The organism is Mycobacterium sp. DL592 (assembly GCF_011694515.1).
Taxonomy (GTDB): Bacteria; Actinomycetota; Actinomycetes; order Mycobacteriales; family Mycobacteriaceae; genus Mycobacterium.
The window spans coordinates 4,884,883-4,941,716 of sequence record NZ_CP050192.1 but is presented as its reverse complement, the minus strand read 5'-3'; the positions used below and the strand labels follow the sequence as shown (position 1 = coordinate 4,941,716).

The window sequence follows — 56,834 nt, the reverse complement described above, 5'->3', positions numbered from 1 at the left end:
GCGGCCGAACGCCTCAAGTGCGCGCACGCCACGACGAACCAGTTCGCTGACCACTTGACTGAGCAACGAATGCGGCAGGCCGTCGACCTGGCCGGGCTCGGTCCCCATCGAGGTGAGCAGAACGGCGTCGGCACTCACCGGTCCGGTCGGGAAACGCTGCGCCCGCGGAACCGCGCGGGGCGGCGCGTAGAGGATGTAGCCCAGGCACGGCTCGTCCTCGTCGGCGTCACCTCCCTCGGCGGGTGCGGCGGCCGCGACCTGACCGCACGATCCCCACTCGAGCATGACCATCGAGAGCCACGCTTCCTTCTCGAACTCGGGGTCGGGCAGATAGTGCCCGGTGTCCAGGGTCGCCGGATCGACCTCCCAGAACACACATCGGCGGGCGTGCTTGGGAAGCTGCTCGAAACCGTCGAGCCGCAGCGGCTTGATGCGAACGGACACTAGCCTCCCCGGCTTTTCGGCGGTGCCGCGATGGACAACAGCCCCTCCAGGATAGGAGAGTCGGGCCGACGGCGGCCAGTGCCGGTCCGGCTACGTTCCTCAGCCTGGCGCAGTGGCGAAAGGTTCTGCAGCACTGTCGAATTCCCCTGTCGGTGGTGGCGGCCGGCAAACGCTAGACGACATCGGCGTCACTGTGACGTAAGTGCCCGGTGTCCTGGTGTGGTCGTTTTCAGCCCGCAGATGGGTCCATCATGCCGACGATTCGCTGCAAGTCCTCCACCGAGCCGAACTCGACAACGATCTTGCCCTTGCGCTTGCCCAGGCTCACCATCACCCGGGTATCGAAGGTTCCGGAGAGCCGCTCGGCGACCTCCTGCAGTCCCGGCATCTGGATCGGCTTGCGACGCGGCTGCGCCGGTGCCTTGCCGTCGCCCCGGTTGGCCAGCGTGACCGCCTCTTCGGTGGCTCGGACCGACAAACCCTCGGCGACGATCCGCGCGGCCAACTCCTCCTGCGCCTCGGGGCCGGCTTCCAGCGCGAGCAACGCCCGCGCGTGCCCGGCGGAGAGCACCCCGGCGGCGACCCGTCGCTGTACGGCGATCGGCAACCGGAGCAAGCGGATCATGTTCGAGATCACCGGACGCGACCGGCCGATCCGGGATGCGAGTTCGTCGTGTGTCACGTCGAACTCCTCGAGCAGCTGCTGGTATGCCGCCGCCTCTTCCAGTGGGTTGAGCTGAACCCGGTGGATGTTCTCCAGGAGCGCGTCGCGCAGCAGATTGTCTTCGGCCGTCTCGCGGACGATGGCCGGGATGGTCGCCAGCCCGGCCTGCTGGGCCGCACGCCAGCGCCGCTCCCCCATCACCAGCTGGTAGCGGGCCGGCTCGCCGGGTGCCGCGCCGGGAACCGCGCGCACGACGATCGGCTGCATCAGCCCGAACTCGCGGATCGAATGGACGAGCTCGGCCAGAGCCTCTTCGTCGAAGACCTGCCGGGGCTGTTTGGGGTTCGGCTCGATGGCCGACGGGTCGATCTCGCGGTAGACGGCACCGACGCTGTCGGTGTCGCTGGGTGCCACGCCGAACACTGCGTCGGCCGCCGCGTCACCCATCCGCGGACCGCCGTCAGCCGGGCTGGTGGGGATCAGTGATGCCAACCCGCGGCCGAGGCCGCCCTTGCGCCGCGATGGCTGCGTCATGCGTGTGCCTCTCCTGCTGCCGAGGGGTCCCGGGTTGCGAGTTCGCGACTGGCATCGAGATAGCTCATCGCGCCCCGTGAGCCGGGATCGTAATCGATGATCGTCATGCTGTAGCCCGGAGCCTCCGAGATCTTGACGCTACGCGGGATGACCGTCTGCAGGACCTTGTCGCCGAAATACCGGCGCACCTCGGTGGCGACTTGGTCGGCCAGCTTGGTCCGGCCGTCGTACATCGTGAGGATGACCGTCGAGACCCGCAGCCTCGGGTTGAGGTGGGCTCGCACCATCTCGATGTTGTTCATCAGCTGCGAGACGCCCTCGAGTGCGTAGTACTCGCACTGGATGGGGATCAGCACCTCCGGTGCGGCGACCAGAGCATTGATCGTCAGCAGGCCCAGCGAGGGCGGGCAGTCGATGAACACGAAATCGAAGTCGGACTCGTCGAGGGTGGCCAGGGCGGTGCGTAACCGGTTCTCCCGGGCCACCATGCTGACGAGTTCGATCTCCGCGCCCGCCAGGTCGATGGTGGCCGGCACGCAGAACAGGCGGTCACTGTGCGGGCTCTGTCGGATGGCGGCTTGCAGCGGGATCTCGCCGAGGAGGACTTCGTACGACGACGGGGTGCCGGACCGGCGCTCGGCGATACCGAGGGCGGTGCTGGCGTTGCCCTGCGGGTCGAGGTCGATCACGAGAGTCTTGAGGCCCTGAACGGCCAGGGCGGCGGCCACGTTGACAGCCGTGGTCGTCTTACCGACGCCACCCTTCTGATTGGCCACCGTGAAGACTCGGCGATGCTTCGGGCGCGGCAGCCGGCCCGTGGCAGTGTGGAGCACCTGCATCGCGCGCTCGGCCGCAGCGCCGATCGGAGTATCGAACTCGTCAGTCGACTTCCATGTTTCACGTGAAACATTTCCGCGGCCCCCGTCGGGTGGCACAGTCATGGTCTTCTTCTCTCCGCTGTTCGCGTCGGCCGCCGTCGGCCCGGTGCCCGCTCCCCCCGTACCGCGATCACCACGGTGACGGGCGGACTCGAATAGCTCACGCCACATCTCACCACCCTGATATCGGTTGCGCCTAGCGAGGCCATCGCCCGCTCGGCCTCAACGACTTCTTCCTCCGCGCGCTCCCCCTTCAGGGCCAGCATCCGGCCCCCGGGGCGCAGCAGCGGGAAGCTCCACCGAACCAGCTTGTCCAACGAAGCCACGGCACGTGACACCACGGCGTCGGCGCCGCCGACCGCTGCGCGCACACCCGGCTCTTCGGCGCGGCCACGGACGACCTCCGCCGCGACGCCGAGCTCTTGGACGGCTTGGGTGAGGAACTCGGTGCGGCGCAGCATCGGCTCGACGAGCGCGACATGAATGTCTGGGCGGGCGATCGCAATCGGCAAACCGGGCAGGCCGGCGCCGCTACCGATATCCGCGATCCGGGCATCCCGGTCAAGCAGCTCCGCAACGGCAGCGCTATTGAGGATGTGCCGGTCCCAGATCCTGTCGACCTCGCGGGGTCCGATCAGCCCGCGCTCGACTCCGGGTCCGGTGAGCAGATCCGCATACCGCCGCGCCAACTCCAGCCGGTCGCCGAATACGTCCGCGGCGGCGGCGGGAGGCGGCGGTGCGCCCGCATGTTTCACGTGAAACATCCTCCGTTCGCCCGGCCGCGCAGAACTACATCGATGTAACTTCAGTCCTTCAGGACGACAACGCGGCGAGACGGTTCGACGCCTTCGCTCTCGCTGTGCACACCGTCGACGGCGGCAACCGCGTCGTGGACGATCTTGCGCTCGAACGGCGTCATCGGTGCGAGCTCCTCGCGGCCACCGTTCTCGGCCACCCGGCGGGCAACCTTGTCCCCGAGGGCGGTGAGCTCCTCGCGGCGCTGGCGCCGCCAGTTGGCGATGTCGAGCATCAGCCGGCTGCGCTCACCGGTCTTCTGGTGCACGGCCAGCCGGGTCAGCTCCTGCAGTGCGTCGAGGATCTCGCCCTTGCGTCCGACGAGCTTGGCCAAGTCGTCACCGCCGTCGATGCTCACGACAGCCCGGTTGCCCTCGACGTCGAGGTCTATGTCGCCGTCGAAGTCCAACAGGTCGAGCAGCTCCTCGAGATAGTCGCCGGCGATCTCGCCCTCGGCGACCAAGCGCTCTTCGAGGTCTTCGGTCTTGGCCGGCCGCGCGTCGGTGTCGATATCTTCGGCAGCGTCAGTCAGTTCAGTGGTGTCCGCATCCGTCATGTGTCTCTCCCTCTTTCGCCGGAATCAATCCGGTCAACGTTTCTTCTTCCTGGGGCGCGCACCGGGCCGTGGAGTCGGCCCCGGGGTTGGCCCTGGCTTTGTCGCGGTGTCGGCGCCGTCGTCAGCCACCTCCGACTCGGCGGTAGTCGGCTCGTCGGTGAGGTCGCCCGTTCCGTTGCTCGTCGCCGCTCCGCCCTTCTTGGGCTTCGTCGGCTTGGCACCCGGCGCCGGGGCGTTGGCCGCCCGACGCGCCAGCGCTTCTTCCTTCTTGGCTTCTTCTTCCTTCTCGATCCGGCCGAACACGTAGTGCTGCTGGCCGAAGGTCCAGATGTTGTTGGACACCCAGTAGATGATGATCGCGATCGGCAGGAAGGGTCCGCCGACTACGACGCCGAGCGGGAAGACGTAGAGCGCGAGCTTGTTCATCATCGCGGTCTGCGGGTTGGCCGCGGCTTCCGGACTCTGGCGCGCCACCGAGGCACGGCTGTTGAAGTAGGTCGCGATACCGGCGGCGATCATGAGCGGCACACCGACGGCAACCACGGCGGGCCGGCTGAATTCGGTGAACGCGTCCAAGCCGGTCTTCTGGATCATGCTGGCGCCCAGCGGAGCACCGAAGAGGTTGGCGTCCAGGAAGTGCCCTACGTCGGTTGGGCTGAACACGTAATTGCCAGTAGCGCGATTAAGTTCGACAGAAAGCTTGGGCTGGCCGAAACCACCCTGTGTCCGGTTGAACGAGCGCAGTACGTGGTAGAGGCCGAGGAACACCGGGATCTGGGCGAGCATCGGCAGGCAGCCGAGGATCGGGTTGAACCCGTGTTCGCGCTGCAGCTTCTGCATCTCCAGCGCCATGCGCTGGCGGTCCTTGCCGTACTTCTTCTGCAGCGCCTTGATCTGGGGCTGCAGCTCCTGCATCTGGCGGGTGGTCCGGATCTGCCGGACGAACGGCTTGTAGAGCAGAGCACGCAGGGTGAACACCAGGAACATCACCGACAGCGCCCAGGCGAAGAAGTTGGTCGGGCCGAGGATCAAGCCGAACAGCTTGTACCAGAGCCACATGATCCCGGACACGGGGTAATAGACGAAGTCGAGGCTGAACCAATTAAACATGTGTGCTCCTGGCTTCGTGTCCGACGCACGTGTGGGTCGACTGCGGCTGGCGCTCGGGGATTGGATCCCATCCTCCCGGATGCCAGGGTCCACACTTCCCCAGCCGAACGGCGGTCAGCCAGCTCCCCTTGAAGAAGCCGTATTCAGCAAGTGCCTCCACCGCGTACTGGCTGCAGGTCGGCGTGAACCGGCATGTCGGAAGACGGAGCGGAGAGATGGTGTGGCGGTAGAGCTCGATGAGGAAGATCAGGCCACGGACCGGGGTTGTCCGAAGACGGGCGAGGCGGCCCGGACTCCGAGTGCTCACCGGTTCTTCTCCATCAGTTTGTGCGTGCGCTGCAGTCCGCTGCGCAACTGCTGTTCCAGCCGAGCCGAGACCGCCGTACGGCTGCTCGGCAGGGCGCGAACGACGACACGATCGCCGGGATCGAACTCGGCTATCAGATTGCGGGCCACATGACGCAGCCGCCGCGACACCTGGTGTCGTTGCACCGCCGAGCCCACTGACTTGGAGACCACCAGGCCGATACGGGGTCCACCGTCGTCCTCGCGTCGTGCGTGCACAACAATGTCCGGCTGCACCGCTCGTACCCCGTGCTTGACGGTGGCACCGAACTCCGCAGACCGTGTCATCCGGAACTGAGCCGGGAGCACGCCGCGCGATCCTGTGGATCAGGCAGTCAGGGAACGACGACCCTTGCGGCGCCGGCCCGACACGATCGCGCGTCCTGCGCGCGTCCGCATACGCAGCCGGAAACCGTGAACCCGCGCCCGGCGCCGGTTGTTCGGCTGGAAGGTCCGCTTGCCCTTGGCCACGGCAGTCTCTCCTTGTTACATATGGCTGACGCCGCCCGGTGAACACGCTCACGCTGCACACCCGACGAACCGACAGCTTGTTATAAGCTCTGGTCTCGCACGTAACCGGCGCGGTCCCGGAAATCCGGTCGCAGCCGTGTCGCCGACGTTCGGGCGACTGTTCGAGGGTACTGACGTCATTTCGTCAGGTCAAACCGCCTTGTCAGTGCTCCCCGTAGGCGCATGGATTTACTGGCGTCACAGCCGTCACGCAAACCTCGGGATAGCGCAAAATCAGCGTGATCGCAATGTTGCAGAACGGTTGGCACTCGCCGCGAAAACTGTTAGCTTCTGCCAGAGCCGTTTCGTTATGAAGCGGCAGTGGGAGTGCAAGCGGGAGGGCCAGGTCCGTCGAGAGTCCAGACAACACCGATTGACCGGATTACCCACCGACCTACTACCCACCGCCGATATGCTGCGAGGCGAGGACAGCTATCCTGTCCACACCTGTGGATAACCTTGTGGACAGTTTGTCGTTGCCTCGTTTATCCGTCACCCGACCTCGGACCAGGGGGATCTGTCGTTGACCGATGATCCCGGTTCCGCATTCGCTTCGGTGTGGAGTTCTGTAGTCGCCGAACTGAACGGCGACGGCGATCGAGGCTCCGCCGGTACCAACGGCTCAGGCCTGGAATCTCCCCTGACTCCGCAACAAAGAGCCTGGTTGAAGCTAGTTCAGCCGCTCACCATCGTCGAGGGCTTCGCGCTGTTGTCAGTGCCGAGCAGTTTCGTGCAGAACGAGATCGAACGTCATCTGCGCATCCAGATCGTCGAGGCGCTGAGCCGCCGGCTCGGTCACCGGGTTGAGCTCGGGGTGCGCATCGCGCCGCCGAGCGAGGACCAGCACGATGACGGGCAGCTCGCCGATACCGCCACCGCTGAGTCCGATCTCGACGAGGTCGACGAAGATCGCGAAGCACTCGCCAGCGCCCATGAAACGTGGCCGACGTACTTCACCGAGCGTCCGCGCAGCAACACCTCCGCCGATACACCCGGCACAAGTCTCAACCGCCGGTACACCTTTGACACATTCGTCATCGGTGCGTCGAATCGTTTCGCTCACGCGGCTGCCCTGGCGATTGCTGAGGCGCCGGCCCGGGCGTACAACCCGTTGTTCATCTGGGGTGAATCCGGGCTGGGTAAAACCCACCTGTTGCACGCCGCAGGTAACTACGCGCAGCGACTGTTTCCGGGTATGCGGGTCAAGTACGTCTCGACCGAAGAGTTCACCAACGACTTCATCAACTCGCTTCGTGACGACCGCAAGGTCGCATTCAAGCGCAGCTACCGCGATATCGACGTGCTGCTGGTCGACGACATCCAGTTCATCGAGGGCAAGGAAGGTATCCAGGAAGAGTTCTTCCACACCTTCAACACCCTGCACAACGCGAACAAGCAGATCGTCATCTCCTCCGATCGGCCACCCAAACAGCTGGCCACCCTCGAGGACCGGCTGCGGACCCGCTTCGAGTGGGGTCTGATCACCGACGTCCAGCCGCCCGAACTCGAAACCCGGATCGCGATTCTGCGCAAAAAGGCACAGATGGAGCGCCTCGACGTCCCCGACGACGTCCTGGAACTCATCGCCAGCAGCATCGAGCGCAACATCCGAGAACTCGAGGGCGCTCTGATCCGCGTGACGGCGTTCGCGTCATTGAACCGCACACCCATCGACAAGGCCCTGGCCGAGATCGTCCTTCGTGACCTGATCGCCGATGCCGGCAGCATGCAGATCAGTGCGGCCACCATCATGGCGGCCACCGCCGAGTACTTCGACACCACCGTCGAGGAACTCCGCGGCCCCGGCAAGACCAGAGCGCTCGCACAGTCGCGTCAGATCGCGATGTATCTGTGCCGCGAACTCACCGACCTGTCTCTGCCCAAGATCGGGCAGGCGTTCGGCCGCGACCACACCACAGTGATGTACGCGCAGAAGAAGATCCTCAACGAAATGGCGTACCGCCGCGAGGTCTTCGACACCGTCAAGGAACTCACCACACGGATTCGCCAGCGCTCCAAGCGCTGAAATTCCCACTCTTTCCGGCACTGCGCCAAAAAAACTTTGGCCGCAGTTGTCACAGCCGTCACAACATCCGGTGTGCACACCGTTGTGCACAACATCGGGTCACTGACAGGAGCGAGCGGGGATGGCCATGAACAACTCCCCGAATTCCACACCCGGCGTCCCCGGCACTCACCGTCATCCACAATCCATCCACACTGCCGAATGACATCCGAACTGGCGTTGAGCACCTCGATCCACAGGATGCACAGGCCCTATTACTGTTATCAATCTCTCTCCCTAGAAATCCCCTTGAAAGCAGGCCCTGGGGAACACCTCATGCACAAGCGCGTCGTGGTGTCTGACAGCGGTTTTGTCACCGTGATCGATTAGCTTTCAAGATGGCGTCCGACGCTCTACGGTTGTTGTTCTGACTGCCGCTCGGCGGCTGTCGCTCACAGATCACGTTCGCCTGGTGCTGTTGGTGCCGGGTGCGCTGGTCAGGGCTTTGTTGGGGTGATGAAGGGACACTATGGACGTGGCGACAACGACGGTTGGCTCCGACTTGAAGGTTCGCCTGGTGCGGGAGGACTTCGCCGAGGCGGTGGCCTGGGTTGCACGCAACCTGCCGACGCGCCCGACGGTTCCGGTGCTGGCAGGGGTGCTGCTGACCGGCACCGAAGAAGGTCTGACCATCTCGGGATTCGACTACGAGGTGTCCGCCGAAGTCCGTGTTCCGGCTGAAATCGCTTCTCCTGGAAGCGTTTTGGTGTCGGGACGGCTGTTGTCCGACATCACCAAGTCGCTGCCGGCCAAGCCGGTCGACGTCGCCGTCGAAGGCACCCGTGTCGCACTGACCTGCGGCAGCGCCCGCTTCTCCCTGCCGACGATGGCGGTCGAGGACTATCCCGCGCTGCCGTCGCTCCCGGACGAAACCGGTGTGATTTCTGCCGACGTGTTCGGTGAGGCCATCGGTCAGGTCGCGGTGGCGGCCGGCAAGGACGACACCCTGCCGATGCTGACGGGCATCCGGGTGGAGATTTCCGGTGAGACAGTGGTTTTGGCTGCCACCGACCGATTCCGCCTTGCAGTGCGCGAGCTCACGTGGTCGACGTCGTCACCGAGTCTGGAAGCCGCGGTGCTGGTTCCGGCCAAGACGTTGGCCGAGGCCGCCAAGGCCGGCACGTCCGGTTCGGAGGTCCACCTGGCTCTGGGTGCCGGCGCCACGGTCGGCAAGGAGGGGCTGTTGGGGATTCGCAGCTCCAACAAACGCAGCACCACCCGCCTGCTGGATGCGGAGTTCCCGAAGTTCCGTCAACTGCTGCCCAGTGAGCACACGGCGATCGCTTCGATCGGTGTGGCGGAACTGACCGAAGCCATCAAGCGTGTGGCGCTGGTCGCCGATCGCGGCGCCCAGGTGCGGATGGAGTTCAGTGACGGCGTGCTGCACTTGTCCGCCGGCGCCGACGACGTCGGTCGTGCCGAGGAAGATCTGCCTGTCGATTTCTACGGCGAACCGCTGACGATCGCGTTCAACCCCACGTACTTGACCGACGGCCTGGGTTCACTGCATTCCGATCGTGTGACATTCGGTTTCACCACCCCCAGCCGGCCTGCTGTGCTGCGGCCTGCAGGTGATGATGAGCAGGTCGATGGCACCGGACCTTTCCCTGCTATTCAGACGGACTACGTATACCTGTTGATGCCGGTGCGCTTGCCCGGCTGACCGCGGCGACAAAAGGGGCACACATGCAGTTGGGATTGGTCGGGCTCGGCAAGATGGGCTTCAACATGCGCCAGCGCTTGCGCGAAGGTGGACATGAAGTCATCGGTTTCGACCCGCGTCCGGAGGTCAGTGACACCGCGAGCCTGGCGGCTCTGGCTGAAGCATTGACCGCACCCCGCGTGGTGTGGGTGATGGTTCCCTCGGGTCCGATCACCGACGAGACGATCGTGTCGCTGGCTGAGGTGCTCAGTCCCGGCGATCTGGTGATTGACGGCGGTAACTCCCGCTACACCGAGGACGCCCCGCACGCGGAACTGCTTGGTAAAAAAGGGATTTCATTCGTCGACGCCGGTGTCTCCGGCGGCGTGTGGGGCCTGACCGAGGGATACGGTCTGATGGTCGGTGGCAGTGACGAGGACATCGCCCGGGTCATGCCGATCTTCGACACCCTGCGCCCGTCGGGACCGCTCGAAGACGGCTTCGTCCACGCCGGAGGGGTCGGTGCCGGCCATTACGCCAAGATGGTGCACAACGGTATCGAGTACGGCTTGATGATGGCCTACGCCGAAGGTTATGAACTGCTGGCCGCCGAACCGCTGATCAAAGACACCCAGGCGGTCATCCAGGCCTGGACCAACGGCACGGTCGTGCGCTCCTGGCTGCAGCAACTGCTCGCCAAAGCACTCAAGGAGGACCCGAACTTCGTCGACATCTCCGGGTACACCGAGGATTCCGGCGAGGGTCGCTGGACCGTCGAGGAAGCCATCCACCACCGGGTTCCGATGCCGGTGATCGCCGCTTCCTTGTTCGCCCGGTTCGCCTCGCGTCAGGACGACTCCCCCACGATGAAAGCGGTATCGGCTCTGCGTAACCAGTTCGGCGGCCACGCTGTCAAACGAGTTCCGTTGTCGGGCTAGCTAACACGATGTACGTTCGGCACCTGGCGTTGCACGACTTCCGGTCGTGGGCACATGTCGACCTGGATTTGGCGCCAGGCCGTACGGTGTTCGTCGGGTCCAACGGCTACGGGAAGACCAATCTCGTTGAGGCACTGTGGTATTGCGCCACACTCGGCTCGCACCGGGTGGCCACCGACGCGCCATTGATCCGGGCGGGTGCACAACGCGCCGTCGTGTCGACGATCGTCGTCAACGAGGGCCGCGAGCTGGCGGTCGACATCGAGATCGCCGCCGGCCGGGCAAATAAGGGGCGCCTCAACAAGTCTCCGGTGCGCAGTACCCGCGAGGTTCTCGGGGCGGTGCGTGCGGTGCTGTTCGCTCCCGAGGACCTCTCACTGGTCCGCGGCGACCCCGGCGAGCGGCGGCGCTATCTCGACGAGCTGGCGACCGTGCGGCGTCCCCGCGTCGCGGCTATCCGTGCCGACTACGACAAGGTTCTCAAGCAGCGGACTGCACTATTGAAATCTGCTGCGGGAGCACGCTTTCGGGGCGATCGAAGCGTGCTCGAGACCCTCGATGTGTGGGACGGTCACCTTGCGGCGCATGGTGCGGAGTTGATGGCTGCCCGGATTGACCTGGTGAACCTACTGGCACCGGAGGTGGAGAAGGCTTACCAACTGCTGGCGCCGGCGTCGCGTCCGGCCGCCATCAGCTACCGCAGCAGCGTGGAACTGTCGGGCGCTGACGGTGAAGACGCCGAGTTCCTGGAAGCCGCGCTGTTGGCCGGGCTGGCGCAGCGACGGGATGCCGAACTGGAACGCGGAATGTGCCTGGTCGGTCCGCACCGCGACGATCTGGAGTTGCGGCTGGGTGATCAGCCGGCCAAGGGTTTCGCCAGTCACGGTGAATCCTGGTCGATGGCGCTGGCGTTGCGGTTGGCCGCCTATGAGTTGTTGCGCACCGAGGGCAGCGAACCCATCCTGATCCTCGACGACGTGTTCGCCGAACTGGACAACGCCCGCCGGCTGGCCCTTGCCGGTGTGGCCGCCGACGCCGAGCAGGTGCTGGTCACCGCCGCGGTCGGCGAGGACATTCCGCCGGACTGGGACGCCACCCGGATCGGAATCTCACTGGTCGACGACGACAACGGCCGGATGTCGGCGGTGGTGTCGTGACCGATCCGAGCGACGATCAGAGCGAGGACGGTGTGACACCGCCGGAACATCTCAGCGGACTGGCGGGCATGGATCTGGTGCGCCGCGCATTGGAGGAGGCTCGCGGGGCCGCCCGAAGTCAGGGTAAAGAGGTCGGCCGCGGCGGTCGGTCGCCGTCGCGGCGGCGGGGGACATCGGGCAGCAACTCAGACCGTCGGCGGTGGTCGGGGCCCGGTCCCGACCGGCGTGATCCACAGCCGCTGGGGGCGGCGACGCGCGATCTCGCCAAGAGTCGTGGCTGGTCACCGCGGGTGGCCGAGGGCACGGTGTTCGCGCAGTGGGCCACCGTCGTCGGTGAGCAGATCGCCGAGCACGCCCAGCCCACCGCCTTGCGTGAAGGTGTGCTGAGCGTGTCCGCGGAATCGACCGCGTGGGCGACCCAGCTGCGGATGGTCCAGGCGCAACTGCTGGCCAAGATCGCTGCCGCCGTCGGAGACGGTGTGGTGACCTCGCTGAAGATCACCGGGCCGACCGCTCCGTCGTGGCGGAAAGGCCGGTTGCACATCTCCGGGCGGGGCCCGCGAGACACCTACGGATGACATCCACTACCACAGTCGGCTCACAGCCGCTTGGAGATCATTGACTGGCGTGTTAGGCGTCATGACGTATGCCGATCCGAGAAATTCCGCGCACGGCGCAACTAGGTGTGCAGAAACGCGGCCGCAGAATCGGTCCGGTGAGTGGTTGACGGTAGACTGAGACAAGACCTGCGCGCGGTGTCTCAACCGCGTGCCTGCGAACTCCAAGGAGACCTGTCCGACCGTGCCTGCCTCGAAGAAGAACGATCAAGACTCCTACGGTGCCGGTTCGATCAAAATCCTGGAGGGCCTCGAGGCCGTCCGCAAACGTCCCGGCATGTATATCGGCTCCACCGGTGAGCGCGGTCTGCACCACCTGGTGTGGGAGGTCGTCGACAACGCGGTTGACGAGGCGATGGCCGGCTACGCCACGAAGGTCGACGTGCGCCTCCTGGAGGACGGCGGCGTCGAGGTCACCGACGACGGCCGCGGCATCCCCGTCGCGATGCACGAATCCGGCGTCCCCACCGTCGACGTCGTCATGACCGTGCTGCACGCCGGCGGCAAGTTCGAAGAAGGCGCCTACACGGTCTCCGGCGGTCTGCACGGCGTGGGCGTCTCCGTCGTCAACGCGCTGTCCAGCCGGCTCGAGGCGGACATCCGCCGCGACGGCTTCGAATGGTTCCAGACCTACGACAACTCCGTGCCCGGCACTCTCAAGCAGGGTGAGGCCAGCCGCAAAACCGGCACCACCATTAGGTTCTGGGCCGATCCGAACATCTTCGAGACCACCACCTATGACTTCGAGACGGTGGCACGGCGCCTGCAGGAGATGGCCTTCCTCAACAAGGGCCTGACCATCAACCTGACCGACGAGCGGGTCACCCCCGAAGAGGTCGTCGACGACGTCGTCAGCGACACCGCCGAGGCGCCGAAGTCCGCGGAGGAGAAGGCCGCCGAGCAGGCCGCCGCCCCGCATAAGGTCAAGCACCGCACGTTCCACTACCCCGGCGGTCTGGTCGATTTCGTCAAGCACATCAACCGCACCAAGCAGCCGATCCACAGCACCGTCGTCGACTTCTCCGGCAAGGGCGAGGGCCACGAGGTCGAGGTCGCAATGCAGTGGAACGCAGGCTATTCCGAGTCGGTGCACACCTTCGCCAACACCATCAACACCCACGAGGGCGGTACTCACGAAGAGGGTTTCCGCGCGGCCTTGACCACGGTGGTCAACAAGTACGCCAAGGACAAGAAGCTGCTCAAGGAAAAGGACGCGAACCTCACCGGCGACGACATCCGCGAGGGTCTGGCCGCCGTGATCTCGGTGAAGGTGGCTCAGCCGCAGTTCGAGGGCCAGACCAAGACCAAGCTGGGCAACACCGAGGTGAAGTCGTTCGTGCAGCGCATCTGCAACGAGCAGCTCGGCCACTGGTTCGAGGCCAACCCGTCGGACGCCAAGACGATCGTCAACAAGGCAGTGTCCTCGGCGCAGGCTCGCATCGCCGCTCGTAAGGCGCGGGAGTTGGTGCGGCGCAAGAGCGCAACCGATATCGGCGGTCTGCCGGGCAAGCTCGCCGACTGCCGCTCCACCGACCCGAGCAAGTCCGAACTGTATGTGGTGGAGGGCGACTCCGCCGGTGGCTCGGCCAAGAGCGGCCGCGACTCGATGTTCCAGGCGATCCTGCCGTTGCGCGGCAAGATCATCAACGTCGAGAAGGCCCGCATCGACCGCGTGCTGAAGAACACCGAAGTCCAGGCCATCATCACCGCGCTGGGCACCGGTATCCACGACGAATTCGACATCGCCAAGCTGCGCTATCACAAGATCGTGCTGATGGCCGACGCCGACGTTGACGGCCAACACATTTCGACGCTGCTGCTGACGCTGCTGTTCCGGTTCATGCGTCCGCTGATCGAGCACGGCCACGTGTTCCTGGCGCAGCCGCCGCTGTACAAGCTCAAGTGGCAGCGCAGCGAGCACGAGTTCGTCTACTCCGATCGCGAGCGCGACGCGATGCTCGAGGCAGGTTTGGCGGCAGGCAAGAAGATCAACAAGGACGACGGAATCCAGCGCTACAAGGGCCTTGGCGAGATGAATGCCAAGGAACTGTGGGAGACGACGATGGACCCGTCGGTGCGGGTGCTGCGTCAGGTCACACTCGACGACGCCGCGGCGGCTGACGAACTGTTCTCCATCCTGATGGGCGAGGACGTCGAGGCGCGTCGCAGCTTCATCACCCGTAACGCCAAAGACGTTCGCTTCTTGGATGTTTAACCCGTATTCAGGGACACGAGGATCACATGACTGACACCACGTTGCCGCCGGGCGACGCAACCGGAGACCGTATCGAACCGGTCGACATCCAGCAGGAGATGCAGCGCAGCTACATCGATTACGCGATGAGCGTCATCGTCGGCCGCGCGTTGCCGGAGGTGCGCGACGGCCTCAAGCCGGTGCACCGCCGGGTGCTCTACGCGATGTACGACTCCGGGTTTCGGCCCGATCGCAGCCATGCGAAATCGGCTCGCTCGGTTGCCGAGACGATGGGTAACTACCACCCGCACGGTGACGCCTCGATCTACGACACCCTGGTCCGGATGGCCCAGCCGTGGTCGCTGCGCTACCCGCTGGTCGACGGGCAGGGCAACTTCGGCTCGCCGGGTAACGATCCGCCAGCCGCCATGCGGTACACAGAGGCGCGTCTCACTCCGCTGGCGATGGAGATGCTGCGTGAAATCGACGAGGAGACAGTCGATTTCATCCCGAACTACGACGGCCGGGTGCAGGAGCCGACGGTTCTGCCGAGCCGGTTCCCCAACCTGCTCGCCAACGGTTCCGGCGGTATCGCCGTCGGTATGGCCACCAACATCCCGCCGCACAACCTGCGGGAGCTGGCTGAGGCCGTCTACTGGTGCCTGGAGAACTTCGAGGCCGACGAGGAAGCCACCCTCGAAGCGGTCATCGAACGGGTCAAGGGCCCGGACTTCCCGACCCACGGCCTGATCGTCGGCAGCCAGGGCATCCAGGACGCCTACCGCACCGGACGCGGCTCGGTACGGATGCGCGGCGTCGTCGAGATCGAGGAAGACGCCCGCGGCCGCACCGGCATCGTCATCACCGAGCTGCCGTATCAGGTCAACCACGACAACTTCATCACCTCGATCGCAGAGCAGGTCCGCGACGGCAAGCTGGCCGGCATCTCCAACATCGAGGACCAGTCCAGCGACCGCGTGGGTCTGCGCATCGTCGTGGAGGTCAAGCGTGACGCCGTGGCCAAGGTGGTGCTGAACAACCTCTACAAGCACACCCAGCTGCAGACCAGCTTCGGCTGCAACATGCTGTCGATCGTCGACGGGGTGCCGCGCACGCTGCGCCTCGACCAGATGATCCGCTACTACGTCATCCATCAGCTCGATGTCATCGTCCGACGCACCATCTACCGGCTGCGGAAGGCCAACGAGCGGGCCCACATCCTGCGCGGTCTGGTCAAGGCGCTCGACGCGCTCGACGAGGTCATCGCCCTGATCCGCGCCTCGGAGACCGTCGACATCGCCCGAGCGGGTCTGATCGAGTTGCTCGACATCGACGAGATCCAGGCCCAGGCCATCCTGGACATGCAGCTACGCCGCCTGGCTGCCCTGGAACGTCAGCGCATCGTCGACGATCTGGCCAAGATCGAAGCCGAGATCGCCGACCTCGAGGACATTCTGGCCAAGCCGGAACGGCAGCGGGCGATCGTGCGTGACGAACTCAAGGAGATCGTCGACAAGTACGGCGACGACCGGCGCACCCGCATCATCGCCGCCGACGGCGAAGTGTCCGACGAGGATCTGATCGCCCGCGAGGACGTGGTCGTGACGATCACCGAGACCGGCTACGCCAAGCGCACCAAGACTGACCTGTACCGCAGCCAGAAACGCGGCGGCAAGGGTGTGCAGGGGGCCTCGCTCAAGCAGGACGACATCGTGCGGCACTTCTTCGTGTGCTCGACCCACGACTGGATCCTGTTCTTCACCACGCAGGGCCGGGTGTACCGCGCCAAGGCCTACGACCTGCCCGAGGCACAGCGGAACGCACGCGGTCAGCATGTGGCCAACTTGCTGGCATTCCAGCCTGAGGAGCGCATCGCCCAGGTCATCCAGATCAAGAGCTACGAGGACGCGCCCTACCTGGTGCTGGCCACCCGCAACGGGCTGGTGAAGAAGTCGAAGCTGACCGACTTCGACTCCAACCGTTCCGGCGGCATCGTGGCGATCAACCTGCGCGACGGCGACGAACTGGTCGGCGCGGTGCTGTGCTCGGCCGAGGAGGACCTGCTGCTGGTCAGCGCCAATGGTCAGTCGATCCGCTTCTCGGCGACCGACGAGGCGCTGCGCCCGATGGGCCGGGCGACCTCCGGTGTGCAGGGCATGCGGTTCAACGAGGACGACCGGCTGCTGAGCCTCAACGTGGTCCGCGAGGGTACGTATCTGCTGGTCGCGACGGCCGGCGGATATTCCAAGCGCACCGCGATCGAGGAGTACACCACCCAGGGTCGCGGCGGCAAGGGAATCCTGACCATCCAGTACGACCGGCGCCGCGGCAGCCTGGTCGGTGCGCTGGTGGTCGACGAGGACAGTGAAGTGTTCGCCATCACCTCCGGTGGCGGCGTCATCCGTACCGCGGCTCGCCAGGTCCGCAAGGCCGGACGCCAGACAAAGGGCGTTCGCTTGATGAACCTGGGCGAGGGCGACACACTGTTAGCGATTGCCCGCAATGCCGAGGAGCAGGAGGACGCGGACGATGTGGCCGCGGACCCTGAAACCGATGCGACGTAGTGTGGCGCAGGGCAACAGGTGAGGAGCTGGTGGTGAGCGCACCCAACGAGCCGGGTCAGCCCGGACCGGGCGAGGGTCCGGGCAACGGGAACGGCTCGGCGGACCGGGCCGCGCCCTGGCCTGCCTCGGGGCCCAATGGTGGAACCGCTGATGTCCCGCCGTGGCAGCGGGGAGCTACGCGGGCCCGTCAGGGCGCCGCGCCGCAGCGTCCGGCGGCTGAGGGCGCTCCGCGGCCCGAGCCGCGTCCGTCGGCGCCGCAGGCAGGCTCACCGAGCATCGAGGATCGGGTGACCCGTTTCATCACCGGAACGGCGGCACCCGACTTGTCGACGCTCGGCGGCCCGCCACCGGTCCGTCAGGAGGCCCGGCCACCGGTCCGTCAGGAGGCCCGGCTGGAAGCCGAGCCGCCCGCGCCGCGCCCGGAGACCCGTGCCGAGCGCACCGAGGTCGCCCGGCCGGAGGCCTACGCCAGTGAGCTGCCCGACCTCTCAGGTCCGCCGCCCAAGCCGGTGCAAGCCCGCAAACCCGCGCCCGAGCGTCCGGCAGCCGAGGCGGCACCGGCCAAGTCCCCCAGCCCGATGCAGCGAATTCAGGTCGCCGCCAACCGTTCTCGCGGTCCGGTGCGTGCCAGCATGCAGATTCGGCACATCGACCCGTGGAGCGCGCTGAAGGTGTCGCTGCTGTTGTCGGTGGCGTTGTTCTTCGTCTGGATGATCGCCGTGGCGTTCCTGTATCTGGTGCTGGGCGGCATGGGTGTGTGGAGCAAGCTCAACAGCAACGTCGGCGATCTGCTGACCGCCACCAGCGGTGGCGGTGGCGAGCTGGTGTCCAGTGGGACGATCTTCGGCGGTGCCGCGCTGATCGGTCTGGTGAACATCGTGCTGTTGACGGCGATGGCCACGGTGGGTGCGTTCATCTACAACCTGAGCACCGACATCGTCGGCGGCATCGAGGTCACCCTGGCTGACCGGGACTGATCGACCGGTTTGGGTGCAGTGCCCGGGTTGCGGTAATCTCGTCGCTCGGTCGTATGAGTAATACGGGCCTATAGCTCAGGCGGTTAGAGCGCTTCGCTGATAACGAAGAGGTCGGAGGTTCGAGTCCTCCTAGGCCCACGATGTCCTGGTCAACGGGAAGGGCGTCCGTGAGGATTGCGGTACTGCTTTCGGTGCTGGTCGCGGGCGCGGTGCTGGTCGGGATCGGCCGCCGCGGCGAAACCTGGCACACCCTTGATGACCGTGACTGACTCGGGGCCTTAGCTCAGTTGGTAGAGCGCTGCCTTTGCAAGGCAGATGTCAGGAGTTCGAATCTCCTAGGCTCCACAAAGTTCCCTCGCGCCACCCAGCAAGCGAATTCAGCACTCCACCACGTTGAGGGCAAGTCCGCCTTTCGCGGTCTCCTTGTACTTCTCGGCCATGTCGGCCCCGGTCTCGCGCATGGTTTTGATGGCGGTGTCGAGGCTGACGTAATGGGTGCCGTCGCCGTGCATCGCCATCCGCGCGGCGGTGATCGCCTTGACCGCGGCCACCGCGTTGCGTTCGATGCACGGGATCTGCACCAGACCGCCCACCGGATCGCAAGTGAGGCCGAGGTTGTGCTCGATGCCAATCTCGGCGGCGTTCTCCACTTGCGCCGGCGTCCCGCCGAGCACCGCGGTCAGCCCGGCAGCGGCCATCGAGCACGCCGAGCCGACCTCACCCTGACAGCCCACCTCCGCACCGGAAATCGACGCATTCGCCTTGAACAGCACACCGATCGCGGCCGCGGTCAGCAGAAACTGCACCACGCCGTCGTCCGAGGCGCCGGGCACGAAACGCGAATAGTAATGCAGCACAGCGGGAATCACCCCGGCCGCACCGTTGGTCGGGGCGGTGACGACTCGGCCGCCCGCGGCGTTCTCCTCGTTGACGGCCAGCGCGTACACCGTGGTCCAGTCCAGCGCATACAACGGGTCGTCGGGCTTGGCCTCCAGCTGGGCGGCCAACGCCCCCGCCCGGCGCTTGACCGCCAGCCCGCCCGGCAACACACCGCGATGGGTCAGACCGGCGTTGACGCAGTCCTGCATCACCGCCCAGATCTCCAGCACGCCGGCGCGAAGGTCCTCGTGGCGGGCCAGTGCCCGCTCGTTGTCAGCCATCAACTCGGCGATGCTGCACCGCCGGCCGACCGCCAGTGCGACCAGTTCCTTTGCGGTACTGAATGGATAGGGCAACTCGGCCAAGCCACCGGCCGGTGCGGCCGCCTCGTCCTCGTCGAGCACCGCGCCGCCGCCGACCGAGAAATAGATCCGCCGATCAAGCACGGCGCCGACCTCGTCGAGCGCCTCGAACGCCATGCCGTTGGAATGAAAATCCAAGCGGTCCAGCCGAAGTGCGATATCGGAGTCGACGTCGAAGTCGATGCTCCGCCCACCACCCAATCCCAGGCGTCCGGTATCGCGCACCGCCTGCACACGACGGGGCGCTTCCGCGGGGTCTACGGACTCCGGGTCGGCACCGGCCAGGCCGAGCACCACCGCGCCGACGGTGCCGTGCCCGGCCCCCGTCGCCCCGAGTGATCCGTACAGCTGCACCCGGATCCGGGCAGTCGAACTCAGCAGACCCCGTTCGGCGAGCCGGGCGACGAAGCGGGCGGCGGCCCGCATCGGCCCGACCGTGTGTGAACTCGACGGGCCGATGCCGATCGAGAACAGGTCGAAGACGCTGACGGCCATGCCCACTACGGCTTCGGGGCGACCTCGACGCTGGGCGGCAACGCGGACGGCTCGGGCTGCATGGAGCGGCGCACAATGCGCAACGCCACCGCACCGCCGACCAGCGTCGCCAGACCGAGGCCGCCGAACACCAGCAGGCGCCGGCGGCGACGGGGTGCGGTGCGCGCCTCCTGCAGGGCGGCAGGCAACTCGGCGACCACCTGTTTGACCGCCGCGGCCTCCTGCGCGAGCTGCTGCCGTGCGGCGCGGGTGTCGCGGTAGCGGCGGCGGATGCCCGCGGCCGCCGACTCCGCCGAGTGCACGGTCAACCCGACGGCGCCGCGGGTGACGTCCACCGGGCCGACCGCGGTGTAGTGCAGTCCGCGGTTCAGACGCTGCCGGGAGGTGAGCTTCGGTTCGGTCTTGCGGCCCATGGGCTCAACACTGCCACACCCCCGGACCGGGTGGCCGCGAGATGACGCACAGAGGCCTAGTGGCACACTGTGAATTCGTGACGAGCCCCATTGCGACCGCGACAGCGACCCTGCACACCAACCGCGGCGACATCAAGATCGCCCTGTTCGGCAATCACGCCCCCAAGACCGTCGCCAACTTCGTCGGCCTGGCCCAGGGCACCAAGGAGTACTCGACGCAGAACGCGTCGGGCAGCACCGCCGGACCCTTCTACGACGGTGCGGTGTTCCATCGCGTCATCGACGGCTTCATGATCCAGGGCGGCGACCCGACCGGCACCGGCCGTGGCGGACCGGGCTACAAGTTCGCCGACGAGTTCCACGGCGAGCTGCAGTTCGACAAGCCCTACCTGCTGGCGATGGCCAACGCCGGGCCGGGCACCAACGGCTCGCAGTTCTTCATCACCGTCGGTCCGACCCCGCATCTGAACCGTCGGCACACCATCTTCGGTGAGGTCGTCGACCCGGAGTCGCAGAAGGTCGTCGACGCCATCGCCACCACCGCCGTCGATCGCAACGACCGCCCCACCGAGCCGGTCGTGATCGAGTCGGTCACCATCTCCTGATTTCTCGCCGCCGAGACTGCAGTTGTTGGCGTCCCCACCCGGGAAACGCGTACAACAACGGCGGTCTGGGTGCGCGAATTCACCGACCCGCGTAGCCGGCGTCGGTGAGCGCGTCGAGCACGGTCAACGGTTCGGTACCCAGGTCCCACCGGCTGAGCACGATCAGCCGGTTGTCTGTGGTGTCGATCTCCAAAAGTCGGACTTTGCGGCCGATACGCCGGAACTCGGTGATGCGGATCAGCGCGATGTCCGGGTTCCGCAAAGTGTGTGACCGGAACCAGCCCCGGTAGACGAGGCCGTCCTGGGTGATTGCCAGCCGGGGCCGGGCACGCCAGGAGCCGGTTGCAAACAGAATCAGCCCCACTGCGGCAACGCCCGATAGAATCCGCCCCGGAGGGTCTGTGACCACGGTCACACAGGCGATTGCCATCACAAAACCGGCCAATCCGAGAGCTGCGATACCCGCGGGGTTGGGTGCCCACTCAGTTTGCTGCACGGGGTCCTCGGCTGCCTCCACCGTGGGGAATGCAGTTATCCACAGGTGCTATCAACAATGGGGATGAATCACATCGATGTGATTGGTTTACCAGTAGGTTGCCAGCGCAGTAACGGTCGGCGCACAGCGTCGGACCCGAAAGCTTGTCGGCGCCACTCACCGCCACCGCATGGTGAGCAACAAACCTGTGATCATGAAGGCAAACGCGATCGCGTAGTTCCACGGACCCAGGTTCGACATCCACTGCAGGGCGCTGGGGGTGTCCAACCCGGAGGCTGCCAGCTGGAACACCAGCAGCCAGATCAGCCCGATCAGCATCAGGCTGATGAACAGTACGACGAACCACACACTCGACGGCCCGGCCTTGACCTTCACCGGGGTACGGCTGACCTGCTTGACGGTGAAGTCGTTCTTCTTGCGAACCTTGGACTTGGGCATGGGTACCTTCGGGACGAATCGGTGCGACGATGGTGCGCAGATCGACTATGAGATTAACGCAGCGACGCCGCGACCAGACACACGCGGCACCGGCGACGACCGCGGCTCCGCACTCGGCGTGGCGCTACGGCGTCCCGGTGGTGTGCCTGCTGGCCGGTCTGCTGCTGGCCGCCACCCACGGGGTCTCCGGTGGCGGCGAGATCCGCCGCAGCGACGCTCCACGGCTGGTCGACCTGGTGCACGACGCCCAGAACTCGGTGGATCGGCTCAGCGCTCAGCGCGATGCCCTGGCCGCCCAGGTGGACTCCACCCATGGCGCCTCGGCAGGCACGGCGCTGGCGGCGATGCAGGCCCGCGCCGACCTGCTCGCCGGTGACGCCGGCCTAGTCCCGGTACACGGCCCCGGCCTGGTGGTGACGCTGTCCGACGCCCAGCGCGACGCTAACGGCCGCTTTCCCCGCGATGCGTCCCCCGATGACCTCGTGGTGCATCAGCAGGACATCGAGGCCGTTCTGAACGCGCTGTGGAGCGCAGGCGCCGAGGCCATCCAGATGCAGGACCAGCGGATCATCAACACCTCCGCGCCGCGCTGCGTGGGCAACACCCTGCTGCTCAACGGGCGCACCTACAGCCCGCCGTATGTCGTCACCGCGATCGGAGATGCGGGCGCGATGCAGGCCGCGCTGGGCGCAGCGCCGCTCGTCACGCTCTACAAGCAGTATGTGGTGCGGTTCGGACTCGGCTACAGCGAGCAGGTGCGCGCCGACGTCGAGGTGGCCGGCTACACCGAACCGGTGCGGATGCGCTACGCCCAGCCCGCTGGTCCTGTCGGATATTGAGGCGATAGTCCCAGGTAACCTTGCACGGTGCAGGTCTTGGTCGTCGACAACTACGACAGCTTTGTGTTCAACCTGGTCCAGTACCTGGGCCAGCTCGGGGTGGACGCCCAGGTCTGGCGCAACGACGACACCCGCCTGGCCAACGCCGACGCTGTCGCGGCGGAATTCGACGGGATCCTGCTGAGCCCCGGCCCGGGTACACCCGAGCGCGCGGGTGCCTCGATCCCGCTGGTGCGCGCATGCGCGGCGGCCGGCACCCCGCTGCTGGGCGTATGCCTGGGCCACCAGGCGATCGGCGTGGCGTTCGGCGGCACCGTCGACCGTGCGCCCGAACTTCTACACGGTAAGACCAGCACCGTCTACCACACGAATGTCGGTGTGCTGCACGGACTTCCGAATCCCTTTACCGCGACGCGCTACCACTCCCTGACGATCCTGCCCGAGACGGTGCCCGCCACCCTCGAGGTGACGGCGAAGACTCGCGGCGGCGTGATCATGGCGGTTCGGCACGTCGAGCTGCCGATCCACGGGGTGCAGTTCCATCCCGAGTCGATCCTGACCGAGGGCGGGCACCGGATGCTGGCCAACTGGCTGGGCTACTGCGGCGCCGCGCCCGCGGAGACGTTGGTGAGCCGACTCGAGCAGGAAGTCGCCGATACCGTGCGGCACGCGACCGCCAACGACCCGCTGACGGCTACGCGCTGACGGCTACGACGCGAAGCTGAGCGTGATCGTCGCCCCGAAGGTCACCGGGGTACCGGCCGGTGGGCTCTGCGTCACGACGCCGTTGCTGCGGACGCCGCTGTTGTCGACATTGGGGCCCTTGTCCAGCCCGCCGGTCCAGCCCAGGCTCCGTAGCCGGGGTTCGGCGTCGGTCCAGAACTGACCCTTGAGGTCGGGCATCACGAATTGGTTGCCCTTGGACACCTGGATCTGGACCACCGTGTCCTGGGGAACGACCTGTCCCGCCGCCGGGTCCGAGCCGACAACCTGACCGCTGGGTTCGGTGCTGTCGACGGGAACTGGGAAGAACTTGAGGAAGCCCGACGCTGTGAGGATCTGTCCAGCGACGTCTTGGGTTTGACCGGAGATCACAGGCACCGCCGCGGTCTGCGGCCCGTTGCCGACGACGATGGTGATTTCGTTGGTGATCGCTGAAAGCTGGTTGGCAGGCGGGACAGTGGACACAACTTTGTCCTTGTCCTCCGGCTTGGAGGGCGAGTCCGTCTCCTTGAACTTGCCGAAGCCGGCGTCTCTGAGCTTCTTTACGCAATCTGCGTAACTGAGTGTGGTGCAGTCCGGGACTTCGACTTGCTTGGGTCCCGTCGAGACGTTGATCGCGATATCGTCACCGGCGGCCGCCATCGAGTTGGCGGGGGGATCGGTGTCGATCACCTTGTCCGGCGGCACGGTGTTATCGGGCTTTTGGTTGGTGTGGATCTTGAAACCCTTGTTCTGCAGCGTCGCGATCGCGTCGGCGCCGGCTTGCCCCCGCACGTCGGGCACCTGCACATTGCGGGGGTTGCCGCTGACCATGTTGATCGCGACCGTCACCACGACGGTGAGAATCGCCAGCACCGCGACGGCGATCAGCCAGCGTCCGATCGAACCGCCGGACCGGTCCCGCTCGACGAACTGACCGGGCTGCGCAATCTCATCGGTGGTCTCGGTGCTCGACGGCACCCGCGGGGCCGCGTGCATCATCGAGGTGCGTTCGGCCGGGGTGAACACCTTGGGTGCCTCCGGCGCCTCGCCGTTGTGCACCCGCACCAGGTCGGTGCGCATCTCGGCGGCCGTCTGGTAGCGGTTGTCCGGGTTCTTGGCCAGCGCCTTGAGGACGACAGCATCGAGCTCCGGAGAGATGCCCGAATGCTTCTGTGACGGCGGCACCGGATCTTCGCGGACGTGCTGATAGGCCACCGCCACCGGCGAATCACCGATGAAAGGCGGCTCGCCGGTGAGGATTTCGTAGAGCACGCAGCCCAGGGAGTAGACATCGGAGCGGGCGTCGACGGACTCGCCGCGGGCCTGCTCCGGGGACAGGTACTGGGCGGTGCCTATCACTGCGGCCGTTTGGGTGACGCTGTTGCCGGCGTCGGCCAGGGCGCGGGCGATGCCGAAGTCCATCACCTTCACCGCGCCGGTCTTGGAGATCATGATGTTGGCCGGCTTGACGTCGCGATGGATGATGCCGTGCTGGTGGCTGAAATTCAGCGCCTGGCAGGCGTCGGCGATGATCTCGATGGCCCGCCGCGGCGGCATCGGACCGTCGGTGTGCACGATGTCGCGCAGGGTCACCCCGTCGACGTACTCCATCACGATGTAGGGCAGCGGTCCGGCGGTCGTCTCGGCTTCGCCGGTGTCGTAGACGGCCACGATCGCCGGGTGGTTCAGTGCCGCGGCGTTCTGCGCTTCACGGCGGAACCGCAGATAGAAACTGGGGTCGCGGGCCAGGTCAGCGCGCAGCACCTTGACCGCCACGTCGCGGTGCAGACGGGTGTCGCGGGCCAGATGCACCTCGGACATGCCGCCGAAGCCGATGATCTCGCCCAGCTCGTAGCGGTCCGACAGGTGCTGCGGGGTGGTCATCGCGGTTGCTCGTCGTCGGGGTAGGCGTGTTCGATCGTGGCCAACCGGATCACCAGATCATTTCCGTCCCAGGCCGACGGGGCCGGCTGCGCGGTGGGGCTCGGCGTCACCGTCTCGGTCTCGGTGCGTTGCACCGGCGGGGTGTTACGCCGGTCGCGGTCGGCCAGCACGATCAGGATCGCGCTGATGATCGCGAGCGCGCCCAGCACACCGGCCGCCCACAGCAGCGCCCGCTGACCCGAGGAGAAGGTGCGTCGGGCCGGCTGTGTGCGGTGCCCGCCCGTCGCGGGACGTGGCCGGGGCGCAGCGACGGGGACGGGCGCAGGCAGGCGCGGCGAACTGCCCGGGATCGCCGCGGGGGTGGCCCGGATGGTCGGTGCGGAGTTCGGCCGCGGCGGACGGCGACCGGCGCGCACCGCGCCGACCGCGTCGGCGAACTGGCCGCCGTTGCGGTAACGCATGCCCGGGTTCTTGACCAGGGTGATCTCGATGAGTTCTCGCACATTTGGCGGCAGGTCGGCCGGCAACGGCGCAGGCGTCTCCTTGATGTGCTTCATCGCCACCGTCAAGGCGCCGTCACCGACGAACGGGCGCTTACCCGAAACTGCTTCGTAGCCAACAACTCCCAACGCGTAGACGTCGCTGGCGGCGGTGGCGTCGTGGCCCAGGGCCTGTTCGGGCGCGATGTACTGGGCGGTGCCCATCACCATGCCCGTCTGGGTGACGGGGGCGGCGTCGACGGCCTTGGCGATACCGAAGTCGGTCAGCTTCACCTGGCCGGTCGGGGTGATCAGGATGTTGCCGGGCTTGACGTCGCGGTGCACCAGCCCGGCGGCGTGCGCCACCTGCAGCGCGCGGCCGGTCTGCTCCAGCATGTCCAGGGCGTGGCGCAGCGAGAGCCGGCCGGTGCGCTTGATGACGGAGTTCAGCGGCTCGCCGTTGACCAGCTCCATCACCAGATAGGCGGTGCGGCCCTCGCCGTCCATGTCGGTTTCGCCGTAGTCGTGCACGGCCGCGATCCCGGGGTGGTTGAGCATCGCTACGGTGCGCGCCTCAGCGCGGAACCGTTCGACGAACTCGGGGTCAGAGGAGTACTCCGCCTTGAGCACCTTCACGGCCACCCGCCGGCCCAGCCGGCTGTCGACGGCCTCCCACACCTGGCCCATGCCGCCGGTGGCAATGAGCCGCTGCAGCCGGTACCGGCCGGACAGCGTCACTCCTACGCGCGGGCTCATTGCTTGCCTCGCTTCGCTCGCCTGCGCGGGCTCATGGCTTGCCTCGCTTCGCTCGGCTGCGGGGACTCACGATGCCCCCTGCAGAGCTGCCGCAATCGTGGCCCGCCCGATCGGCGCGGCCAGCGAACCGCCGGTTGCCGAGAGCCGGTCGCCGCCGTTCTCGATCAGCACCGCGATCGCGACCTTGGGATTCTGGGCTGGGGCGAACGCGATGTACCAAGCATGCGGTGGAGTGTTCCTCGGGTCGGTGCCGTGCTCGGCGGTACCGGTCTTGGAGGCGATCTGGACGCCCGGAATCGCTCCCTTTTGCTGGGTGAGCTGTTCGGCACCGATCATCAAATCAGTTAGCTTAGCGGCGACCTGGGGAGAAACCGCACGCCGCTGCTCCTGCGGCGCGGTGGTGGCGATGTTCGACAGGTCCGGCCCCTTGAGACTGTCGACCAGGTAGGGCTGCATCAACACCCCGGAGTTGGCGATGGTCGCTGCCACCTCCGCGTTCTGCAACGGTGTCACTGCCACGTCCTTCTGACCCATACTCGACATTCCCAGCGCCGCGGCGTCGGCGATCGGGCCGGTGGTGGACTCGGCGACCTCCAACGGGATCGGCGCCGGTGCACTGTCCAGCCCGAACGCCTGCGCGGTACTGCGCAGCGCTTCGGCACCTACCCGGATACCCAGTTCGACGAAAGCGGTATTGCAGGACCGGGCGAACGCGTCCCGCAGCGAGGCGGTCGGGCCGTCACCGCACGGGGTGGCGCCGTAGTTCTCCAAGGTCGCGGTGCTGTTGGGCAGCTGAATCTGCGGGGCTGCGGTCAGCTGGTCGGTGTCGCTGACGCCGGCCTGCAGTGCCGCGGCGGTGGTGATCACCTTGAACGTGGAGCCGGGTGGGAACGTTTCGGCGATGGCGCGGTTGGTCAACGGCGAGCCGGGATCGTCGCGCAACTGCTGCCAGGCCTTGCCCTGCTCCTCGGTGTCATGGGTGGCCAGCAGATTGGGGTCATACGAGGGCGCCGACACCATCGCCAGGATCTTGCCGGTAGACGGCTCCAGCGCCACCACCGAGCCCTTGCACGGCCCATTGCAGCCCTGCTGCATCGCGTCCCACGCGGCCTGCTGCACCCGCGGGACGATCGTCGTGTCGACGTTGCCGCCGCGCGGATCGCGGCCGGTGAAGAAGTCGGCCAGCCGGCGGCCGAACAGGCGCTGATCGGAGCCGTTGAGAATGCTGTCCTCGGCGCGCTCCAGGCCGCTGCTGGAGTAGCGCAGCGAGTAGAAGCCCGTAACCGGTGCGTAGGCAAAGGGATTCGGGTACACCCGCAGGAATCGGTAGTGGCCGCTGGTGGACACCGAGTAGGCCAGCAGCTGTCCGCCCGCGGTGATCTGCCCACGTTGCCGGGAGTACTCGTCGAGCAGCACCCGCTGGTTACGCGGGTCGGCCCGCAGGCCGTCGGCGCGGAACACCTGGGTGACCGTCGCGTTGACCAGAAGGAGCACGATCAACGCCATAATCATGATCGAGATACGTCGCAGTGAGGTGTTCATACGCGCTCGATCACCTCGGTGCTGGCCGCCGCGATCGGGGTGTGCGGGCTGGTCATGATCGGCCGCCGCGCGGCATGGGAGATCTTCACCAGGATCGCCAGCAGCAGGTAATTGGCAACCAGCGACGAGCCGCCGTAGGACATCCACGGAGTGGTAAGCCCGGTCAGCGGGATCAGTCCGGTGACACCGCCGACGACGATGAACAACTGGATGGACAGAGTGGAGGCCAGGCCCGCGGCCAGCAGCTTGCCGAAGCTGTCGCGCACCGCGATCGCGGTGCGCAGGCCGCGCAGGATCAGGATGGTGTAAAGCAGCAGCACCCCGGCCAGGCCCACCAGGCCCAGCTCTTCGCCGACGGCGGCGGTGATGAAGTCGGTCGACGCAGCGGGCACGGTCCCGGGCTGGCCGTTACCCAGACCGGTGCCGAAGATGCCGCCGGTGGCGAAGCTGAACTGCGACTGCACCATCTGATAGCCGGCGCCCTCGGGGTCGGCGAACGGATCCAGCCAGGTCTGCACGCGCACCCGGACATGTCCGAACAGGTGGTAGGCCACCACGCTGCCCGCGGCGAACAAGGTCAAGCCGATCGCAACCCAGCTGAATCGCTCGGTGGCGATGTAGACCATCACCAGAAACGACGCGTACAGCAACAGTGAGGTGCCGAGGTCCTTCTCGAACACCATCACTCCGACCGAGGCGATCCATGCCACCAGCAGCGGGGCCAGGTCGCGCGGGCGGGGCAGGTCCATCCCCAGGACGTGCTTGCCGGCGCTGGTGAACAGATTGCGCTTGGCCACCAGGACCGAGGCGAAGAAGATCAGCAACAGGATCTTGGAGAACTCGGCGGGCTGAATGCTGAAGCCCGGGAACCGAATCCAGATCTTGGCACCGTTGGTCTCGGAGAATCTGGCCGGCAGCAGCGCAGGAATGACCAGCAGCACCAGGCCGACCAGACCGAAGACGTAGCCGTAGCGAGCCAGGATCCGGTGGTCTTTGAGGAAGACGAGAACCAACGAGAAGCCGACGACACCGACGAGCGTCCACAACATCTGCTGAGAGTCACTGGGGCCCTTGGCCGATGCCGCCAGCGCGCCGGGCACCAGATCGAGCCGGTGGATCATCACCAGGCCGAGTCCGTTGAGCAGCGTGACGATGGGCAGCAGCACCGGGTCGGCGTAGGGCGCATAGCGCCGGATCGCCAGGTGCGCGCAGATGAACAGGGTCAGGAAAGCCAGTACGGAACTGGCCAGATCCCAGCTGATCCCCTGCTCCTGATTGGCCTCCACGATCATCAGCGCGACCGCGGTGATCAGCGTCGCGAAGATCAGCAGCGCCAACTCGGTGTTGCGCCGGGTCGGGGCGACCGGCGCCACGGTCACGGGGGCTTGCGGTTGGGTACTCATGCTGCCGCCCGGCAGTCCACACCCGGCTTCTGCGGCGGCGCGGGCAACTGGGTTACCGTCGGTGACGGGCTAGGCGGTGCGGGCGGTACAACGGATTCCGTTGCTGCCGTGGCGCTTTCACTATTGGTGACGGTCGGCGACGGGCTCGGTGGGGGCGCCGGGGTAGTGCGCGGTGCCGCGCGACCACGTCGACGATGCGGCCGTCGATGGCGTTGCGCTGCCCGGCCAACTCGGCCAACTCCTCGAAGAGCACCTCAAGGCGCTTCTTGGGAGTGGCTACCGCAGCCGACGAAGACATGACCCCATCATCGCAACAGGGTCCGACAAAAAACGGCCGCCACATCCCGACAGCTAGCTGAAGGCAAGCCAACTCGGCAGTGCCCGCTCACGCGAGTCGCAGAGCACCTGCATCGTGTCGCAGGACCCCTTCGGCACGCCGGCACCCGCCCACATGCCGCCGGTATCGCGGCGCAGCACGATCGCCGACGAGCCGCCACCGTCGAGCAGAATGGCTGTGTCGCTTCCCAATCCGCGGAACAGGTCCTGAATCTGGTCGGGGGTGTAACTGCCGCCCTGGAAGATGTACATCTCGTCCTTGTCGCGGGCGTAGGCCAACGCCGTGCGGGCCGCGCTGGGGCCCGGATCGTTCATCTGCCCGGTGTCACCCGGCGCCAGCAGCTTCAGGCCGCTGACTGCGGCGAACCTGGTGCCTTTGTCCATCAGGCCTTGGATCACCGGCGACGCGGCGTCGTAGTCGTCGGGCGACTTGGGTGTCACGACGAACGGGGCGCCGGCCACCGGCAGGATCATCGTCGTCAGGGCTGTCCACACTTCGTCGCCTCCGGACAGCGCCTGCTTTCCGGCGTAGGCGATGGTCCCGGTGACGGCGGTATTGGCGCGGCCCTGCCCGCGGGTGTTGTCGACGTAGGCGCCCAGAGGAGAACTGCAGCCCGTCGTCTTCCATGAACCCGCTTGCTGGGAGCGGACATCGAAGAAATTGGCATTGATGGCGATGGTGGGCTGACCGAGAGCCTGCCAGGCCTGCAGCGGGGAATAGGTCTCGGAGGCTTGAACGAGTCCTTCACGGGTGCGCGCGCCGGGGGTGCTCTCGCAGCGCGCTTGGTAGCCGGTGTGGGTGTCGACGAGCAGCCGGGGAGTCAGGCGTTGTGAGGCGCCCTTGATGATCATCAGGTGACCACCGTCGGTCATCTCGTACCAATTGCCAGCGGCATTGAGCAGCGGGGCGGGGTAGCCGCCACCGAAGTTGTAGACGAGGTAGCTGCCGCGCGTCGTCGCGATTGCCTGAGCCAACTGATCGCGGCCGTCGGCCACCGCCACCGGCGCGCCCGTGGTGGCGGCCAGTGTCAGGCAGGCGATCGCCGCCATCGAGGCGGCGGCGACGCGGCGAACGATCGCGACCGGGCTTGGCACAGTTGCCCTTTCGGTGAGAAACGTCGAAATACGGCAACAATCACTGTAGCCACAGCAATCACACAGTCAACTTTCGTAACAATCGCATGACGGTTCGGGCCCAGCGCTATTACAGGCGCGCCGAAGTGTTTGCTGATGCGCCTACCGGCGGGCGCGAGGTTATCGACTCCCAGAAATGGGAACACGTGCTCTGCGCGGATCCCGCCCGGGGCCGCCCAACACTAGGAGCAGCAATGATCGGAACGATTATCGGAGCGATCGTCGTCGGCTTGATCGTCGGCGCGCTGGCGCGCCTGGTGATGCCCGGCAAGCAGAACATCGGCGTCATCATGACGATCCTGCTGGGAGTGGTCGGCTCCTTCCTGGGATCCTGGATCAGCTATCAGTTCGGATACGCCAACTCCAACGGCGGATTCGCGATCATCCCGTTCCTGGTCGGCATCGTTGTCGCCGTGGTGCTGATCGGGATCTACGTGGCAGTCACCGGACGGCGCGACCAGGTCCACCGCTAAGGGGTCACCGTCCCGGCGGCGCGAGGCGATACACCGCGCCGTCGGGACCGGTCGCCGCGGCCCCTGGGCGGCCCTACCGGACCGCCTCGTCGTCCTGACACCCGCCGACTAAGGTCTGCTGAAACTCCAGTGTGCCTGCGCGCCAACGGAAGAGCGAGCGGCGCGCCGGCGGGGATGACGGCAACGCAACCGGCGCTAGCCCGCCAAGCCGGCATGCATCTCCCAGACCAGGATCTCCGAAGGCGCGGTCGCGGTGACCCGCTGTCCACCCGAGGCGGTGAACCGCACCGCGTCGCCGTCGGTCAACTCGCCGGCGCCTTCCAGCGTCACCTCGCCGCGGGGGACGAACAGGTGCAGATACGGGGCCTCGGGCAGTTGCACGCTGTCACCGGGTTGCAGTCGCGCGCCGTGCAGTGCGGCGTAGCGGTTGTGGATGCTGATCGCGCTCGCGTTCCGGTGTTCGGGCATTCCTGATGCGATCGTGACCAGGCCGCCGCGCAGCAGTTCGTCGTCGATCTCGAGCTGCTGGTAGCCGGGGGTGACGCCAGCCTCGTCCGGCACCACCCACATCTGTACGAAATGCACTGGCTCGTCGTGGCTTTCACCGCCGGTGAGCGACCACGAGTCGTTCTTCTCGGAATGCAGGATGCCGCGGCCCGCGGACATCCGCTGGGCCAGTCCGGGGTAGATTACGCCCGAGTGCCCGGTCGAGTCCTGGTGGACGAGCGAGCCCTGCAGCACCCAGGTGACGATCTCCATGTCCCGGTGCGGGTGGGTGTCGAATCCAGTACCCGGTTTTACGATGTCGTCGTTGTTCACCAGGAGCAGTCCGTGATGGGTGTTGGCCGGGTCGTAGTGGTCGGAGAACGAGAACGAGTGCTTCGAGTCTAGCCACGAGATCTTTGTCGCGGCGCGGTCGGCGGCACGTCGAATGTCGACTGTGGCGGCCATGTCATCACCCCTTTGGGTCGTTGCCAGCCTAGGTGGCAGGCGATGATCTCGACAACTCCCATGACGTGTCATCTATTCCGCTAGGCTGGGCGCCATGACGCAGCGCTGGCTGACCGAGAGCCAACAGCGGGTCTGGCGCAACTATCTGGCCATGGTGACGCGACTGGAATCGGCGATGAACCGACAGCTCCAGGCCGATTGCGGGCTGTCGCTGGCCGATTACGAAGTATTGGTGGCGCTGTCCGAACAGGGCGAGTTGAGGGTCTTCGAACTCGCCGAAGAACTGGGGTGGGAGCAGAGCCGACTGTCTCATCAGCTGGCCCGGATGCGGGCCCGGGGCCTGGTCGAGCGCCAGAGCAGCGAGCGTGACCGTCGCGGTGCCGTCGTCGATATCACTGCGACCGGACGGCGTTCGTTGGCCACCGCGGCCCCCGGCCATGTCGAGCTGATTCGCTCGACGCTGTTCGACGGGATGACCCCGGCGCAGCTGCGCGCACTCGACGAGCTGACCCGCACGGCACTGGCCCGGCTGGAGCCCTGACGCAATCCGCCGCCACGGCGCAGGGCTGTGGCGGCGGATTGTCCGGTGGCGGATCAGCCGGCCATGAACTCGTTGTAGGCCGACGACAGATTCGGCGGCAACACCGTGATGTTGCACGACCGCTGGACGTCGCCGATCGGGGCCAGGATGCCGCGCAGGTCGTAGTACTCCTGCGGGTTGGCGGTGAAGTAACCGCGCACGTCGGCCGCCGCCTGTGGACGCGGCTGGTTGGCTGCCGCTGTCAGCACCTGTCCCGCACCGGGATGGGTGGCCAGATACTGCTGGGCCGAACCCGTGACGGAGCTGACGGTGTTGGCAACAGCGGCGCCGCTGCAATCCGGTGCGGCCGAGGCGATCGGCGCTCCCAGAGTCACCAGTGCCAGCCCCCCGGCCAGCACACCGGTACACACCGCCGCAGTCTTCCTGACCGGCGAAATGCCGTTGAATGTCATGATGTCTACTTCCTTTGATCGGTCAATCGATTGCTCATCCCCGCCCCTGAAAACCAAAGTACCCCTGAGGGTTTCCAGCAAAACTTCGTTCGTCTTGCGCTGACCGGTACGCGCGGTGGCGTTACACGATGCGGGGGTGATCTTGCGCGCAGTTTCGCCCATCAGGTTTGAGCGCACTGTCGCCAGAGTCGAATTCCCTTCTGGCGCCTTAACAATCAGCGTGAACCCTTAGGAAACTGTGACGTCATCTGTAATTCAACCGTGACCTCCTGCAAACGCGAATAGCCACCGCAACGATCGGGTAGAGGCCTTAGTAGGTGCAGACCCATGCGCCGACACCATCCGTCAACGCAGGGAGACCCGATATGAGCATGTCCGACACAACTCTGCTCGCGCAGCTGCGCGCAGCACTCGACCTGACCAATACCGAAATCCAGATCGCCGAGACCCGCGTCGCACAGGCACGGACCGAGGCGGTCCGCCGTGAGCTGACTCAGAATGCGGCCAACGGCCGCGAGCGCGCCGAGGCCATCGAGGAGGCCATCCGCGACCTCGGTGGCTTCCCCGACGTCATCGGACCGTTCTTCGGCCGTGCTGCGGCGGCGGTCAAGGCCCTCACCGAGCAAGCCCAGCCGTTCGAGGAGGCGCTGCTGGGTGATCTCGCCCTGGAGGGGCAGTTGCTCGACCGCGCCCGCTACATCAAGGCGCTGGCCGTCGCCGCAAAGCGCCCCGAGGTCGAGGCACTGGCCAACCGGCTCATCACCGCGCATTCGGCCACGGTTGACTGGCTCACCACGGTCCTGGCCGAGGACGCCCTCGGCGGCCCCGCGGCCCTGCGCCGGACCCCGGTTCAGGTCGTGACCGGGCTCGCGCTGCGGCTGGCCAACTGGCCGCTGATCTCCTCGATGCGCGGCGCCGACCGCGCGCTGCACACGCTGCGCAGCGCCCGGCCTGCAGTCGACGACCTGATCAGCCGTGGCGCGCACGTCGGCGAGGTCGCGGTCAAGGCCGCGGCCGCCTCCCGTGACGCGGCGCTGGAGACCGCCGAGAAGGTGACCCGCCGTGAGGGCGCCGACGGCGCCGCCGACGCGCTGCACTCGATGCGCAGCGCCACCGGCATCCTCGAGGCGGAGGAGCTGCCCATTGCCGGCTACGACGAGTTGAACCTCAACGAAGCCGTCGCGGCGGTGAAGGATCTCACCGACCCGTCCGATCTGCGTGTAGTCATCGCCTACGAGGAGGCGCACAAGGCCCGCCAGCGCGTCGTGTCCGCCGCGCAGACCCGGGTCGCCGCGATCGCACAGGAGATCGTCGGGATCGACTGACCCCAAGGCCGCGAGTGGCCACGTGCAACACGCATCCTCCGGGATTCGGTGGCGTACGTGGCCACTCGCCGCAGGGAATGATGGGGGGATGTCCGAACATCACGCTGGCAAGGTCTCGATCGTCGGAGTCGGCAGCGTAGGGACCGCCATCGCCTATGCGTGCCTGATCCGCGGCTCGGCGAGCGCATTGGCGCTCTACGACACCAACCTCAAGAAGGTGCGCGCCGAGGTGCTCGACCTCAACCACGGCAGTCAGTTCGTGCCGCAGTGCACGGTGACCGGCTCGGATCAGGTGGACGTCACCGCCGGATCGGCGATCGTCATCGTCACCGCGGGCGCCAAACAGCATCCCGGTCAGAGCCGGTTGGAGCTCGCCGCCACGAATGTGGCTATGGCACAACAACTCACGCCGCAGCTACTGGAGCACTCGCCGCGCGCGATCATCATTTTCATCACCAACCCGGTCGACATCGTCACCTACGCCGCCGCCAAGTCCGTCGACGCGCCGCCAGGACGGATCTTCGGCTCGGGAACGGTGTTGGACTCCGGGCGGTTCCGGTTCCTGATCGGCCAGCGCGCCGGGGTGGCCGTCGGCAACGTGCACGGTGTGATCGTCGGCGAACACGGTGATTCGGAGATCTCGCTGTGGTCGAGTGTGTCGATCGGCGGTGTGCCTGCCGATCAGTTCCGAAGCCAGGGTGCGCTCGTCTTCGACGAAGTCACCCGGGCCCGGGTCTCGGCGGAGGTGGTCAATGCCGCCTACGAGATCATCGAGGGCAAGGGTGCGACCAACCTGGCGATCGGCCTGTCGACCGCGCGGATCATCGAAGCGGTGCTGGGCAATCAGCATCGGGTGCTGCCGGTGTCGACGGTGCAGACCGGGGCCTACGACATCACCGGTGTGGCCCTGTCGTTGCCGACGCTGGTGTCGGCGGCCGGGGCCGGCGAAGTCCTGCAGGCTCCGATGGCCGTGCACGAGCTGCTGGGTCTGCAGGCCTCCGCCGCCACGCTGCGCGCCGCCCAGGAGTCGCTGCAGCTGTGAGTCTAAAGCGCTTCTGGTAGGCCGAATTTCGCGAACAAGCTGGTGTCCAGGAACGCCACGACATGTGACACCCCGGCCGGGGTCATGTCGAGTACGTGGAGTTGGAACGGCACATGCCGGCCGCCGGTGTCGGGCAGCCGCATGTACATCGCGGCGGCCGGCTGGCCGTTGGCCGTCAACGGCAGCAGCCGCATGTCGCCGGCCTCGCTGGCCGGGCAGTTGTGGTGGATGAGCTCGCCGATGGCAGGCCCGCCCTGGTACCAGCCGACGAACGGCGGCATCTCCCACACGGCTTCGTCGGTGAACATCGTGACCAGGCGCTCGATGTCGTAGTCCTCGAACGCCGCGATGTAGCGGGCCAACTGCTCACGGGCCTCCGGAGAGTCCGGGTCCGACAGCTGATCGTCCTCGCTGGGGGCGACCGCATCGAGCTGAGCCCGTGCCCGCTGCAGCAGGCTGTTCACCGCGGCCGTGGAGGTACCGACGGCCTCGGCCACCTCGGCGGCCCGCCACTGCAGGACGTCACGCAGCACCAGGACCGCCCGCTGCCGTGGCGACAGATGCTGCAGCGCCGCCACGAACGCCAGCCGGACGGACTCCCGGGAACCGACGATCACTGAGGGATCAGAAGGATCATCGGCAGGATCCGGCAGGGGCTCCAGCCACGGCACCTCGGCACGCTCGACCAGCTCGTCGGTCGGGTTGGAACTCGGCGCCCCCAGACCCGTCGGCAGCGGCCGGCGCTGCCGGCCCTCCAGCGCGGTCAGGCAGGTGTTGGTGGCGATGCGGTGCAGCCAGGTCCGTACCGACGATTTGCCCTCGAAGCCGGCGTAGGCCTTCCAGGCTCGCAGAAACGTCTCCTGGACCAGGTCTTCGGCGTCGTGCAACGACCCCGTCATCCGGTAGCAGTGCGCCAACAACTCCCGCCGGTAGGGCTCGGCCCGGGACAGGAAATCGTCGTCCCCCTCGTCAAGACTTCGTGCGAGCACGCTCACTCAACCGAGCTTACGCACGGCCACTGACAGCTTCCTGCGTGTCCTCTGCCGCTACGCTCGCCTGATGGTCACAACCCGCACCGAGCGGACATTCGACGGGGTCGGCGGCGTCCGGATCGTCTACGACGTGTGGACACCGGAGGTCCAGCCGCGCGGCGTGGTGGTGCTCTCGCACGGCCTCGGTGAGCACGCCCGCCGCTACGACCACGTCGCGCAGCGCTTCGGTGCGGCCGGGTTGGTCACCTACGCACTCGACCACCGCGGGCACGGCCGATCCGGCGGCAAGCGCGTGCAGGTGCGCACGATCGACGAGTACACCGGCGACTTCGACACCCTGGTCAAGACGGCGACCTCAGAGGTTCCCGGCGTCAAGCGCATCGCCCTGGGCCACAGCATGGGCGGCGGCATCGTGTTCACCTACGGTGTCGAGCACGCCGGGGAGTACGACCTGATGGTGTTGTCCGGACCCGCGATCGCCGCGAACAAGGATGTGCCGGCGGCCAAGGCCCTACTCGGCAAGGCCGTCGGCTCGCTGCTGCCGAACATTCCCGTCGAGCAACTCGATGCCAACGCGGTCTCGCGTGACCCCGCGGTGGTGGCGGCCTATAACGCCGACCCGCTGGTGCACCACGGCAAGATCCCCGCGGGCATCGCCAAGGCGCTGCTGAAGGTCGGCGAGACGATGCCGCAGCGGGCTCGTGCCATCACCGCGCCGCTGCTGGTGGTGCACGGTGCCGAGGACAAGCTGGTGCCGGCTGCCGGCAGTGAGCTACTGGTGGACCGCGTCGGCTCGGCTGACGTCCACCTCAAGGTGTATCCCGAGCTCTACCACGAAGTGTTCAACGAACCCGAGCGTGACCGGGTGCTCGACGACGTCACCGCATGGATCGAGGCCAGGCTGTGAGACTGCTCCGCCGCGTCGCCCTGCTCGCGGTGGCGTTGACGCTGGTCGCAGGCTGCTCGTCGAACGACAAGCAGCACGCTTGGGTCGAGGACGAGGTGACGTTCGAGGCCGACGGACTAACCCTGCACGGCACCTACCGCCATCAGCACGGCGCCGCGCCAGCACCGGCGGCGCTGCTGATCTCCGAGAGCGGCCGCACCGACCGCAACGGCGACAACAACGTCGCGGGGCCGATCGGCAACATGCGTCAGCTCGCCGAGTACCTGTCCGACCACGGAGTGGCCTCGCTGCGCTACGACAAGGTCGGGACCGGACAGACGGGCCTGGGCCCCTATGCCGGCCACGCCGCCGACGTGGGCAGCGCGATCTACACCGGCGGTGCCAAGGCTGCCGTGCGGTTCCTGGCCGGGCAGTCCGCGACGGACAAGAACCGCATCTCGGTCTACGGACTCGGTGAGGGCACGGTGCACGCGATGGCCGTGGCCGACGACACCTCCGACGGCGCCCCCAAGATCCACTCGCTCGGCCTTCTTCAGCCGCTCGGCGGCCGCTACCTCGACCTCATCACCGACCGCGTCAACGGCGACATGGCCGCCGCGGTCAAGAGCGGCCAGAAGAACCAGCAGCAGGCCGACCAGGTGATCGCCGAGTGGAACGCGGCGGTCAACCAGGCGCGCACCGCGGGCACCGTGCCCGCCAAGCTGCCCGAGGGGCTGAGCGCAATTCTCAACCCCGGCAACGTCAAAGCGGTCGTCGAGGCCGACGCCATCGACCCCCTGGCGCTGGCTGCGCGGATTCCCGCCGGCACACCGGTGCTGCTGACCTGTTCGGATTCCGACGCCCAGGCCAACTGTGCCGACATGCAACCGCTCGCCGGGGCACTGGGCCACACCGCGCTGCAGTTCGTCCAGCTCAAGGGTGTCAACCACGTCCTGCGCGACGACCCCACCGACAATGTCGGCAACTACGCCAAGGGCGGGCCGCTCTCGGCGCAGCTGACGACGGCGCTCGACCAGTTCGTCACCAAGTAGCCGACTAGTGTTGAGCTGTGGACGAATTCCGGTCTGGGGAGCACTGCTCGGATTGCCCGCCGTGCGCGGCGTCAGCGGCGCCCACGTGTCGTAGTACCTACTTAGGTTTCGAGGCATGACCGAAGACAAGATGCTCGCGCGCATCGCCGCGCTGCTGCGCCAGGCCGAAGGTACCGACAACGCCCACGAGGCCGAGGCGTTCATGTCCGCCGCCCAACGGCTGGCCACCGCCACCTCGATCGATCTCGCTGTGGCGCGCGCACACTCGGCGTCCCGCACTGCCGCGCAGGTGCCGACCCAGCGGACCATTACCATCGGCGAGCCCGGCAGCAAGGGCCTGCGCACCTACGTCCAACTGTTCGCCGGGATAGCCGCCGCCAACGACGTGCGCTGTGACGTGGCCTCGAACTCGACCTTCGTCTATGCCTACGGATTCCCCGAAGACATCGACGCCAGCCACACCCTGTACGCCAGCCTGGTCGTGCAGATGGTCCGCTCCTGTGACGCCTACCTGTCCACCGGGGCGCACCGGCCGACGCCGACGATCACCGCCCGACTGAACTTCCAGCTCGCCTTCGGGGCGCGAGTGGGCCGACGGCTGGCCGAAGCCCGCGAGGACGCCAAGCGTGAGGCCACCAAGGATCGCCGGACCGCGCCGGGAACCGCACTTGCCTTGCGCAACAAAGAGGTCGAGCTCCGCGACCACTACCGGCAGACCTCCCAGGCGCGCGGCACCTGGCAGGCCAGCCGGGCCACCGCCGGCTATTCGTCGTCAGCGCGGCGGGCCGGTGACAAGGCCGGGCGCCAGGCGCGGCTCGGCTCCAGCCCTGAGCTGCCGGGGTTGCGTTCCCGGCTGCGGCGGTGACCCCACGCGACAGCCAACGCGCCCTCGTCTACGCCGCCGAGGACTTCGTCCGAACGCTCTTCGACCGTGCAGCCCAACACCATTCGCCCGCCATCGACTTCTTTGGCACACAGCTGACCCTGCCGCCGGAGGCGAAGTTCGGGTCGATGGAGTCGGTGCAACGTTATGTCGACGACGTTCTCGCCCTGCCGGGGGTGACGGCCCGCTGGCCCCAACCGGGGCCGCTGCGAGTGCGTGCCCGCCGGGCCGCGGCAGCGGCCCACTACGAAAGGCGTGACGGCACAGCCGCAATCGCCGTCCCGGACCGCAGCACCGCAGACTGGGCGATGCGCGAACTGGTGCTGCTGCACGAGATCGCCCATCACCTCGACGACACCGGCGGCCCCGCGCACGGGCCGGGGTTCGTCGCGACGTTCTGCGAACTGGCGACGCTGGTGATGGGGCCGGAGGTGGGTCACGTGCTGCGCGTCGTCTACACCAAAGAGGGTGTGCGGTAACGCCGGGGCCAACGGTTACGGTGGGGCGGTGAGCACAACGATCGGCCCTGACGACTGGCAGCCTGTCGACGAGCTGCTGGACCGCGCACTCCTCGACGACGACGCCGCACTGGCAGCAGCCCTGTCCGACTCGGCTGCCGCCGGCCTGCCGGCGATCGAGGTTTCCCCGCAGACCGCGCACCTGCTCTACCTGCTGGTCCGGATCAGCGGAGCGCGCCGGGTTCTCGAGATCGGGACCCTCGGCGGCTACAGCACCATCTGCCTGGCCCGCGGCGTCGGGGCCGAGGGCAGCGTTGTGACCCTGGAGTACGAACCCCGCCATGCCGAGGTCGCCCGCCGCAACCTCGAGCGCGCCGGCGTGGCCGACCGGGTGGAGGTCGTCCTCGGAGCCGCTCTGGACTCCCTGCCCGGGCTGACCGGTGACTTCGACCTGGTGTTCATCGACGCCGACAAGGAGAACAACAGCGCCTACGTGCAGTGGGCCGTCGACCTCGGCCGCCCGGGCACCGTCATCGTCGTCGACAACATCGTGCGCAACGGCCGCATTCTCGACCCGGCAGCCGACGACCAGCAGGCCCGCGCGGTGCGCGACATGCTCGAGATGATGGGCAAGCACCCGCACCTGGACACCGCCGCCATCCAGACCGTCGGCCTCAAGGGCTGGGACGGCTTCGCCGTCGCGGTGGTGAAATAGGCGGGCTTAACAGGCCCGGGCAGGTGCAGAATCGAGCGATGCGCCGCGAAGTGACCACCATCGCTGAGCTCAGAGCGATCGTTGGTGAACCCGATCCCTACGTCGCGAACAAGGTCAAGGACCGGCTCTCGCCGGTACAGCGCGACTGGCTGGCCCATTCGCCGCTGGTATTCGTCGCCACGACCGATGAGGATGGCCGGGTAGATGTTTCGCCCAAGGGCGACCCGCCGGGATTCGTCCATGTCATCGACGAACGCACCATCGCGATCCCGGACCGGCCAGGTAACAAGCGGGTCGATGGCTACCGCAACGTTCTGCAGCGTCCTCAGGTCGGGACCGTGTTCCTCATCCCCGGCCGCCGTGACACGCTGCGGATCAACGGGCGAGCCACAATCCTCGCCGACGCCGACTACTTCGAGACGCTGGTCGTGCAGGGCAAGCGGCCGTTGTTGGTGCTGGAGATCGACATCGAAGAGGTCTTTTTCCACTGCGCCAAGGCGTTTCTGCGGTCCGACACCTGGAAGCCTGAGACGTGGAATCCCACCGCGTTGCCCAGCGTGGCCCAGCTGGCTAAGGCGTTGCGAACGGATTGGACCGACGCCCAGCTCGAGGAGCGCTACAGCGAGGACAATGTTCGGCGCCTGCTCTACTAGCCGGCCCGGGATACCTCCACCGGCAGTGCGTTGAGCACCGCGGTGCCCGACAGGCGGTCCAGCAGCGTGCCGTCGTTGAGGCTGTTGACGTTGACGCCCGGTGACTGGGCAGCCACCGACAGGCGGGTGCCGGGTTCGGTGTGACCCCAGCCGTGCGGCAGCGACACGACGCCGGGGCGGATCGTGTCGGTGACCTCCACCGGGACCTCGAGCTTGCCGCCCGGACCGGTCACCACCGCGATGTCGTCCAGCCCGAGCCGTGCAGCGTCGTCCGGATGGATCTGCAGGGTGCAGCGATTGGTGCCACCCGCCAGCGCCGGAAGGTTGTGCATCCAACTGTTGTTCGAGCGCAGGTGACGGCGACCGATCAGCAGGAAACCCGGCTCCGAGGTCAGCGACGCGTGCAGCCGCGCAACGTCGGACAGTATCTGCTCGGGCGCCAATTCGATTGTGCCCGAGGGGGTTCGAAGCACCTCGGGGATGCGCGGAGTGAGGGCACCGAGGTCCACGCCGTGCGGGGTGTCCTTGAGCTTCTGCAATGTCAGGCCGTCCGGTGTGGCGCCGAAGCCGTCGCCGAACGGGCCGAGCCGCAACATCATGTCCAGGCGGCGTTCGTAGCCGGGGCCGTCGGGCAGCATCGCGGCCAGCTCCTCAGCCGAGCGGCCGGCCACGGGGGAGGTGGGGTCGGCGACTTCCTTGCCCAGCGTCGAGCCGATCACCTGCTCGTCGACCAGTGCCGGGTCGGAGTCGGGCCCCATGCCGAGCACGATCAGGGCCAGCCGGGCCAGGATCTCGCACTCGTCGGGCCTGCCGTCCTCCAGTGCGAACACCGGCGGGGAGTAGCGGGCGTTGTTGCGCACCACCGCCCCGCTCAGTGCCACATCGAAGTGGGCAGCCCGGGTGGGCGGTGGGGGCGGCAGGATGACGTCGGCGTGCCGGGTCGTCTCGTTGAGATACGGGTCCACCGACAGCATGAAGTCGACCTTGTCGAGGGCCTCGCTCAGACGGGCCCCGTCGGGCGCCGACAGGACGGGGTTGCCCGCGATGGTGATGACGGCGCGGACCTGGCCGTCGCCGGGTGTCTCGATCTCCTCGGCCAGCGCGACGGTCGGCATCTCCGACAGCACCTCGGGATGGCCGGACACCCTGCTCTGCCAACGGCCCGTGGCGAACCCACGCCCCGGCCGGGGCGGGCGCGGCGCCGAGCCGATCGGTGGGCTGGCGAACATGACCCCGCCGGCCCGGTCCAGATTGCCGGTCAGGATGTTGACGACATCGACCAACCAACTTGTCAGGGTGCCGAACTGCACGGTCGACGTGCCGATGCGGCCGTACACCGCTGCGCTCGGGGCGGCGGCGATCTCGCGGGCCAGCGTGCGGATCTCGTCCGCGGCAACGCCACAATGCTCGGCGACGGTCTCCGGCGGGAAATCCACCGCTGCGGCACGGACCTGGTCCACACCTGTCACGTGGTCGGCAAGCCGGCCGAGGTCAACCAGGTCCTCGTCGAAGAGCACATTGACGATCGCGAACAGCAGGGCGGCGTCGGTGCCGGGGCGCACGGCGAGGTGCCGGTCGGCCAGTTCAGCAGTCCTGGTGCGGGTGGGGTCGATCACCACCAGCCGTCCACCGCGCTTGCGTAAAGCCTTGAGCTTGCCGGGGAAGTCGGCGGCGGTGGCTAGAGATCCGTTGGACACCAACGGGTTTCCACCCATGATTACCAGATAGTCGGTGCGGTCGAGGTCGGGGATAGTGAACGCCAATGGGTTGCCGAATAGGTATCCGCACGAGACGTGTTTGGGCATCTGGTCCAGCGTGCTCGCCGAGTAGACCTGCCGAGTGCCCAGCGACTTGACGACCACGGGACCGTAGAGCGCGCCGGCGATGGTGTGCGCGTTGGGATTACCGAGATACACCGCGACGGAGCCTCCGCCGGTCTCGGCGATCACGCGTTGCAGACCTTGGGCGGCGGCGGCGAACGCCTCCGCCCAGGACGCCTCGACTAGTTCGCCGTTGCGGCGCACCAGTGGTGCGCGCAGCCGGTCGGGGTCGTTGTCCAGTTCCGGGAAGCTGGCGCCCTTGGGGCAGATGAAACCGTGGCTGAAGACGTCGTCTCGGTCACCGCGGGCGGAGTCGATCCGTCCCGCGTCATCGTCGATGGTCAGGACCAACCCGCAGGTGGCCTCACAGATCGGGCAGATTCGTAATGCGGTGCGGCTCACCCACGCCACTCTGCCCCCGCCCGAGACCCGCTGGCAAGCCTTGGCTCAGCCCACCCACGCCGGTGCGTCCAGGGCCCGGCGCAGTGCGGCCACGATTCTGCTCTGATGGGCCAGGAAACGATCGGTTGGGGCCGGGACCGAGATGGCGACGATGTTGCCGCCGGCAGCGCGGCCGGCCACCCCGGCCGCCGAGATGCCCTCGGTGTGTTCGTCGCGGTCGTACGCGATGCCGCTGATGCGGATCTCGTCGACCTCGGCGCGCACGCGAGCGCTGCGGTCGGCTGCCAGCGGGGCCAGCAGCTGGTCGAGTTCGGTCTCGTCGAGCAGGGCCAGCGCCGCCTTGCCGTTGGCGGTGTCGAACAGCGGGAATCGGGCCCCGACCGCGGAGACGGCGCGCAGGCGGTGCGGGGACTCGATCTGGTCGATGAACAGCATCTGGCCGCCGCGGAACAACGAGAGATCCACGGTCTCGCCGGTTTCCTCGGCCACCCGCTCCACGGTCGGCCGGAAGGTCGTGGTGATGTGGGCGGCGTTCGCACTGGCCAGGCCGAGCAGGCGCTCGCCCAGGACGATCCGCCCGTCGTCGTCGACCGCGGCGAACCCGATCTCCGTCAAGCCGACGAGCAGCCGGCGGGTGGTGGATTTGGCCAGGCCGAGCCGGCTGTGCAGGTCGACCAGCCGCAGCCGCCCGGGTGCCGTCGCGATCTCGTCGAGGGCGGCGGCGGCTCGGCGCAGCACCTGGATGCCGTCGTCGCGGGCGTTGGCCGCCTTGCCGTCACGAATCGTGGACACCTCGGCATCGGGCATGTGCGTCCCCTTCCCTCGGGCTTCACTTTCGCGGTAGTGTGCCGCATAACGGATCGTACAGGTTCGCATTCCGAATCATGAGGAGAGGGTCGGGTGGCTTCACTTCCTGAAGGGCGGCATTTCTTCCGTGGCGACGACGGCTACGAGGCCGCCCGCTGCGCCACGGTCTGGAACGCCCGCACACCGCAGCGGTATCCCGACGTCGTCGTCCAGGCCGTCGACGCCGACGACGTGGTCGCGACCGTGCGCTACGCCAAGGCCAACGGGGTCAAGATCGGGGTCCGCTCCGGGGGCCACAGCTGGGCCGGCAACCACGTCCGCGACGGCGGGGTCCTGCTGGACGTCAGCAGGCTCGACAGCTGCGTGGTGGACGCAGACAACCGGCGTGCCGTCGTCGGTCCGGGTAAAGGCGGCAGCATCCTGGCCGATGAGCTCGACAGGCTGAACCTGTTCTTCCCTGCCGGCCACTGCAAAGGCGTCCGCATCGGCGGCTACCTGCTGCAGGGCGGCTACGGCTGGAACAGCCGGGTGTGGGGACCGGCATGCGAGAGCGTGCTTGGCCTCGACGTGGTGACCGCCGACGGCGAGCAGATCTACATCGATGCCGATAACCACGCTGACTTATATTGGGCGGCAAGGGGTTCGGGGCCAGGATTCTTCGCGGTCGTGACGGCGTTCCACCTCAAGCTCTATCCCAAGCCGGCGGTCTGCGCTAACGCCATCTACGTGTACCCGACCGACTACGTCGACGAGGTCTACACCTGGGCGCGATCCATCAGCGCCGAGGTGGATCGCCGGGTCGAGTTCCAGATGCTGGCCTCGCGTGAGATCCCTGCGCTGGGCCTGACGACCCCCGGCATCACCGTCGCCTCGCCGGTGTTCGCCGATAGCGAGCAGGAAGCGATCGAGGCGCTCGCGATTCTGCAGACGTGCCCGGTGCTGGACAAGGCGACGATCGCCGTGCCGTACGCCCCCATCGACCTGGCCACCGCCTACGAGGGCGTCATGACCAACTACCCGACCGGGTACCGGTACGCCACCGACAACATGTGGACCTCGGCGTCGGCCGAGGAGTTGCTTCCGGGGATCCGGCGCATCTTCGAGACCATGCCGCCGCATCCGGCGCACTTCCTCTGGCTGAACTGGGGTCCGTCACCGCAGCGCCAAGACATGGCCTACAGCCTGGAAGACGAGATCTACCTCGCCCTCTACACCGTGTGGAAGGACGCCCACGACGACGAAAAGTATTCGGACTGGGCGCGTTCCAACATGGCGAACATGGAGCACCTGCAGACCGGTGTGCAACTCGCCGACGAGAACCTCGGCGAGCGGCCCGCCAAGTTCGTCACCGATGAGAACATGGCCAAGCTCGACCGGGTGCGAGCCGCCTACGACCCCGACGGACGGTTCCACAGCTGGATGGGACGGGTCTGATGGGCACCACTTACCTTGGCTATCGGTCCGGTGACGCCGATACGGCGTGGGGATCGTTCTTCAATCCCGAGATGGCCCCGCTGCCGAAACATATCGTGACCGCACTCGATCACGGCCCCCAGGCTGAGGAAGTACTGCTCGACATCGACTCGGCTGCAACACTTCTCGACGACGGCTACCAGCAGACCGAGAACGGGTACGGGCAATTGCGTGACGGTGGAATCCAGGTATCGGCACGCACTGACATGCCGGGAGTGACCCCGTCGATGTGGTCGTGGTGGTTCGGCTGGCACGGCAGCGACTCGCGGCGCTACAAGCTGTGGCACCCGCGCGCGCACGTCTCTGCGCGCTGGGCCGATGCCGGTCCCGACGGCAGTTATGTCGGCCGCACCTCGCTGATCGAGGAGTACCTGGGCTCGGCATTCACCAAAGGGGCGATCGCCTTCGTCGAACCCGAACGTCTGGGCCTCGACCCGGCCCGGCTCGGCGACGGTATCGCGGTGTGTGCCCGGCTGGGGTCCTCGGAGTTGCCGGTCGACATCGGCTGGTTCATCCACCACGTCCGTCCCACCGCCGAGGGCGCCGAGATGCGATCACGGTTCTGGATGGGCGGCCGGCATGTGGCGGTGCGGGGCGGCAACCGCGTGACCGACTGGGCGGTCCGGCCGGTGGCGGCGCGCCAGCTGCCCGATCCGCGGGATCTGATGGTGCACTGCGCCCAGGAGATGAACCACCTGGCCGGCTTCCTTCCCGCGATCTACCAGCAGTTCGCGGGCCAATAGTCACCACTTGCGACCCACCGCGGCCAAATTGACCCGCCCGTAGTTGCCGGGGGTTATGTTCCTGAGCACAGCCTGAGAGCACTGGCGTTAGGGGTCGGGACATGTCTGCTACAGCGTTTGCGGGAAAGCTCAGGGGTGGCTCGACGAGGTACGCCAAGACAGTCACGACGAAGCTGGCGCTGGCTGGTGTCGCGACCGCAACCGCAACTGCCGCCGCGGTGGGGCTGGGCCCTGCCGCGCCGATCGCGCTCGCCGACCCCACGCCCACCGCCGTGAACATCCTGCAGGACGTCTACACCACCGGCCCGCTGGCCGGCATCCTGGCCGCGGTAGGTGTGACGAGCATCGGTCCGATCGAGGTCACCGACCCTTCGACGCCGATCGTGGGTCAGGTCAACTTGACGCTCATTCTCGACGGGCCGGTGGACAACAACCCGCTCGCTCTCTATGACACCGTGAACGGGCTGGGCTTCCTGAGACGCACGAACCTGCTGGGATCAGCGCTGAACTCCTACGACCGCATCGTGTGCACCACCGGCGGAACATGCTCCACACCAAACGAATTCCCCGCCGCTCTCGGCGTCGGGACCGGCGCGCTCAGTCTCATCGAGGCCTACCGCAATCAGATCGCGAGCGTCCAGGGCAACACCCCGGCTGGGTACACCCCGTTCGCCCCGGGCCCGATCGAGAAGCAGACCATCGCGTCGGGCTGTGGCAGCATCTTCAACCCGAACAACTGCCCGAACGTGCAGGCCACCAACCAAACCAACCAGGCGCTGCTGTTCGTTCGAAATCTGTTGCGGCCCAACGGCGGCATCATGAGCCGGTTCGGCCCGATCCTGAACCTGTTCGGGGTGGACACCACCGTCCCGGGCGCCGGTGAGTACTCCTCGACCCCGAGCGTCTCTCCGCCCGGGGTCGGCATCAAACTCAACACCGCAACGCTCGACCTGACGTGGGCCTACGATCCGCTGTCGGATTTCCCGGCGACGCTCAACCCGTTCTCGCTGCTCAACACCGCGTTCGCGGCGCTGCCGACGAATCTGCTCGGCGGCACCGATCTGCAGGGTGTCGACCTCACCACGGCCGGCCTCAACATCGCCGGGACGCTCGGCATTCTGAGCAGATTGACCGCTAATACTCTGCCCATCTCCACCGGTGAGGCCTGGTACGGAACCCTGCTGCCCAAGAACCTGCCGCTGCTGGAGCCGCTGCGCCTGCCGGTGCGGCTGATCAACGCGGTCACCAAGGCGCTGGGCATTCCGCTGAACCTCGGCACACCGTTGGCCGACGCCTTGCAGCCGGCTCTGACGATCCTGGTCAACACCGGCTACACCGACGTCCAGACGCCGACCGCCAACGGCCTCTACACCCGGTCCTTCGAGACCTCGAACGTCTACACCCCGTTCCTGTCGCAGGCGCCCCTGACGGCACAGGAGTGGGCGCAAGTCCCCGGGGATGTGTTGCGCGCCTTGGTCGTCGGATTCCAGGACGCCTTCCCGATCCTGCGGTTCGGACAGCCGGCGCCCACCCTCGTGGTCGACGGCAACCACCTGGGTATCAGCTACAGCGCATCGCAGTCCTCCGCCGCGTCGACGGCGGTCCAAACGCCCGCCCCCGAGGTGTCGACACCGGAGGTCAAGGCGACGTCCAACGAGGTGTCCGACACCACCACGGCGCCGGCCGACGACACCAAGCCGACGACTGGCTCCGACAGCACGCCCTCGACCCCGGGACCGTCGACAGGCGGTGCCAAGGCCGCCAAGCCGAGCAAGAAGGCCGCTCCGAGCGCAGCAGACTCGTCGTCCGGCTCAGCCCACAAGACTGTGGGCGCATCCAAGCGGTCGGCAGGCTCCGACGCGGCCTAGCCGCAGACCGCTCCGCCGGCCGCCGAACCGACCAGTTTGCGGTACTTGGCCAGCACCCCGGTGGTGTAGCGCGGCGGCGGGGGAGTGAATCCCGCTCGGCGGGCATCGAATTCGGCCGGATCGACCAGCACGTCCAACGTCGAGTTACCCACATCGAGCCGGATCCGGTCACCGTCTTTGACGAACGCGATCGGGCCGGCGTCGACCGCCTCGGGCGCCACGTGCCCGACGCACAGTCCGGTGGTCCCTCCGGAGAAGCGGCCGTCGGTCAGCAGCAGCACGTCTTTGCCCAGGCCGGCGCCCTTGATGGCGCCGGTGATCGCCAGCATCTCGCGCATACCGGGCCCGCCCTTAGGCCCCTCGTAGCGAATCACCACCACGTCACCCGCGGTGATGGTGCCGTCCTCGAGGGCATCCATGGCGGCGCGTTCCCCGTCGAAAACCCTTGCGGTGCCTTCGAACACGTCAGAGTCGAACCCGGCGGACTTGACCACCGCGCCCTCCGGCGCCAGCGAGCCGTGCAGGATCGTGATGCCGCCGGTCGGGTGGATCGGGTGACTCAGCGCGCGCAGCACCTTGCCGTCGGGATCCGGCGGGTCGATGTGAGCGAGGTTCTCGGCCATGGTCTTGCCGGTGACCGTCAGCGCATCACCGTGCAGCAGACCGGCATCCAGCAGTGCCTTCATCACCACGGGCACACCGCCGATGCGGTCGACGTCGAACATCACGTGCTTGCCGAACGGTTTGACGTCGGCCAGGTGCGGCACCTTGGCGCCGATCCGGGTGAAGTCCTCCAACGACAGCTTCACTCCTGCTTCGTGGGCGATCGCCAGCAGGTGCAGCACCGCGTTGGTGGAACCGCCGAACGCCATCACCACGGCGATCGCGTTGTCGAACGCCTCCTTGGTCAGGATGTCGCGGGCGGTGATGCCGCGGCGCAGCAACTCGATGACGGCACGCCCACTGGCCCGGGCGTACCCGTCGCGGCGGCGGTCGGTGGCCGGCGGAGCTGCGCTGCCCGGCAGCGACATGCCCAGCGCCTCGGCCGCGCTGGCCATCGTGTTGGCGGTGTACATGCCGCCGCAGGCGCCCTCGCCCGGACAGATGGCGCGCTCGATGGCGTCGACGTCCTCCCGCGGCATCAGGCCACGCGCACACGCACCAACGGCTTCGAACGCGTCGATGATCGTCACGTCCATCTCGGTGCCGTCGGAGAGCTTGGCCCGCCCCGGCAGGATCGAGCCGGCGTAGAGGAAGACCGCGGCCAGGTCCAGTCGCGCGGCGGCCATCAGCATGCCGGGCAGCGACTTGTCGCATCCGGCGAGCAGCACCGAGCCGTCGAGGCGCTCGGCCATCATGACGGTCTCCACGCTGTCGGCGATGACCTCGCGGGACACCAGCGAGAAGTGCATGCCCTCATGGCCCATCGAGATGCCGTCGGACACCGAGATGGTGCCGAACTCCAGGGGGTAGCCGCCGGCCTCGAAGACGCCTTCCTTGACCGCCTGGGCGAGTCGTTGCAGCGAGAGGTTGCACGGGGTGATCTCGTTCCACGACGACGCCACACCGATCTGGGGTTTGGCGAAGTCCTCGTCGCCCATGCCTACCGCACGGAGCATGCCGCGCGCCGCGGCCTTCTCCAGTCCGTCGGTGACGTCGCGGCTGCGGGGCTTGAGATCAGGCGTTTGGCTCACCGGTCAAGTATGCCGTGGTGAGGGGTGGTGGCAAAATCCTTTCCAATACCCCTGGAGGGTATCGGGTACGGTGGGCTGCATGAGGTCCACCAGCACCCGCATCGCCGCGGGTATCGCCGCCATAGCCGCCGTCGTCGCCGTCGCCTCCTGTAGCAAGGCGGAGAACCACAGCGAGCACACCTCCACCAGCGCCGCAGCCACCGCCGCCAGCGACCAGGTCGCCGTTCACAACGACCACGACGTCATGTTCGCCCAGATGATGATTCCCCATCACCAGCAGGCCGTGCAGCTGGCCGCAATGGTGCCCGACCGCTCCACCAATCCTGAGTTGGTCAAACTGGCCGCCACCATCTCCGGTGAACAGCAACCCGAGATCAACGCGATGAAGGCGCTGCTCGTGCAGTGGGACATCAGCCCCAACGCGGCAGCCGATCACAGCGACATGCCGATGGACGGCATGGTCGACGACGCCACGATGGCCAAGCTCGGCACACTGAAGGGCCAGGAATTCGATACGTTATGGCTGCAGTCGATGATCAGCCACCATCAGGGCGCCATCGCGATGGCCGGGGGCGAGGTCGCCGCAGGCAAGAGCCCCGACATGATCACGATGGCCCAGAACATCGTCACCGCACAACAGGCTGAGATCGACCAGATGAAGAAGATGCTGGGAGGGTAAATGACTGGCGCACCGGGCTATTCGGCCGACAAGGACGGTTATGCCAAGCGGCTGCGCCGCATCGAGGGCCAGGTTCGCGGGATCGCGAAGATGATCGACGAGGACAAGTACTGCATCGACATCCTGACCCAGATCAGTGCCGTCAACAGTGCGTTGCAGTCGGTGGCACTGGGACTGCTCGACGAACACCTCAACCACTGCGTCAGCCACGCCGTCGCCGAGGGCGGCGAGGAAGGCGAGAAGAAGCTGGCCGAGGCCTCGGCCGCCATCGCCCGGCTGGTCCGGTCCTGACGGCGTTCTGCTGATGCGCGGCGGCCGCTACTAGCGGCCCGTCATGCGGTCGAGCCACGCCACCACCGCCATGTGGGGCGCGGTCAGAGCCAGCAGTACCCGCAACACCTCGGCCACCAACCCCGCGGGATCATGCGCCATCAGGGTGAACCACCCAAGGATCGCGACCGCCGAGAATGCGGCCACCGACGGCCAGGCGGCCAGCCGGGCGAAGCGCGCGACCGCCGCCCTGCGCAGTCCGACCGCCACCAACTGCGCACAGCCGGGTTCGACGGTCAGCATGCGGGCGCAATGCCGAAGTGCATGCCAGCCGCCGAACCACACGGCGAACGCCAGCAGCGGCGGTGCCAGTGCGCCGAGAAGGCCGATCAACACGATGTCGACGGCGACTAAAGGCCGACCTGCCCGAAAGGCGCCGGTCACCGCGACAGCGGCGGCGGCAAGCCAACTGACAACCAGGGCGGTCGGTAGCCAAGCCGAGCCGAGCCAGACGTCGATTCCGGGTGAGACCGCGGCAGCCACGCCGGTGAGCTGGTCACCGGCGCGGGCCAGGGGCAGGATCAGCGCTCCGCATCCGGCGACCGTAATCGCCACGGCGACAGGAAGATTGGGACGCCATCCGGTGAGCTGGCGGGATACTTCGAGTTCGCCGAGGCCGAAATGGAGTGCGCTGAGTGCGACTGCGACCAGTAGGCCGGCCGTGCCGAGCCACGTCATCAGTGCCCACGCGGTGACCGCTAGTGCGGCGTAGACGACGGCCGCCGTCGCGACCGAGGTGCGGCCGGTCAGTCGGGTCGCGGTCAGATGATCGATGGCGCCATGCGGGATTCCTGCAGCGAAACCCACTGCGGCGATGCCGAGTACGAGCGGCGCAGTGTCAACCGGAAGCCAGGACGCGGCTGCGGCCAGGGCCAGTCTGCGCGACCAGGTCGCGGCCGCCTCCAGGGTGTGTCGGTCCGCACCCGGCACGAAGCCCCCCGGGAGGTTCGCTCCCGGGGGGCTCCCGCCTCCGCGCCACCATCGCACACGGGGCCGGCGTGCGACGATGGTCATCTGAGTCGGCCGGACCTAAGCCGTCGTTGTCGGTTCTTTATGTCCGGCAACGACTTTCGGCTTGCCGTTCGACGGGGTCGCAACGCCGTGCTCGGCATGTTCGTTCTCCTGCGCAGAGAACGCCGGGTCGTCGGCGAACGACTTCAGCCGCGCGATCCTGTAGATCAGCAGGCCGTAGAGCACCTTGGCCAGGATGTCGGCCACCGAGTAGCCGACCTGCTTGGAGACCCAAGCGTCGGCTCCGGCATGGCTGAAGTACAGCGGGATGATGTAGGCGATCGGATACACGCCCCAGGTGGCCAGCAACAGGATCCGCATCCGGCTGACGGTCTGGCGCACCGCGGGGGGCTGGCGATCCAGCGACCGGGTGAGCTCGACGAACAGCACATAAAGGATGTAGAGGAACGGAATCGTCGACAACAAACCGAAGACATTGCGAATGGTGTTGTCGCCGCTGATCTCTCCCGGATAGCCCAGAGCGATCATCGCGGCCGACGCCGGGATGAGCCGCCACAGCAGCGAGTTGCGCAGCTTGCGGGCCAGTGCCAGAACCACGATGAGCTCGGTGAGCAGCAGGGGCACCGTCAGCAGCCAGTCGACGTAGCGGTATCCCTCGTTGAACGAGTCGCCCGCGGCCTGCACGTAGGTGCCGCGGCCACCGGCCGCCTCCGTGACGAACGCTGCCTTGAACGATTCGAAAATGCGGAAATAGTGGTAGGCGGCGATGCCGCACACGATCGCGGAGATCACCAGGGCCTGGCGATAGCGGGGGAGCACCCGCGGTTGGACGACGAAGAGGAAGATCGCGCCGAACAGTTGCGCGGCCAGCGTCAGGGACAAGATGTTGTAGACCGTGTCGAACTGGGCCTGGGTCAGTGTTTCAGGAATCATTTCTCACCTTCACTGTGATGCGAGGCTTACAGGAAGGAATGTACGGTAATGAACTATCCGTCCAATAGTGGAAAGTTATTACAGAATTGGACAATCTTTTCGGCCGCTGGTTTCGTGTGTCCGAACAGCTCGGTTGACCAGACACCCGGCAGGAAGGGGAGGCGTTCGTGGTGGGCGAGGATGCGCGGGTCATCCGCACGCGTGCTGACGTGGCACGCACCGCACTCGACCTCCTGACCAGGGAAGGGCCCGACGCGCTCACCCACGCCCGGATCGCCGGGATCGCCCGCTACTCCAAGACCACGCTGTACGCGCACTGGCCGTCGAGGGCCGATCTGTTCGCGACCGCCATGGAAGCCCTCGGCGACCTGCCGCATCACGAGCCCACCGGTGACCTGCGCGCTGACTTGATCGGCGAACTGAAGGTCTTCCGGCAGGCGATCGTGGAGCTGCGCCTGGACCGGGTGATCTTCGCGCTCGCCCAATGGTCGACTGTCGAGGCGATGGAGCAGATCAGGGACCGAGTGAATACCGAGGGGCAGCGGCCGATCCGCGCGCTTCTCGAGCGTGCCTTCCACGGACCCGACCTCGAAGCGGCGATCTCGATGCTCGCCGGTGTGGTTGCCTGCCCGTCGCTGATGTTCGGTGCAGTGCCCGACGACGACGTCATTGAGGCGGCGGTCGGCATCGTCCTCAAGGGCGTGGACGTGGCCGGCCCGCCGGGCGAGGGCTGACCGCGGCCAAGTCGTATCGGCAGCCTCTCAGCACCGCATCGAACCGGTCTCCAAGGGTGCCCTGGCATCGCTGCGGCCGATACCGTGATGCCGTGCCCTCGATGCCCGACCGCACGGGCGTCACAACGGGTGCCTCGCCACCACCGCAGACCACCCCGTGGACGCCCCGCGTCACGGTGGCCCTGGCAGTGCTGGCCGCCGCGGCGTTCGTCTACGTCACCGCCGAGATCATGCCCGTGGGGGCACTGTCCGCCATCGCCCGCGACCTGAAGGTCAGCGAGGCCATGGTCGGCACCCTGCTGGCCAGCTATGCGTTGGTGGCCGCCATCGCGACCGTGCCCCTGGTGCGCTGGACCGCGGCGTGGCCCCGGCGGCGCACACTGCTGTTCACCCTGGCCTCCCTGGTGCTCTCGCAACTGATCTCGGCGCTGGCCCCCACCTTCGCGGTGCTGGCCGCCGGCCGGATCCTGTGCGCGCTCACCCACGGACTGATGTGGTCGGTCATCGCCCCGATCGGGGTCCGGCTGGTGCCGGCGAGCTACGCCGGGCGCGCCACCATGGCCGTGTACGTCGGCACCGGCCTCGCGCTCGTCGTGGGCAGCCCGGTAACGGCGGCGATGAGCGAGTTGTGGGGCTGGCGGACAGCCGTCGGCGTCATCACCGTCGCCGCGGTGGCAGTGGCGGCGGCGGCCCGGCTGGCGCTGCCGCTGATGGCGATGGCGGAAGGGCATCCGGCCAGCGCCGCGGCGATCCGCCACCACCGCAACAGCCGACTGGTGGTGCTGAGCGCGTTGACCCTCGTCGGCGTCACCGCTCACTTCATCTCCTACACCTTCATCGTCGCGATCATCCGGGACGTGGTCGGCGTGCGCGGGCCGCACCTGGCCTGGCTGCTGGCCGCCTACGGCATCGCCGGCCTCACCGCCATGGCGCTGCTGGCCCGACCCGGCGATCGCCGACCGAAGACCGCCGTTCTCGGTTGCCTGGTGGCTCTGACGGTGGCCTTCGCCGTCCTCGCCGTTCTCGGGTTCGGCGACGGACGCAACACCGTGACCGTGCTGACCGGGGTCGCGGCGATCGTGCTCTGGGGTGCAGCGGCGACGGCGATGCCACCGATGCTGCAGTCCGCGGCCATGCGGCACAGCCCGCAGGACCCCGACGGCGCCTCGGGGCTGTACGTGACTTCCTTCCAGGTCGGGATCATGGCCGGATCCCTGGCGGGCGGGGTGGTCTACCAAACCGGCGGCATCGCGGCCACCGTGACCGCCTCGGCCGCGCTGATCCTGGCTGCACTGGTCGCGGTGACCCTCAGCCGGGACCTGTTCGCAGTTAGCCCGGTCACCAGCGAAAAGTAACGAACGCCGCCTCGATGGCGACGATCCGCACAGTTCAGCGCGTTGACGAGATCGTTGGTGACGTTCGCTGGCAAGTCGCGAAGGATTGGCTTACCAGCGTGCTGTGCGACACTGGAGCAAATCGCAATCTGAGGAGTTTGGTTATGGCGCTGCGGATGAAGGAAGCCCTCGTGGCCACGCTGTGCGTGGTCGGGGTGGCTGCCGGAATCGGTCTGGGCAGTGGCTCGGCGATGGCCGATCCGGACCAGGCGCCCGTGGATCCGGCCGTGATCAACGCGCCGCCGGTGGAGGTTCTAGATGTGTATAGGAGCCAGCAGTCCCACCGGCCACCGACCCCGCCGCCGCGGCCCAGGCCGCGCCCGCCGGCACCGTGAAGGGGCAGAACCCGCTGCCGTACACCGGTGACCCGGTGTTCGCGCCGCCGTCGTTCAACCCGGTCAACGGCGCGATGGTCGGAGTGGCCAAGCCGATCATCATCAACTTCGCCCGCCCGATCGCCAACCGGCCGCTGGCCGAGCAGGCGATCCACATCTCCTCGGTGCCGGCTGTACCCGGCGCGTTCTACTGGCTGACCGACACCCAAGTGCGCTGGCGGCCCTACAGCTTCTGGCCGGCCGGCACCGTCGTCAACATCGACGCCAGCGGCGCCAAATCCAGCTTCCGGGTCGGTGACGCCCTGGTGGCGACCGCCGACAACGCCACCCATCAGATGACGATCACCCGTAACGGCAAGCTCGAGCAGACCTTCCCGATGTCGATGGGTAAGCCGGGTCACGACACCCCGAACGGCACCTACTACGTCCTGGAGAAGTTCCCGGACATCATCATGGACTCGGCCACCTATGGCGTCCCGAGCACATCGCCGGACGGTTACAAGGTTCACGTCAAGCTCGCCGTGCGGATCGACAACCAGGGAAACTTCGTGCACAGCGCGCCGTGGTCGGTCGGTGACCAGGGCAAGCGCAATGTGAGCCACGGCTGCATCAACCTCAGCCAGGACAATGCGCAGTGGTTCTACGACAACTTCGGCAGCGGCGACCCGATCATCGTGAAGAACTCCGTCGGCACCTACAACAAGCCCGACGGCGCCGACGACTGGCAGTGGCAGCTGTCCTGACGGCGCGGGATTCACGCTGACGGCCATCCAAAGGCTTTCCACAGCAACCGAACCCACAATAGAGATGTGCCGCCCACACCATCGCCGTCACCCTCGCCGGTGGAGCCGCTTCCGCAGCTGCCCGCACCCGACTTCCATCAATACGCGCATGGGATATCCCTGTTGGGTGGCTGGCTCCCGCTGACCATCGAGATCGTCGTCGCGGTCGTGGTGGTCTTCGTGGTCGGATGGCGTTCCCGGCGCTGGCGCCTGGTCTGGCTTCCGGTCTGTGTGGTCGTCGGCGTGCTCGGCGCCCTGGCCGCCCGAATGTACGTCGACTCCGAAGGCCTTGCCTCCGACCCGGCCCCGCCCGGATTGTGGGTATGGGTAGGGGTATTCACCGGGACCGTGGCGGTTGCCATTTTCGGCTGGCGGCACGCGTCGTGGCGGCGGCGGATACTGTCGCTGTTCGCCATCCCGCTGACCCTGCTGGCAGCGCTGGTCGCGCTCAACCATTGGGTCGGCTACTACCCCACAATCCAGTCAGCCTGGGGAGCGGTGACGGCCGGGCCCCTGCCGAACCAGGTGGACGCCGAGGACCTGCCCGGGCTTCGCAACACTCTGCCTGACAATGGCAAGCTTGTCGAGGTCGACATCCCCGGTGACGCAAGCGGATTCAAGCACCGAAGCGAGTACGTCTACCTTCCGCCAGCCTGGTTCGCCGGGGACACCCCGCCGCGGCTGCCCGT

The 56,834-nt window shown here is 67.1% G+C and carries 55 protein-coding genes, 2 tRNA genes and 2 pseudogenes (2 of these 59 only partly in view); 32 read left to right on the top strand and 27 right to left on the bottom strand.

Annotation, left to right across the window (positions count from 1 at the left end):
* From HBE64_RS23650 to rpmH, 9 genes are all read right to left on the bottom strand, one after another.
* Positions 1-444 carry the 5' portion of an acetyltransferase gene (locus HBE64_RS23650; protein WP_167108015.1) on the bottom strand. 294 nt of this gene lie to the left of the window's left edge, so the window shows 444 of its 738 coding nt (coding positions 1-444); it begins with the start codon at positions 442-444; its stop codon lies off the left edge, out of view.
* 229 nt (positions 445-673) lie between these two features.
* A complete protein-coding gene (locus HBE64_RS23645; protein ID WP_167108012.1) occupies positions 674-1,642 on the bottom strand; it encodes a ParB/RepB/Spo0J family partition protein in 969 nt (322 codons plus the stop codon).
* On the bottom strand, positions 1,639-2,691 hold the full coding sequence (locus HBE64_RS23640; RefSeq protein WP_167108009.1) for a ParA family protein: 1,053 nt from the start codon (positions 2,689-2,691) through the stop codon (positions 1,639-1,641). Before HBE64_RS23640 ends, HBE64_RS23645 begins: the two co-directional genes overlap by 4 nt.
* A complete protein-coding gene (rsmG, locus tag HBE64_RS23635) occupies positions 2,580-3,275 on the bottom strand; it encodes a 16S rRNA (guanine(527)-N(7))-methyltransferase RsmG (protein ID WP_208300537.1) in 696 nt (231 codons plus the stop codon). Before rsmG ends, HBE64_RS23640 begins: the two co-directional genes overlap by 112 nt.
* 50 nt (positions 3,276-3,325) lie before the next feature.
* Complete coding sequence (locus tag HBE64_RS23630) at positions 3,326-3,871, bottom strand: R3H domain-containing nucleic acid-binding protein (RefSeq protein ID WP_167108003.1); 546 nt, start codon at positions 3,869-3,871, stop codon at positions 3,326-3,328.
* Positions 3,872-3,904: 33 nt separating this feature from the next.
* Positions 3,905-4,981, bottom strand: a complete 1,077-nt coding sequence (gene yidC, locus HBE64_RS23625; protein WP_167108000.1) for a membrane protein insertase YidC — start codon at positions 4,979-4,981, stop codon at positions 3,905-3,907.
* The gene (gene yidD, locus HBE64_RS23620; protein ID WP_167107997.1) at positions 4,974-5,288 is read right to left on the bottom strand and encodes a membrane protein insertion efficiency factor YidD; all 315 of its coding nucleotides are present in this window, start codon (positions 5,286-5,288) and stop codon (positions 4,974-4,976) included. The genes yidC and yidD overlap by 8 nt, the downstream gene beginning before the upstream one ends.
* Complete coding sequence (rnpA, locus tag HBE64_RS23615; protein WP_167107994.1) at positions 5,285-5,635, bottom strand: ribonuclease P protein component; 351 nt, start codon at positions 5,633-5,635, stop codon at positions 5,285-5,287. The genes yidD and rnpA overlap by 4 nt, the downstream gene beginning before the upstream one ends.
* Positions 5,636-5,653: 18 nt before the next feature.
* Complete coding sequence (rpmH, locus tag HBE64_RS23610; RefSeq protein ID WP_019735309.1) at positions 5,654-5,797, bottom strand: 50S ribosomal protein L34; 144 nt, start codon at positions 5,795-5,797, stop codon at positions 5,654-5,656.
* Between the two features lie 562 nt (positions 5,798-6,359).
* On the opposite strand from rpmH, the gene dnaA reads away from it, so the two are divergent.
* From dnaA to HBE64_RS23560, 10 genes are all read left to right on the top strand, one after another.
* The gene (dnaA, locus tag HBE64_RS23605; RefSeq protein ID WP_167107990.1) at positions 6,360-7,862 is read left to right on the top strand and encodes a chromosomal replication initiator protein DnaA; all 1,503 of its coding nucleotides are present in this window, start codon (positions 6,360-6,362) and stop codon (positions 7,860-7,862) included.
* A 508-nt stretch (positions 7,863-8,370) separates the two neighbouring features.
* Positions 8,371-9,564, top strand: a complete 1,194-nt coding sequence (gene dnaN, locus HBE64_RS23600; protein ID WP_167107987.1) for a DNA polymerase III subunit beta — start codon at positions 8,371-8,373, stop codon at positions 9,562-9,564.
* A gap of 23 nt (positions 9,565-9,587) precedes the next feature.
* Positions 9,588-10,481 carry a phosphogluconate dehydrogenase (NAD(+)-dependent, decarboxylating) gene (gene gnd / locus HBE64_RS23595; protein WP_167107984.1) on the top strand — a complete coding sequence of 298 codons (894 nt, stop codon included), beginning with the start codon at positions 9,588-9,590 and terminating at the stop codon, positions 10,479-10,481.
* Between the two features lie 8 nt (positions 10,482-10,489).
* Positions 10,490-11,638 carry a DNA replication/repair protein RecF gene (recF, locus tag HBE64_RS23590; RefSeq protein WP_167107981.1) on the top strand — a complete coding sequence of 383 codons (1,149 nt, stop codon included), beginning with the start codon at positions 10,490-10,492 and terminating at the stop codon, positions 11,636-11,638.
* Between the two features lie 68 nt (positions 11,639-11,706).
* Complete coding sequence (locus tag HBE64_RS23585) at positions 11,707-12,216, top strand: DUF721 family protein (RefSeq protein ID WP_243841719.1); 510 nt, start codon at positions 11,707-11,709, stop codon at positions 12,214-12,216.
* A 223-nt stretch (positions 12,217-12,439) separates the two neighbouring features.
* Positions 12,440-14,470 (top strand): DNA topoisomerase (ATP-hydrolyzing) subunit B, encoded by a 2,031-nt coding sequence (gene gyrB / locus HBE64_RS23580; protein ID WP_167107975.1) that lies wholly within the window; start codon positions 12,440-12,442, stop codon positions 14,468-14,470.
* Between the two features lie 26 nt (positions 14,471-14,496).
* Positions 14,497-17,013, top strand: a complete 2,517-nt coding sequence (gene gyrA / locus HBE64_RS23575; protein ID WP_167107972.1) for a DNA gyrase subunit A — start codon at positions 14,497-14,499, stop codon at positions 17,011-17,013.
* A gap of 32 nt (positions 17,014-17,045) precedes the next feature.
* A complete protein-coding gene (locus HBE64_RS23570) occupies positions 17,046-17,990 on the top strand; it encodes a DUF3566 domain-containing protein (protein WP_167107969.1) in 945 nt (314 codons plus the stop codon).
* 64 nt (positions 17,991-18,054) lie between these two features.
* Positions 18,055-18,128 (top strand) — tRNA-Ile (locus tag HBE64_RS23565).
* Positions 18,129-18,262: 134 nt separating this feature from the next.
* A tRNA-Ala gene (locus tag HBE64_RS23560) sits at positions 18,263-18,335 on the top strand.
* 32 nt (positions 18,336-18,367) lie between these two features.
* Here HBE64_RS23560 and HBE64_RS23555 read toward each other — a convergent pair.
* Together HBE64_RS23555 and cwsA are read right to left on the bottom strand one after the other, a co-directional pair.
* Entirely contained in the window at positions 18,368-19,726 is a 1,359-nt protein-coding gene (locus HBE64_RS23555; protein ID WP_167107966.1) for an L-serine ammonia-lyase, read from the bottom strand.
* Between the two features lie 5 nt (positions 19,727-19,731).
* The gene (cwsA, locus tag HBE64_RS23550) at positions 19,732-20,139 is read right to left on the bottom strand and encodes a cell wall synthesis protein CwsA (protein WP_167107963.1); all 408 of its coding nucleotides are present in this window, start codon (positions 20,137-20,139) and stop codon (positions 19,732-19,734) included.
* A 59-nt stretch (positions 20,140-20,198) separates the two neighbouring features.
* On the opposite strand from cwsA, the gene HBE64_RS23545 reads away from it, so the two are divergent.
* Positions 20,199-20,744 (top strand): peptidylprolyl isomerase, encoded by a 546-nt coding sequence (locus HBE64_RS23545; protein WP_167107959.1) that lies wholly within the window; start codon positions 20,199-20,201, stop codon positions 20,742-20,744.
* Between the two features lie 79 nt (positions 20,745-20,823).
* Here HBE64_RS23545 and HBE64_RS23540 read toward each other — a convergent pair whose 3' ends face one another.
* Positions 20,824-21,240 carry a PH domain-containing protein gene (locus tag HBE64_RS23540; protein ID WP_167109575.1) on the bottom strand — a complete coding sequence of 139 codons (417 nt, stop codon included), beginning with the start codon at positions 21,238-21,240 and terminating at the stop codon, positions 20,824-20,826.
* 156 nt (positions 21,241-21,396) lie between these two features.
* Positions 21,397-21,678 carry a cell division protein CrgA gene (crgA, locus tag HBE64_RS23535; RefSeq protein WP_167107956.1) on the bottom strand — a complete coding sequence of 94 codons (282 nt, stop codon included), beginning with the start codon at positions 21,676-21,678 and terminating at the stop codon, positions 21,397-21,399.
* A 47-nt stretch (positions 21,679-21,725) separates the two neighbouring features.
* Here crgA and HBE64_RS23530 point away from each other — a divergent pair, with 47 nt between their 5' ends.
* Both HBE64_RS23530 and HBE64_RS23525 read left to right on the top strand, forming a co-directional pair.
* On the top strand, positions 21,726-22,517 hold the full coding sequence (locus HBE64_RS23530) for a DUF881 domain-containing protein (protein WP_167107954.1): 792 nt from the start codon (positions 21,726-21,728) through the stop codon (positions 22,515-22,517).
* Positions 22,518-22,544: 27 nt separating this feature from the next.
* Entirely contained in the window at positions 22,545-23,222 is a 678-nt protein-coding gene (locus HBE64_RS23525) for an aminodeoxychorismate/anthranilate synthase component II (protein WP_167107951.1), read from the top strand.
* A gap of 3 nt (positions 23,223-23,225) precedes the next feature.
* Here the strand turns inward: HBE64_RS23525 and pknB are convergent, their stop codons facing one another.
* The 6 genes and pseudogenes from pknB to HBE64_RS23495 all read right to left on the bottom strand — a co-directional run bounded on the left by pknB (position 23,226) and on the right by HBE64_RS23495 (position 30,672).
* Positions 23,226-25,106, bottom strand: a complete 1,881-nt coding sequence (gene pknB / locus HBE64_RS23520) for a Stk1 family PASTA domain-containing Ser/Thr kinase (RefSeq protein WP_167107948.1) — start codon at positions 25,104-25,106, stop codon at positions 23,226-23,228.
* A complete protein-coding gene (locus HBE64_RS23515) occupies positions 25,103-26,341 on the bottom strand; it encodes a protein kinase (protein ID WP_371744033.1) in 1,239 nt (412 codons plus the stop codon). The genes pknB and HBE64_RS23515 overlap by 4 nt, the downstream gene beginning before the upstream one ends.
* 66 nt (positions 26,342-26,407) lie before the next feature.
* A complete protein-coding gene (gene pbpA / locus HBE64_RS23510) occupies positions 26,408-27,883 on the bottom strand; it encodes a D,D-transpeptidase PbpA (RefSeq protein WP_167107944.1) in 1,476 nt (491 codons plus the stop codon).
* Positions 27,880-29,286, bottom strand: coding sequence for an FtsW/RodA/SpoVE family cell cycle protein (locus tag HBE64_RS23505; RefSeq protein WP_167107941.1), 1,407 nt, complete (start codon positions 29,284-29,286; stop codon positions 27,880-27,882). The genes pbpA and HBE64_RS23505 overlap by 4 nt, the downstream gene beginning before the upstream one ends.
* Positions 29,287-29,464: 178 nt before the next feature.
* Positions 29,465-29,584 (bottom strand): annotated as a pseudogene (locus HBE64_RS24830) (hypothetical protein); the annotation flags it as partial.
* A gap of 53 nt (positions 29,585-29,637) precedes the next feature.
* Positions 29,638-30,672 carry a phosphodiester glycosidase family protein gene (locus HBE64_RS23495; protein WP_167109574.1) on the bottom strand — a complete coding sequence of 345 codons (1,035 nt, stop codon included), beginning with the start codon at positions 30,670-30,672 and terminating at the stop codon, positions 29,638-29,640.
* 278 nt (positions 30,673-30,950) lie between these two features.
* Between HBE64_RS23495 and HBE64_RS23490 the strand changes: the two genes are divergently transcribed.
* Positions 30,951-31,229, top strand: coding sequence for a GlsB/YeaQ/YmgE family stress response membrane protein (locus HBE64_RS23490; protein WP_167107938.1), 279 nt, complete (start codon positions 30,951-30,953; stop codon positions 31,227-31,229).
* A gap of 195 nt (positions 31,230-31,424) precedes the next feature.
* On the opposite strand, the gene HBE64_RS23485 is transcribed toward HBE64_RS23490, so the two are convergent.
* Positions 31,425-32,180, bottom strand: a complete 756-nt coding sequence (locus tag HBE64_RS23485; protein ID WP_167107935.1) for a pirin-like bicupin family protein — start codon at positions 32,178-32,180, stop codon at positions 31,425-31,427.
* A 94-nt stretch (positions 32,181-32,274) separates the two neighbouring features.
* Here HBE64_RS23485 and HBE64_RS23480 point away from each other — a divergent pair, with 94 nt between their 5' ends.
* On the top strand, positions 32,275-32,721 hold the full coding sequence (locus HBE64_RS23480) for a MarR family winged helix-turn-helix transcriptional regulator (RefSeq protein WP_167107932.1): 447 nt from the start codon (positions 32,275-32,277) through the stop codon (positions 32,719-32,721).
* Positions 32,722-32,774: 53 nt separating this feature from the next.
* Here HBE64_RS23480 and HBE64_RS23475 read toward each other — a convergent pair whose 3' ends face one another.
* Positions 32,775-33,173, bottom strand: a complete 399-nt coding sequence (locus tag HBE64_RS23475) for a heme-binding protein (RefSeq protein ID WP_167107929.1) — start codon at positions 33,171-33,173, stop codon at positions 32,775-32,777.
* Between the two features lie 365 nt (positions 33,174-33,538).
* Between HBE64_RS23475 and HBE64_RS23470 the strand changes: the two genes are divergently transcribed.
* Together HBE64_RS23470 and HBE64_RS23465 are read left to right on the top strand one after the other, a co-directional pair.
* Positions 33,539-34,498, top strand: coding sequence for a ferritin-like domain-containing protein (locus HBE64_RS23470; protein ID WP_167107926.1), 960 nt, complete (start codon positions 33,539-33,541; stop codon positions 34,496-34,498).
* Between the two features lie 88 nt (positions 34,499-34,586).
* Positions 34,587-35,540 (top strand): L-lactate dehydrogenase, encoded by a 954-nt coding sequence (locus HBE64_RS23465; protein WP_167107923.1) that lies wholly within the window; start codon positions 34,587-34,589, stop codon positions 35,538-35,540.
* Positions 35,541-35,542: 2 nt separating this feature from the next.
* Here HBE64_RS23465 and HBE64_RS23460 read toward each other — a convergent pair whose 3' ends face one another.
* A complete protein-coding gene (locus HBE64_RS23460; protein ID WP_167107920.1) occupies positions 35,543-36,535 on the bottom strand; it encodes a sigma-70 family RNA polymerase sigma factor in 993 nt (330 codons plus the stop codon).
* A gap of 64 nt (positions 36,536-36,599) precedes the next feature.
* On the opposite strand from HBE64_RS23460, the gene HBE64_RS23455 reads away from it, so the two are divergent.
* From HBE64_RS23455 to HBE64_RS23430, 6 genes are all read left to right on the top strand, one after another.
* Positions 36,600-37,439, top strand: a complete 840-nt coding sequence (locus tag HBE64_RS23455; protein WP_167107917.1) for an alpha/beta hydrolase — start codon at positions 36,600-36,602, stop codon at positions 37,437-37,439.
* Complete coding sequence (locus HBE64_RS23450) at positions 37,418-38,470, top strand: hypothetical protein (protein WP_167107914.1); 1,053 nt, start codon at positions 37,418-37,420, stop codon at positions 38,468-38,470. The genes HBE64_RS23455 and HBE64_RS23450 overlap by 22 nt, the downstream gene beginning before the upstream one ends.
* 115 nt (positions 38,471-38,585) lie before the next feature.
* Positions 38,586-39,335: a DUF2786 domain-containing protein gene (locus tag HBE64_RS23445; protein ID WP_167107911.1), complete on the top strand. Its 750-nt coding sequence runs from the start codon at positions 38,586-38,588 to the stop codon at positions 39,333-39,335.
* On the top strand, positions 39,332-39,832 hold the full coding sequence (locus HBE64_RS23440; RefSeq protein WP_167107908.1) for a TIGR04338 family metallohydrolase: 501 nt from the start codon (positions 39,332-39,334) through the stop codon (positions 39,830-39,832). Before HBE64_RS23445 ends, HBE64_RS23440 begins: the two co-directional genes overlap by 4 nt.
* A 40-nt stretch (positions 39,833-39,872) precedes the next feature.
* A complete protein-coding gene (locus HBE64_RS23435) occupies positions 39,873-40,526 on the top strand; it encodes an O-methyltransferase (protein WP_167109573.1) in 654 nt (217 codons plus the stop codon).
* Positions 40,527-40,564: 38 nt separating this feature from the next.
* Positions 40,565-41,179 carry a pyridoxamine 5'-phosphate oxidase family protein gene (locus HBE64_RS23430; protein ID WP_167107906.1) on the top strand — a complete coding sequence of 205 codons (615 nt, stop codon included), beginning with the start codon at positions 40,565-40,567 and terminating at the stop codon, positions 41,177-41,179.
* Here the strand turns inward: HBE64_RS23430 and HBE64_RS23425 are convergent.
* The gene (locus HBE64_RS23425) at positions 41,176-43,401 is read right to left on the bottom strand and encodes a molybdopterin-dependent oxidoreductase (RefSeq protein ID WP_167107903.1); all 2,226 of its coding nucleotides are present in this window, start codon (positions 43,399-43,401) and stop codon (positions 41,176-41,178) included. The genes HBE64_RS23430 and HBE64_RS23425 overlap by 4 nt on opposite strands.
* A gap of 45 nt (positions 43,402-43,446) precedes the next feature.
* Positions 43,447-44,208, bottom strand: a complete 762-nt coding sequence (locus HBE64_RS23420) for an IclR family transcriptional regulator (RefSeq protein WP_167107900.1) — start codon at positions 44,206-44,208, stop codon at positions 43,447-43,449.
* 93 nt (positions 44,209-44,301) lie between these two features.
* Between HBE64_RS23420 and HBE64_RS23415 the strand changes: the two genes are divergently transcribed.
* The 3 genes from HBE64_RS23415 (at position 44,302) to HBE64_RS23405 (ending at position 48,292) form a co-directional block, all read left to right on the top strand.
* Complete coding sequence (locus HBE64_RS23415; RefSeq protein ID WP_167107897.1) at positions 44,302-45,642, top strand: FAD-binding oxidoreductase; 1,341 nt, start codon at positions 44,302-44,304, stop codon at positions 45,640-45,642.
* A complete protein-coding gene (locus HBE64_RS23410; protein ID WP_167107894.1) occupies positions 45,642-46,424 on the top strand; it encodes a DAPG hydrolase family protein in 783 nt (260 codons plus the stop codon). Before HBE64_RS23415 ends, HBE64_RS23410 begins: the two co-directional genes overlap by 1 nt.
* A gap of 101 nt (positions 46,425-46,525) precedes the next feature.
* Complete coding sequence (locus tag HBE64_RS23405; protein ID WP_167107891.1) at positions 46,526-48,292, top strand: PE-PPE domain-containing protein; 1,767 nt, start codon at positions 46,526-46,528, stop codon at positions 48,290-48,292.
* Here HBE64_RS23405 and ilvD read toward each other — a convergent pair.
* Positions 48,289-49,986, bottom strand: coding sequence for a dihydroxy-acid dehydratase (gene ilvD / locus HBE64_RS23400; RefSeq protein ID WP_167107888.1), 1,698 nt, complete (start codon positions 49,984-49,986; stop codon positions 48,289-48,291). The genes HBE64_RS23405 and ilvD overlap by 4 nt on opposite strands.
* Positions 49,987-50,065: 79 nt before the next feature.
* Between ilvD and HBE64_RS23395 the strand changes: the two genes are divergently transcribed.
* Together HBE64_RS23395 and HBE64_RS23390 are read left to right on the top strand one after the other, a co-directional pair.
* On the top strand, positions 50,066-50,665 hold the full coding sequence (locus tag HBE64_RS23395) for a DUF305 domain-containing protein (protein WP_167107885.1): 600 nt from the start codon (positions 50,066-50,068) through the stop codon (positions 50,663-50,665).
* Positions 50,666-50,956 (top strand): metal-sensitive transcriptional regulator, encoded by a 291-nt coding sequence (locus HBE64_RS23390; protein ID WP_167107882.1) that lies wholly within the window; start codon positions 50,666-50,668, stop codon positions 50,954-50,956.
* Between the two features lie 30 nt (positions 50,957-50,986).
* Here HBE64_RS23390 and HBE64_RS23385 read toward each other — a convergent pair whose 3' ends face one another.
* On the bottom strand, positions 50,987-51,925 hold the full coding sequence (locus HBE64_RS23385) for a beta-carotene 15,15'-dioxygenase, Brp/Blh family (protein WP_167107879.1): 939 nt from the start codon (positions 51,923-51,925) through the stop codon (positions 50,987-50,989).
* 99 nt (positions 51,926-52,024) lie between these two features.
* Positions 52,025-52,900 carry a bacteriorhodopsin-like gene (locus HBE64_RS23380; RefSeq protein ID WP_167107876.1) on the bottom strand — a complete coding sequence of 292 codons (876 nt, stop codon included), beginning with the start codon at positions 52,898-52,900 and terminating at the stop codon, positions 52,025-52,027.
* A 167-nt stretch (positions 52,901-53,067) separates the two neighbouring features.
* Here HBE64_RS23380 and HBE64_RS23375 point away from each other — a divergent pair, with 167 nt between their 5' ends.
* The 4 genes and pseudogenes from HBE64_RS23375 to HBE64_RS23360 all read left to right on the top strand — a co-directional run.
* Positions 53,068-53,634, top strand: a complete 567-nt coding sequence (locus HBE64_RS23375) for a TetR/AcrR family transcriptional regulator (RefSeq protein WP_167107873.1) — start codon at positions 53,068-53,070, stop codon at positions 53,632-53,634.
* A gap of 101 nt (positions 53,635-53,735) precedes the next feature.
* On the top strand, positions 53,736-54,989 hold the full coding sequence (locus HBE64_RS23370; protein WP_167109572.1) for an MFS transporter: 1,254 nt from the start codon (positions 53,736-53,738) through the stop codon (positions 54,987-54,989).
* A 143-nt stretch (positions 54,990-55,132) separates the two neighbouring features.
* Positions 55,133-56,106 (top strand): annotated as a pseudogene (locus HBE64_RS23365) (Ig-like domain-containing protein).
* Between the two features lie 66 nt (positions 56,107-56,172).
* On the top strand, positions 56,173-56,834 hold the beginning of the coding sequence (locus tag HBE64_RS23360; RefSeq protein WP_167107870.1) for an alpha/beta hydrolase family protein. Its footprint extends 772 nt past the window's final position; only the first 662 of its 1,434 coding nucleotides appear in the window; the start codon lies at positions 56,173-56,175; its stop codon lies beyond the right edge, outside the window.

Bases quoted from the DNA above. Each gene is read 5' to 3' on its own strand.
- pknB (WP_167107948.1), bottom strand. From the start codon at position 25,106: ATGACCACCCCGCAGCACCTGTCGGACCGCTACGAGCTGGGCGAGATC.
- HBE64_RS23445 (WP_167107911.1), top strand. From the start codon at position 38,586: ATGACCGAAGACAAGATGCTCGCGCGCATCGCCGCGCTGCTGCGCCAG.
- HBE64_RS23390 (WP_167107882.1), top strand. From the start codon at position 50,666: ATGACTGGCGCACCGGGCTATTCGGCCGACAAGGACGGTTATGCCAAG.
- dnaN (WP_167107987.1), top strand. From the start codon at position 8,371: ATGGACGTGGCGACAACGACGGTTGGCTCCGACTTGAAGGTTCGCCTG.
- HBE64_RS23645 (WP_167108012.1), bottom strand. From the start codon at position 1,642: ATGACGCAGCCATCGCGGCGCAAGGGCGGCCTCGGCCGCGGGTTGGCA.
- yidC (WP_167108000.1), bottom strand. From the start codon at position 4,981: ATGTTTAATTGGTTCAGCCTCGACTTCGTCTATTACCCCGTGTCCGGG.
- HBE64_RS23370 (WP_167109572.1), top strand. From the start codon at position 53,736: ATGCCCGACCGCACGGGCGTCACAACGGGTGCCTCGCCACCACCGCAG.
- HBE64_RS23515 (WP_371744033.1), bottom strand. From the start codon at position 26,341: ATGAGCCCGCGCGTAGGAGTGACGCTGTCCGGCCGGTACCGGCTGCAG.
- HBE64_RS23395 (WP_167107885.1), top strand. From the start codon at position 50,066: ATGAGGTCCACCAGCACCCGCATCGCCGCGGGTATCGCCGCCATAGCC.
- HBE64_RS23530 (WP_167107954.1), top strand. From the start codon at position 21,726: ATGAGATTAACGCAGCGACGCCGCGACCAGACACACGCGGCACCGGCG.
- HBE64_RS23480 (WP_167107932.1), top strand. From the start codon at position 32,275: ATGACGCAGCGCTGGCTGACCGAGAGCCAACAGCGGGTCTGGCGCAAC.
- HBE64_RS23630 (WP_167108003.1), bottom strand. From the start codon at position 3,871: ATGACGGATGCGGACACCACTGAACTGACTGACGCTGCCGAAGATATC.
- HBE64_RS23470 (WP_167107926.1), top strand. From the start codon at position 33,539: ATGAGCATGTCCGACACAACTCTGCTCGCGCAGCTGCGCGCAGCACTC.
- pbpA (WP_167107944.1), bottom strand. From the start codon at position 27,883: ATGAACACCTCACTGCGACGTATCTCGATCATGATTATGGCGTTGATC.
- HBE64_RS23505 (WP_167107941.1), bottom strand. From the start codon at position 29,286: ATGAGTACCCAACCGCAAGCCCCCGTGACCGTGGCGCCGGTCGCCCCG.
- HBE64_RS23475 (WP_167107929.1), bottom strand. From the start codon at position 33,173: ATGACATTCAACGGCATTTCGCCGGTCAGGAAGACTGCGGCGGTGTGT.
- gyrA (WP_167107972.1), top strand. From the start codon at position 14,497: ATGACTGACACCACGTTGCCGCCGGGCGACGCAACCGGAGACCGTATC.
- HBE64_RS23465 (WP_167107923.1), top strand. From the start codon at position 34,587: ATGTCCGAACATCACGCTGGCAAGGTCTCGATCGTCGGAGTCGGCAGC.
- HBE64_RS23640 (WP_167108009.1), bottom strand. From the start codon at position 2,691: ATGTGGCGTGAGCTATTCGAGTCCGCCCGTCACCGTGGTGATCGCGGT.
- recF (WP_167107981.1), top strand. From the start codon at position 10,490: ATGTACGTTCGGCACCTGGCGTTGCACGACTTCCGGTCGTGGGCACAT.
- HBE64_RS23495 (WP_167109574.1), bottom strand. From the start codon at position 30,672: ATGGCGGCGATCGCCTGCCTGACACTGGCCGCCACCACGGGCGCGCCG.
- HBE64_RS23420 (WP_167107900.1), bottom strand. From the start codon at position 44,208: ATGCCCGATGCCGAGGTGTCCACGATTCGTGACGGCAAGGCGGCCAAC.
- HBE64_RS23490 (WP_167107938.1), top strand. From the start codon at position 30,951: ATGATCGGAACGATTATCGGAGCGATCGTCGTCGGCTTGATCGTCGGC.
- crgA (WP_167107956.1), bottom strand. From the start codon at position 21,678: ATGCCCAAGTCCAAGGTTCGCAAGAAGAACGACTTCACCGTCAAGCAG.
- HBE64_RS23555 (WP_167107966.1), bottom strand. From the start codon at position 19,726: ATGGCCGTCAGCGTCTTCGACCTGTTCTCGATCGGCATCGGCCCGTCG.
- HBE64_RS23380 (WP_167107876.1), bottom strand. From the start codon at position 52,900: ATGATTCCTGAAACACTGACCCAGGCCCAGTTCGACACGGTCTACAAC.
- HBE64_RS23410 (WP_167107894.1), top strand. From the start codon at position 45,642: ATGGGCACCACTTACCTTGGCTATCGGTCCGGTGACGCCGATACGGCG.
- HBE64_RS23585 (WP_243841719.1), top strand. From the start codon at position 11,707: ATGGATCTGGTGCGCCGCGCATTGGAGGAGGCTCGCGGGGCCGCCCGA.
- HBE64_RS23485 (WP_167107935.1), bottom strand. From the start codon at position 32,180: ATGGCCGCCACAGTCGACATTCGACGTGCCGCCGACCGCGCCGCGACA.
- HBE64_RS23455 (WP_167107917.1), top strand. From the start codon at position 36,600: ATGGTCACAACCCGCACCGAGCGGACATTCGACGGGGTCGGCGGCGTC.
- HBE64_RS23450 (WP_167107914.1), top strand. From the start codon at position 37,418: ATGGATCGAGGCCAGGCTGTGAGACTGCTCCGCCGCGTCGCCCTGCTC.
- gnd (WP_167107984.1), top strand. From the start codon at position 9,588: ATGCAGTTGGGATTGGTCGGGCTCGGCAAGATGGGCTTCAACATGCGC.
- HBE64_RS23405 (WP_167107891.1), top strand. From the start codon at position 46,526: ATGTCTGCTACAGCGTTTGCGGGAAAGCTCAGGGGTGGCTCGACGAGG.
- cwsA (WP_167107963.1), bottom strand. From the start codon at position 20,139: ATGGGCCGCAAGACCGAACCGAAGCTCACCTCCCGGCAGCGTCTGAAC.
- HBE64_RS23430 (WP_167107906.1), top strand. From the start codon at position 40,565: ATGCGCCGCGAAGTGACCACCATCGCTGAGCTCAGAGCGATCGTTGGT.